The sequence below is a fragment of the Ruminococcus turbiniformis genome (assembly GCF_020687545.1).
GTDB lineage: Bacteria > Bacillota > Clostridia > Lachnospirales > Lachnospiraceae > Mediterraneibacter > Mediterraneibacter turbiniformis.
The window spans coordinates 1-56,997 of record NZ_JAJEQX010000021.1; the positions used below are offsets into that span (position 1 = coordinate 1).

58 protein-coding genes, 2 tRNA genes and 1 rRNA gene (1 of these 61 only partly in view) are annotated in these 56,997 nt (G+C 48.8%); 8 read left to right on the forward strand and 53 right to left on the reverse strand.

What is annotated here, in order from left to right:
* From LKD70_RS11540 to LKD70_RS11620, 17 genes are all read right to left on the reverse strand, one after another.
* Positions 1-409, reverse strand: a 16S ribosomal RNA gene (locus LKD70_RS11540); the annotation flags it as partial.
* A gap of 525 nt (positions 410-934) precedes the next feature.
* Positions 935-1,024: transfer RNA gene (locus tag LKD70_RS11545), tRNA-Ser, on the reverse strand.
* Positions 1,025-1,109: 85 nt separating this feature from the next.
* On the reverse strand, positions 1,110-1,535 hold the full coding sequence (locus LKD70_RS11550) for a sensor histidine kinase (RefSeq protein WP_227708186.1): 426 nt from the start codon (positions 1,533-1,535) through the stop codon (positions 1,110-1,112).
* A gap of 6 nt (positions 1,536-1,541) precedes the next feature.
* A complete protein-coding gene (locus tag LKD70_RS11555; RefSeq protein ID WP_227708187.1) occupies positions 1,542-2,132 on the reverse strand; it encodes a histidine kinase dimerization/phospho-acceptor domain-containing protein in 591 nt (196 codons plus the stop codon).
* Positions 2,122-2,805 carry a response regulator transcription factor gene (locus tag LKD70_RS11560; protein ID WP_227708188.1) on the reverse strand — a complete coding sequence of 228 codons (684 nt, stop codon included), beginning with the start codon at positions 2,803-2,805 and terminating at the stop codon, positions 2,122-2,124. Before LKD70_RS11560 ends, LKD70_RS11555 begins: the two co-directional genes overlap by 11 nt.
* 52 nt (positions 2,806-2,857) lie before the next feature.
* The gene (locus LKD70_RS11565; RefSeq protein WP_227708189.1) at positions 2,858-4,552 is read right to left on the reverse strand and encodes an ABC transporter permease; all 1,695 of its coding nucleotides are present in this window, start codon (positions 4,550-4,552) and stop codon (positions 2,858-2,860) included.
* Positions 4,553-4,620: 68 nt separating this feature from the next.
* Positions 4,621-4,706 (reverse strand) — tRNA-Ser (locus LKD70_RS11570).
* 124 nt (positions 4,707-4,830) lie between these two features.
* Positions 4,831-5,523, reverse strand: a complete 693-nt coding sequence (gene ispD, locus LKD70_RS11575; protein ID WP_227708190.1) for a 2-C-methyl-D-erythritol 4-phosphate cytidylyltransferase — start codon at positions 5,521-5,523, stop codon at positions 4,831-4,833.
* Positions 5,524-5,566: 43 nt separating this feature from the next.
* Positions 5,567-6,595, reverse strand: a complete 1,029-nt coding sequence (gene tsaD, locus LKD70_RS11580) for a tRNA (adenosine(37)-N6)-threonylcarbamoyltransferase complex transferase subunit TsaD (RefSeq protein ID WP_227708191.1) — start codon at positions 6,593-6,595, stop codon at positions 5,567-5,569.
* Entirely contained in the window at positions 6,592-7,515 is a 924-nt protein-coding gene (locus LKD70_RS11585) for a ribonuclease Z (protein ID WP_227708192.1), read from the reverse strand. Before LKD70_RS11585 ends, tsaD begins: the two co-directional genes overlap by 4 nt.
* Before the next feature lie 14 nt (positions 7,516-7,529).
* Positions 7,530-7,775, reverse strand: a complete 246-nt coding sequence (locus LKD70_RS11590) for a hypothetical protein (RefSeq protein WP_227708193.1) — start codon at positions 7,773-7,775, stop codon at positions 7,530-7,532.
* Between the two features lie 146 nt (positions 7,776-7,921).
* Positions 7,922-9,118, reverse strand: a complete 1,197-nt coding sequence (tsaB, locus tag LKD70_RS11595; protein ID WP_227708194.1) for a tRNA (adenosine(37)-N6)-threonylcarbamoyltransferase complex dimerization subunit type 1 TsaB — start codon at positions 9,116-9,118, stop codon at positions 7,922-7,924.
* A 38-nt stretch (positions 9,119-9,156) separates the two neighbouring features.
* Positions 9,157-9,585 (reverse strand): tRNA (adenosine(37)-N6)-threonylcarbamoyltransferase complex ATPase subunit type 1 TsaE, encoded by a 429-nt coding sequence (gene tsaE, locus LKD70_RS11600; RefSeq protein ID WP_227708195.1) that lies wholly within the window; start codon positions 9,583-9,585, stop codon positions 9,157-9,159.
* A gap of 23 nt (positions 9,586-9,608) precedes the next feature.
* Complete coding sequence (locus tag LKD70_RS11605; RefSeq protein WP_227708196.1) at positions 9,609-10,787, reverse strand: phosphoribosylaminoimidazolecarboxamide formyltransferase; 1,179 nt, start codon at positions 10,785-10,787, stop codon at positions 9,609-9,611.
* A gap of 25 nt (positions 10,788-10,812) precedes the next feature.
* Positions 10,813-11,529: an IMP cyclohydrolase gene (locus LKD70_RS11610; protein ID WP_227708197.1), complete on the reverse strand. Its 717-nt coding sequence runs from the start codon at positions 11,527-11,529 to the stop codon at positions 10,813-10,815.
* Between the two features lie 76 nt (positions 11,530-11,605).
* Entirely contained in the window at positions 11,606-13,000 is a 1,395-nt protein-coding gene (locus LKD70_RS11615) for a hemolysin family protein (protein WP_227708198.1), read from the reverse strand.
* 140 nt (positions 13,001-13,140) lie between these two features.
* Positions 13,141-13,635: a CarD family transcriptional regulator gene (locus LKD70_RS11620; RefSeq protein ID WP_227708199.1), complete on the reverse strand. Its 495-nt coding sequence runs from the start codon at positions 13,633-13,635 to the stop codon at positions 13,141-13,143.
* A gap of 437 nt (positions 13,636-14,072) precedes the next feature.
* Between LKD70_RS11620 and LKD70_RS11625 the strand changes: the two genes are divergently transcribed.
* From LKD70_RS11625 to LKD70_RS11635, 3 genes are read left to right on the forward strand one after another with little or no spacing between them, the layout of a single operon-like run.
* On the forward strand, positions 14,073-14,282 hold the full coding sequence (locus LKD70_RS11625) for a helix-turn-helix transcriptional regulator (protein ID WP_227708200.1): 210 nt from the start codon (positions 14,073-14,075) through the stop codon (positions 14,280-14,282).
* Positions 14,279-14,593 (forward strand): hypothetical protein, encoded by a 315-nt coding sequence (locus LKD70_RS11630; protein WP_227708201.1) that lies wholly within the window; start codon positions 14,279-14,281, stop codon positions 14,591-14,593. Before LKD70_RS11625 ends, LKD70_RS11630 begins: the two co-directional genes overlap by 4 nt.
* A 33-nt stretch (positions 14,594-14,626) precedes the next feature.
* On the forward strand, positions 14,627-14,812 hold the full coding sequence (locus LKD70_RS11635) for a hypothetical protein (protein WP_227708202.1): 186 nt from the start codon (positions 14,627-14,629) through the stop codon (positions 14,810-14,812).
* Between the two features lie 352 nt (positions 14,813-15,164).
* On the opposite strand, the gene pcp is transcribed toward LKD70_RS11635, so the two are convergent.
* The 12 genes from pcp to LKD70_RS11695 form a co-directional block, all read right to left on the reverse strand.
* On the reverse strand, positions 15,165-15,809 hold the full coding sequence (gene pcp, locus LKD70_RS11640; protein ID WP_227708203.1) for a pyroglutamyl-peptidase I: 645 nt from the start codon (positions 15,807-15,809) through the stop codon (positions 15,165-15,167).
* A gap of 48 nt (positions 15,810-15,857) precedes the next feature.
* Complete coding sequence (locus LKD70_RS11645) at positions 15,858-16,802, reverse strand: DUF979 domain-containing protein (RefSeq protein WP_227708204.1); 945 nt, start codon at positions 16,800-16,802, stop codon at positions 15,858-15,860.
* Positions 16,802-17,491, reverse strand: a complete 690-nt coding sequence (locus tag LKD70_RS11650) for a DUF969 domain-containing protein (RefSeq protein ID WP_227708205.1) — start codon at positions 17,489-17,491, stop codon at positions 16,802-16,804. The genes LKD70_RS11645 and LKD70_RS11650 overlap by 1 nt, the downstream gene beginning before the upstream one ends.
* 21 nt (positions 17,492-17,512) lie before the next feature.
* The gene (locus LKD70_RS11655) at positions 17,513-20,875 is read right to left on the reverse strand and encodes a M14 family metallopeptidase (protein ID WP_227708206.1); all 3,363 of its coding nucleotides are present in this window, start codon (positions 20,873-20,875) and stop codon (positions 17,513-17,515) included.
* Positions 20,876-21,015: 140 nt separating this feature from the next.
* Positions 21,016-24,219, reverse strand: a complete 3,204-nt coding sequence (locus LKD70_RS11660; RefSeq protein ID WP_227708207.1) for an AAA family ATPase — start codon at positions 24,217-24,219, stop codon at positions 21,016-21,018.
* Position 24,220: 1 nt separating this feature from the next.
* Complete coding sequence (locus tag LKD70_RS11665; RefSeq protein WP_227708208.1) at positions 24,221-25,369, reverse strand: exonuclease SbcCD subunit D; 1,149 nt, start codon at positions 25,367-25,369, stop codon at positions 24,221-24,223.
* A 304-nt stretch (positions 25,370-25,673) separates the two neighbouring features.
* Positions 25,674-25,850 (reverse strand): hypothetical protein, encoded by a 177-nt coding sequence (locus tag LKD70_RS11670; RefSeq protein ID WP_227708209.1) that lies wholly within the window; start codon positions 25,848-25,850, stop codon positions 25,674-25,676.
* A 22-nt stretch (positions 25,851-25,872) separates the two neighbouring features.
* Positions 25,873-26,196 (reverse strand): Sec23/Sec24 zinc finger-containing protein, encoded by a 324-nt coding sequence (locus LKD70_RS11675; protein ID WP_087252739.1) that lies wholly within the window; start codon positions 26,194-26,196, stop codon positions 25,873-25,875.
* Positions 26,197-26,254: 58 nt separating this feature from the next.
* Entirely contained in the window at positions 26,255-26,458 is a 204-nt protein-coding gene (locus LKD70_RS11680) for a hypothetical protein (RefSeq protein ID WP_087252738.1), read from the reverse strand.
* 86 nt (positions 26,459-26,544) lie between these two features.
* Positions 26,545-27,402, reverse strand: coding sequence for a hypothetical protein (locus LKD70_RS11685; RefSeq protein WP_227708210.1), 858 nt, complete (start codon positions 27,400-27,402; stop codon positions 26,545-26,547).
* A gap of 15 nt (positions 27,403-27,417) precedes the next feature.
* Positions 27,418-28,245, reverse strand: coding sequence for a hypothetical protein (locus tag LKD70_RS11690; RefSeq protein ID WP_227708211.1), 828 nt, complete (start codon positions 28,243-28,245; stop codon positions 27,418-27,420).
* Between the two features lie 91 nt (positions 28,246-28,336).
* A complete protein-coding gene (locus LKD70_RS11695) occupies positions 28,337-28,648 on the reverse strand; it encodes a hypothetical protein (RefSeq protein WP_087252735.1) in 312 nt (103 codons plus the stop codon).
* A 118-nt stretch (positions 28,649-28,766) separates the two neighbouring features.
* Here LKD70_RS11695 and LKD70_RS11700 point away from each other — a divergent pair, with 118 nt between their 5' ends.
* Positions 28,767-29,003 carry a helix-turn-helix domain-containing protein gene (locus tag LKD70_RS11700; RefSeq protein ID WP_076779142.1) on the forward strand — a complete coding sequence of 79 codons (237 nt, stop codon included), beginning with the start codon at positions 28,767-28,769 and terminating at the stop codon, positions 29,001-29,003.
* Between the two features lie 372 nt (positions 29,004-29,375).
* On the opposite strand, the gene LKD70_RS11705 is transcribed toward LKD70_RS11700, so the two are convergent.
* The 4 genes from LKD70_RS11705 to LKD70_RS11720 all read right to left on the reverse strand — a co-directional run bounded on the left by LKD70_RS11705 (position 29,376) and on the right by LKD70_RS11720 (position 33,532).
* Entirely contained in the window at positions 29,376-30,917 is a 1,542-nt protein-coding gene (locus LKD70_RS11705) for a MobA/MobL family protein (protein WP_227708212.1), read from the reverse strand.
* Positions 30,918-31,253: 336 nt separating this feature from the next.
* Positions 31,254-32,582 carry a VapE domain-containing protein gene (locus LKD70_RS11710; protein WP_407690964.1) on the reverse strand — a complete coding sequence of 443 codons (1,329 nt, stop codon included), beginning with the start codon at positions 32,580-32,582 and terminating at the stop codon, positions 31,254-31,256.
* On the reverse strand, positions 32,551-33,174 hold the full coding sequence (locus tag LKD70_RS11715; protein ID WP_227708213.1) for a CHC2 zinc finger domain-containing protein: 624 nt from the start codon (positions 33,172-33,174) through the stop codon (positions 32,551-32,553). Before LKD70_RS11715 ends, LKD70_RS11710 begins: the two co-directional genes overlap by 32 nt.
* A gap of 109 nt (positions 33,175-33,283) precedes the next feature.
* Complete coding sequence (locus LKD70_RS11720; RefSeq protein ID WP_070087366.1) at positions 33,284-33,532, reverse strand: hypothetical protein; 249 nt, start codon at positions 33,530-33,532, stop codon at positions 33,284-33,286.
* Positions 33,533-33,740: 208 nt separating this feature from the next.
* Between LKD70_RS11720 and LKD70_RS11725 the strand changes: the two genes are divergently transcribed.
* On the forward strand, positions 33,741-34,331 hold the full coding sequence (locus tag LKD70_RS11725) for a helix-turn-helix domain-containing protein (RefSeq protein WP_227708214.1): 591 nt from the start codon (positions 33,741-33,743) through the stop codon (positions 34,329-34,331).
* Positions 34,332-34,360: 29 nt separating this feature from the next.
* A complete protein-coding gene (locus LKD70_RS11730) occupies positions 34,361-35,422 on the forward strand; it encodes a tyrosine-type recombinase/integrase (protein WP_227708215.1) in 1,062 nt (353 codons plus the stop codon).
* Between the two features lie 299 nt (positions 35,423-35,721).
* Here the strand turns inward: LKD70_RS11730 and LKD70_RS11735 are convergent, their stop codons facing one another.
* The 9 genes from LKD70_RS11735 to LKD70_RS18645 form a co-directional block, all read right to left on the reverse strand.
* The gene (locus LKD70_RS11735) at positions 35,722-36,933 is read right to left on the reverse strand and encodes a tyrosine-type recombinase/integrase (RefSeq protein ID WP_002576318.1); all 1,212 of its coding nucleotides are present in this window, start codon (positions 36,931-36,933) and stop codon (positions 35,722-35,724) included.
* 145 nt (positions 36,934-37,078) lie between these two features.
* Positions 37,079-38,290: a tyrosine-type recombinase/integrase gene (locus LKD70_RS11740; protein WP_002576319.1), complete on the reverse strand. Its 1,212-nt coding sequence runs from the start codon at positions 38,288-38,290 to the stop codon at positions 37,079-37,081.
* An 84-nt stretch (positions 38,291-38,374) separates the two neighbouring features.
* Positions 38,375-38,605, reverse strand: a complete 231-nt coding sequence (locus tag LKD70_RS11745) for a hypothetical protein (protein WP_002576320.1) — start codon at positions 38,603-38,605, stop codon at positions 38,375-38,377.
* Between the two features lie 476 nt (positions 38,606-39,081).
* Positions 39,082-39,552 (reverse strand): RNA polymerase subunit sigma-73, encoded by a 471-nt coding sequence (locus tag LKD70_RS11750; RefSeq protein WP_002576321.1) that lies wholly within the window; start codon positions 39,550-39,552, stop codon positions 39,082-39,084.
* A gap of 167 nt (positions 39,553-39,719) precedes the next feature.
* Positions 39,720-40,547: a bacitracin resistance undecaprenyl-diphosphatase BcrD gene (bcrD, locus tag LKD70_RS11755; protein ID WP_002576322.1), complete on the reverse strand. Its 828-nt coding sequence runs from the start codon at positions 40,545-40,547 to the stop codon at positions 39,720-39,722.
* A complete protein-coding gene (locus LKD70_RS11760; RefSeq protein WP_002576323.1) occupies positions 40,547-41,296 on the reverse strand; it encodes an ABC transporter permease in 750 nt (249 codons plus the stop codon). Before LKD70_RS11760 ends, bcrD begins: the two co-directional genes overlap by 1 nt.
* A complete protein-coding gene (gene bcrA, locus LKD70_RS11765; protein WP_002576324.1) occupies positions 41,289-42,206 on the reverse strand; it encodes a bacitracin ABC transporter ATP-binding protein BcrA in 918 nt (305 codons plus the stop codon). Before bcrA ends, LKD70_RS11760 begins: the two co-directional genes overlap by 8 nt.
* A gap of 180 nt (positions 42,207-42,386) precedes the next feature.
* Positions 42,387-43,007, reverse strand: a complete 621-nt coding sequence (gene bcrR, locus LKD70_RS11770; protein ID WP_087166405.1) for a bacitracin resistance transcriptional activator BcrR — start codon at positions 43,005-43,007, stop codon at positions 42,387-42,389.
* Positions 42,997-43,194, reverse strand: coding sequence for a helix-turn-helix domain-containing protein (locus LKD70_RS18645; protein WP_009246557.1), 198 nt, complete (start codon positions 43,192-43,194; stop codon positions 42,997-42,999). Before LKD70_RS18645 ends, bcrR begins: the two co-directional genes overlap by 11 nt.
* Positions 43,195-43,353: 159 nt before the next feature.
* Here LKD70_RS18645 and LKD70_RS11780 point away from each other — a divergent pair, with 159 nt between their 5' ends.
* Positions 43,354-43,713, forward strand: a complete 360-nt coding sequence (locus tag LKD70_RS11780) for a helix-turn-helix domain-containing protein (protein WP_425330774.1) — start codon at positions 43,354-43,356, stop codon at positions 43,711-43,713.
* A gap of 80 nt (positions 43,714-43,793) precedes the next feature.
* Here the strand turns inward: LKD70_RS11780 and LKD70_RS11785 are convergent, their stop codons facing one another.
* The 6 genes from LKD70_RS11785 to LKD70_RS11810 form a co-directional block, all read right to left on the reverse strand.
* Positions 43,794-44,090 (reverse strand): hypothetical protein, encoded by a 297-nt coding sequence (locus tag LKD70_RS11785; RefSeq protein ID WP_002576327.1) that lies wholly within the window; start codon positions 44,088-44,090, stop codon positions 43,794-43,796.
* Positions 44,091-44,374: 284 nt separating this feature from the next.
* Positions 44,375-45,790 carry a relaxase/mobilization nuclease domain-containing protein gene (locus tag LKD70_RS11790; protein WP_002578499.1) on the reverse strand — a complete coding sequence of 472 codons (1,416 nt, stop codon included), beginning with the start codon at positions 45,788-45,790 and terminating at the stop codon, positions 44,375-44,377.
* Positions 45,791-45,845: 55 nt separating this feature from the next.
* Positions 45,846-46,178 (reverse strand): hypothetical protein, encoded by a 333-nt coding sequence (locus tag LKD70_RS11795; protein WP_002578498.1) that lies wholly within the window; start codon positions 46,176-46,178, stop codon positions 45,846-45,848.
* The gene (locus LKD70_RS11800) at positions 46,175-47,029 is read right to left on the reverse strand and encodes a nucleotidyl transferase AbiEii/AbiGii toxin family protein (RefSeq protein WP_002578497.1); all 855 of its coding nucleotides are present in this window, start codon (positions 47,027-47,029) and stop codon (positions 46,175-46,177) included. Before LKD70_RS11800 ends, LKD70_RS11795 begins: the two co-directional genes overlap by 4 nt.
* Positions 47,026-47,619 (reverse strand): type IV toxin-antitoxin system AbiEi family antitoxin domain-containing protein, encoded by a 594-nt coding sequence (locus LKD70_RS11805; RefSeq protein ID WP_002578496.1) that lies wholly within the window; start codon positions 47,617-47,619, stop codon positions 47,026-47,028. The genes LKD70_RS11800 and LKD70_RS11805 overlap by 4 nt, the downstream gene beginning before the upstream one ends.
* A 136-nt stretch (positions 47,620-47,755) precedes the next feature.
* Positions 47,756-48,193: a hypothetical protein gene (locus tag LKD70_RS11810; RefSeq protein ID WP_002578495.1), complete on the reverse strand. Its 438-nt coding sequence runs from the start codon at positions 48,191-48,193 to the stop codon at positions 47,756-47,758.
* Positions 48,194-48,313: 120 nt separating this feature from the next.
* Here LKD70_RS11810 and LKD70_RS11815 point away from each other — a divergent pair, with 120 nt between their 5' ends.
* Entirely contained in the window at positions 48,314-48,553 is a 240-nt protein-coding gene (locus tag LKD70_RS11815; protein WP_002578494.1) for a helix-turn-helix domain-containing protein, read from the forward strand.
* 33 nt (positions 48,554-48,586) lie between these two features.
* On the opposite strand, the gene LKD70_RS11820 is transcribed toward LKD70_RS11815, so the two are convergent.
* The 5 genes from LKD70_RS11820 to LKD70_RS11840 form a co-directional block, all read right to left on the reverse strand.
* Positions 48,587-48,898, reverse strand: a complete 312-nt coding sequence (locus tag LKD70_RS11820; protein ID WP_002578493.1) for a CD1845 family protein — start codon at positions 48,896-48,898, stop codon at positions 48,587-48,589.
* Entirely contained in the window at positions 48,895-49,200 is a 306-nt protein-coding gene (locus tag LKD70_RS11825) for a hypothetical protein (protein ID WP_002578492.1), read from the reverse strand. The genes LKD70_RS11820 and LKD70_RS11825 overlap by 4 nt, the downstream gene beginning before the upstream one ends.
* A gap of 152 nt (positions 49,201-49,352) precedes the next feature.
* Positions 49,353-49,697 carry a plasmid mobilization protein gene (locus LKD70_RS11830; protein WP_002578491.1) on the reverse strand — a complete coding sequence of 115 codons (345 nt, stop codon included), beginning with the start codon at positions 49,695-49,697 and terminating at the stop codon, positions 49,353-49,355.
* The gene (locus LKD70_RS11835; RefSeq protein ID WP_002578490.1) at positions 49,694-50,500 is read right to left on the reverse strand and encodes a DUF3848 domain-containing protein; all 807 of its coding nucleotides are present in this window, start codon (positions 50,498-50,500) and stop codon (positions 49,694-49,696) included. The genes LKD70_RS11830 and LKD70_RS11835 overlap by 4 nt, the downstream gene beginning before the upstream one ends.
* Position 50,501: 1 nt before the next feature.
* On the reverse strand, positions 50,502-56,997 hold the 3' portion of the coding sequence (locus tag LKD70_RS11840; protein ID WP_227708216.1) for a MutS N-terminal domain-containing protein. Its footprint extends 1,493 nt past the window's final position; 6,496 of the gene's 7,989 nt are visible here — the last part of the coding sequence; the start codon falls outside the window, past its right edge; its stop codon occupies positions 50,502-50,504.

The following is a 56,997-nucleotide window of genomic DNA, read 5'->3' on the forward strand; positions in this document are numbered from 1 at the left end:
GCTGCATCAGGGTTTCCCCCATTGTGCAATATTCCCCACTGCTGCCTCCCGTAGGAGTTTGGGCCGTGTCTCAGTCCCAATGTGGCCGGTCACCCTCTCAGGTCGGCTACTGATCGTCGCCTTGGTAAGCCGTTACCTTACCAACTAGCTAATCAGACGCGGGTCCATCTCATACCACCGGAGTTTTTACCACTGTGTCATGCGACACCGTGGTCTTATGCGGTATTAGCAGTCATTTCTAACTGTTATCCCCCTGTATGAGGCAGGTTACCCACGCGTTACTCACCCGTCCGCCGCTCAGTCACAAAACTCTTCATCCGAAGAATCAAAGTAAAGTGCTTCGCTCGACTTGCATGTGTTAGGCACGCCGCCAGCGTTCATCCTGAGCCAGGATCAAACTCTCGTTAAAAGTGTTTGTTCTGTTCAAGAATTACCTGCTGGCAATTCTATCCCTTTACTGTGTTAATGGTTTGTTAAAACCGTTCTTAGAAATTTTCTCTTCAAAGAAATTTTCAAGGGTTGTTGTCTATTGTTCAGTTATCAAGGTTCCTGTCGTTCTTTTCAAGCGACAGCTTATTTATTATACCAAAGCAGTTTTCGTTTGTCAAGAACTTTTTTTATTTTTCTTTGTTTTTCGCTGCCTCGCACGAGTCAGCTTAGATATAATACCACTTTGTGACATTATCTGTCAACTGTTTTTCAACATTTTTTGTCCATTTTTTTCCTCTTTTTGGACGGTACCATATCTGGTATTTTTTACATGATATTATCTCAATATTTACCCTTCATTTATATAGCTTAACACTGTTCTTCATATGGATGCTCTCTCTGAAAGCCATGCAATACAACACACTGCACTTTTTCATAATTTTCACAGCATAAAACATATAAAAACTACTGGCATATTCCAGTAGTTTTTTGAGAAAATATCAAACGGAGAAGGAGGGATTTGAACCCTCGCGCCGCTATTAACGACCTACTCCCTTTCCAGGGGAGCCCCTTCGGCCAGCTTGGGTACTTCTCCAAAATGTCCGTCATTTAATATACACGATATTCGAGCAGTTGTCCAGTACTTTTTTCATTTTTTTCAAAACATCTTACTGCTCGTCTTACTGCTTTCTCAGAAACACGCTGAAAGTGTTCCCGATCTTCCCCTCATTCCGGACTTTTATATAGCCGCCCTGTTCCGCCACAATCTCTCTGGCCAGATAAAGTCCCAGGCCGATTCCCTCTTTTATAAACGCTGCATTTTCCCCGCGGTAATAACGCATGAATATTTTTGGATATTCACTCTGCGGAATCACCTGGCCATAACTTGTAATGTCAATGCGTACAAACAGTTCGTATACAGTAATGCTGACCTTCACCGGCATTCCTTTTCCGCCGTATTTCACCGCATTGTCGAGAATATTGAACACGGCCTCTTCTGTCCAGCGCCTGTCATAGAACGCGCAGACTTCCTGGCTTCCGGAAAAACTCACTTCATTGCCATTTGCTTTCGCCTTGAGAGAAATCTGGTCAATCGCGCTCAGCACCGCGGCTTAACCCGGCTGTCCCGCCGGGTTAAGCCGCCTGATGTCGTCTTCAAGACGCATCGTCTTCGTAAACCCTTCCGCGAACCACCCAAGTTTCTCCACCTGTGCCTGAATCACTTCGCAGATCTGCTCCCTGTCTTTCTGCGGAAGCTCATCCTGCACAAGGAAGCCGCAGTACATCTGAATATTTGTAAGCGGTGTGTTCACCTGATGAACCAGAGCCGCGATCATGCCACTCAGTTCTCTGTGCTGCTTTTCTTCCCGCTCTCTCGCCCCATTCAGCATCTCATACAGTTTCCCATTCTGGAACTGAAACTTCCCGAGAACAGACTCTTCCTGCGGGGAAAACTCTTCTTTCGGATCACCGGCAATCATACTCTGGATGCATTCGTCTACTTTTCCCAGTACACGTGTCACATTCCGGCTTATCCGTATATACGCGCACCCGAAAACGAACAGATTCCACACACCGTACAGGACAATTGCTGTCCTGCTCTCCATATATGTACATATAATAGCAAATGCAGCCAGGGACAAAGCCCAGACTGCCAGTGCCATTTTTACTGTCCAACCCACGATTTCCCTGTTATTTTCCATTTTCATCGCTCCACTTATAACCGATTCCAAACACATTCAGTATGTGTCTGGGATTCTTCCTGTCTTCTTCAATCTTCCCCCTGAGTCTTGCAATATTTGCGCTCAGTGTATTTTTATCCACGAAATTTCCGTCGATGTCCCATATCTTTTCGAGCATCGTCTCCCATGTGAGAACCTGATTCCGGTTCTCAATCAGTATCTCCAGAATTCTGATCTCCGTCCTGCTCAGAGCGACTGGCTCCCCTGCTTTTTTCAGCGTCTTTGTATGAAAATCATAGGTCAGGTCTTCTGTCCGGTACAGGCCATCCTCTTCCCTGGCGTTCCTTCTGAGTACAGCACGCAGTCTTCTCAGGAGAAGAGGGATGGAAAACGGTTTGGTAACATAATCGTCCGCTCCCGCATCAAACCCCCGGATCTGATCCCGTTCTGCACTGCGGGCAGTCAGGAAAATAACCGGAGCCTTCACCTCCCGGCGGTGAGCCTCAAGATAGTTCCGGCTGTCTCCGTCCGCAAGAGACACATCCAGAAGAACCGCATCCACAGGCCGGGACAGTTGTTCTTTCATTTCCTTTAAACTGCCCGCCGCCACTGACTCGTAACCTTCCTTTTTCAGGGAGTATACGATGCCGTTCCTTAAAACAGCATCGTCCTCCACCACTAAAATCCGATACATTTTCCCGCCTCCATTCCGCCTGTTCTCCCGTCACTTTTCCGCACCAGCTCTTTTACTCCGCTTCTCTCAGCCTCTCTACAACTGTCTTCCTGTTCAGCGTCTCCGTCAGTATTCCGGACACCGCCGCCGCAAGCAGAACCCCCGCCACCGTCACCATGGCAATGGATACCGCATACAGCTCCGGTCTGAATCCCGTTGAAAGCGGATACTGCGAGAGCATCTGCGTCACCGGATAGCCGAGCGGAACCAGAATAACAAGGCTGATCAGAATCATCTTCATCCCCTGAACAAAAATATCCCCTGCCATCTGCCGCTTTGTCATTCCGACAGACTGAAGTGCCGCATATTCAATCTTTCTTGAAAGCACACCGGTCACAAGAGTATTGACAATATTCGCCATGCCAATCAGACCGACGATAATTCCCACAAAGATACCGATACATACCTTCTGTGTTTTCTGGGATTCTTCACTCAGCCGTGTCTCGTATTTTGAAGTCACCCGGATCTGTGTATTCAGACTTTCTTTCACCATATCTTCCAGCTCCGCCTGATATGCCGCCTCATCCTGACCGGACGTATTGATCAGAATACTGCTCACCATCTGATCCGCCTGTTCCCCGTATATCTCACGGAATGCATCGTCGGAAATCACGAGCTGAACGGTACCCGTAGCCATTTCTCCTGCATAGCAGTCCGGTTTTGTCCCGACCACCGCCATAACTGTGAACGTCTTTTCAACATAGCTGTCCGTCCCCGGTACTGCAAAGGAAAGCGTAATCTCCTCCCCGGCGTTCATCCCGCTGTATTCAAAGTCTTCTCCCGCGAAAAGTGTATTGACTGACTGATAGATCAAATAGTCACCGGAAGCAAACTTCTCCGGATCCAGTTCCCCGTCATATACGTTCAGATTTTTCGCCTCCATGGGCAGTGCAGACGCATCCATCCCGAGGATTCCCGTCTCGTAATCCGAGCCGCTCTCCAACACGCCGGAAACCTCACTGGCCCACGTCTCATTTACTCCGGTCAGCTCCATCTCTTCCTCGGCCACTTCCCGGATACGCCCCTCAAACTTCACAGCTCCGAGAGCCTCCGGATAGACTCCGTCGTCCGGCTCGGCGCCGATGTTGGAAGCGCGGTAATAAATATAACTCTCATCCGCGAAATCCACATCCGCAACTTTCTGTGCAAACTCCATATCTATCGGCTCATACGGGTCATCCATCACCTGATCCGCATGATACTGATACACTTTGTAGTCCGCTTCGTTCATGCGGTCCGCCATCCATTCCGTGTCGTATCCGACGAATGCGGTAAACAACGCACAGAACAGAATGCCGCTTAAGGCAAATGAGATCACTGCGAACACTTTCTTTTTCTTTCCCGATGCGCGGAATCTTGCCGCCTCGACTGGAGACACCTTTGCCGCGAGAGACAGCGCTTTCCGGCTGCTGATGCAGACTGTGACCGCCGCAAAAAATGCGCCCGCCGCTGCCGCATATACAAGAGATCCGCCGACTTCATAATAACGTGCAAACGAAAGCTGCGCATCGGCCAGGAGCCGGATTACAAGCACGTTCAGCCCTGTACCGGCAAGAGTTCCGGCCAGTATTCCCGCCGCTGCAAGCCGCACCACCTGCCAGTTCAGCATGGACCGCACCTGTTTTCCCGTCATTCCGATCGTCTTCATACTTCCCATAAACCGGATATCATTGACAACCGAAATATAGAAAATATTATAAATCAGCATACTTCTTACAGTCCGCTCCGGAAATAAAAAAAGCCTGCGATGTGCAGACTTTCTGAAAATATTATGAGCGGAGAGGGTGGGATTCGAACCCACGCGCCCTTTCGGACAAACGGTTTTCAAGACCGCCTCGTTATGACCACTTCGATACCTCTCCATATATTACGCCGCATGTGCCTTACTATATTTCCCCGTGCGACGTGAATTATTCTAGCACAGAGGGAAAAGGGCTGTCAATACCCTATTGGCAAAACTTTCATTTCTGTATAATCTTTCCGCTCTTACTTCAAAAACACATCCGCAATATCCAGATCTTCCGGCGTCGTAATCTTAATATTCTGATATGACCCTTCAAACAGCCGCACCGGAAGCCCCAGCATCTGCTCCACCACCATCGCGTCATCCGTCACAGAGATGTCGTCCTTTTCCATGAGCATGGAATACGCCTTTTTCACAAGCTCCGTCTCAAACACCTGAGGCGTCTGAACCTGCCACACACGTTTTCTGTCCGGCGTTTCAACTACCGTTCCCGCCTCATCGACGATCTTGACGGTATCTTTTGACGGCATCCCCGCCACACAAGCGCGGTTCTCTCTCACGCAGTCATACGCTCTCTGAATCATCTCATCCGTCACAAAGGGCCGGGCGCCGTCATGGATGAAGACATAGCCGGGCTTCGTCTCCTTAAGCCCGTTCCAGACGGAATGATAGCGCTCCGCCCCTCCGGGGATGATCTTTTTCACCTTTGTGATGCCGAATTTCTCCGTGATCTCCCGGCGGCAGAACTCCTCTTCCCCGCTCCCTGTCACAAGGATAATCTCATCGATCCGCCCGGAATCCTGAAACGTCTTCAGCGAATAATACAGTACGGGCTTTCCTTTGAGAATGAGATACTGTTTATGTACTTTTGTCCCCATCCTTCTGCCGCTGCCCGCAGCAAGAACGATGGCCGTGCAGTATTTCTTTTCCGCCATCACGCATCTTCCTCCTGATTCGCCGGATGCCACTTCTTTTTCTCTACCGCTCGCCCAGTTTCAGATTCGGCACCGCGTTTAAGTCCCATCCATGCCTTGTCCCGGCGAGGTACTCGTAAAATGCCGCAGCACCGATCATCGCCGCATTGTCAGTGCAGTAAATCGGGGACGGATGATAAAACCGGATCTCTCTTTTCGCACACGCCTCTTTCATCGCCGCGCGCAGAGCTGTATTGGACGCCACGCCCCCCGCGATTGCAAATTTATATATTCCGAAATCCGCAGCCGCTTTCATGGAATTCTCCACCAGCACCTCTACCACTGCTTTCTGGAAAGACGCAGCGATATCCGCCGGGTCAAAACTCTCGCCCTTCATTTTACATCCGTTGATATAGTTAAGCACAGCAGATTTGAGCCCGCTGAAACTGAAGTCATACTCCGCCCCGTCGATCCGCGCTTTCGGGAATTTCACCGCATCCGGATTGCCCTCTTTCGCGATCCGGTCAATCTTCGGGCCGCCCGGGTAGCCGAGCCCGATGGCGCGGGCCACCTTGTCATACGCCTCTCCCGCGGCATCGTCTCTCGTCCGTCCCAGGATCTCATATTTACCGTAATCTTCCACTTTCACGAGATGGGTGTGTCCGCCGGACGCCACAAGGCAGAGAAACGGCGGTTCCAGATCCGGGTGCTCGATATAATTGGCTGAAATATGTCCTTCGATATGATGCACGCCCACAAGAGGCAGATTCCGGGCAAACGCAATCGCCTTCGCCTCGGCCACTCCCACAAGGAGAGCGCCCACAAGCCCGGGGCCGTACGTCACAGCGACCACATCGATGTCATCGAGCGTAGTCTGCGCTTCTTTCAGCGCCTCCTCGATCACCTGGTTGATCTTCTCGATATGTTTCCGCGAGGCGATCTCCGGCACCACACCGCCGTACAGCTTGTGCAGGTCGATCTGGGAAGAAATAATATTGGAGAGCACTTCTCTCCCATTGTGGACGACCGCTGCCGCAGTCTCGTCACACGAACTCTCTATTGCCAGAATATTGATGTCTCTTATCTCTTTCATTTTGCGCCTCTCTCGTCTTCAAACTTCAGTTCCGCCGACATTCCGTCTTTTCCGGCCTTTGCCCCGGGGAATATCCGGCGCACTTCATCCATATACGGCTCCGGTCTTGTAAGAGAAGGGCTGTAATGTGTCAGCCACATCTCTCCAACATTGCCTCCGCGGGCAATCTCCGCAGCCTCGTAAAATGTCATGTGTTTATACTCTGCTGCCTTCGCCGCCTTGTCCTTCTCCCCGTACATTCCCTCACAGATGAAGAGATCGGAATCCTTCACGTTTTTGCGGATCGATTCCGTAGGACGGGTATCGGTCGCATAGGTAAGTTTGATTCCTTTTCGCGGCGGTCCGAGAACCATATCCGGCGTGAACCTTCCGTCTTCGTTTTCGATCACCTCTCCGCTCTGGAGCCTGCTCCAGTATTTCAGCGGAATATTCTGCTCCTTTGCTTTTGCGGCGTCAAACTTCCCGGCACGGTCGATCTCAAGGGTATAGCCGTAGCAGAGAACGTTATGATTGACACGAAACGCCTTTATGCGGTATCCGTTCATCTCAAATGTCTGCTCCGGCCCCTCAATCTCCTTAAACACAATCGGGAAAGGGAGCTCCGGCGCGATCACTCGCAGACAGCTCACCACCCTCTCCAGGCCTTTGGGCCCGATCAGGGTAAGCGGTTCCGTCCGGTCTGCGTTTCCCATCGTGAGAAGCAGTCCCGGAAGTCCGCTGATGTGATCACCGTGATAGTGAGTAAAGCAGATCACGTCGATCGGCTTGAAACTCCACCCTTTTTCTTTTATCGCAATCTGCGTGCCCTCCCCGCAGTCTATGAGCAGGCTGCTGCCGTTAAAACGGGTCATGAGCGCTGTCAGATAGCGGTAAGGGAGCGGCATCATGCCGCCGCACCCGAGCAAACATACATCTAACATAACATTCCTCTGTCTTATTCCTCTGCAGTCTCCGCCGGGATCTTAAAAGAGGCGAGAAGGCTGTCGTAGCACTCCTCACACAGATCAAACCTGTGTCTCTGTCCGTCTTTCTCCGAGGGGTATCCCCACTTGTAGTCCACGCTGAAAACACCTTCCGAAGGGACAGCGCCGACCGGGATCTCCTTTCCGCACCGGTTGCAGATAATTTTATTTAACTCTTTTTTCGTCTCTTTTGTCTCTCTCGATTGATACTGGCGCATACAATTCTCCTCCTGTAAATCCTCACGAGCCGGCAGATCTTTCATAAAAGACTTCTCTTCTGCCTTCTGATTCGTGAGCGCAGTCTGCAAAACTGCAGTTTCTGTTTTTGTCACGCCTACAGTATATCGGATCAGCAGCCGGATTCCTACTGGGAACTGCTGGTGTCTTCCAGACTTCTGCTCATCAGAATCGCATCCTCCTGCGGATTCTCATAAAAGTGCTGGCGCACACCGTCCTCCCTGTATCCGGCTGATTCGTACAGACCGCGGGCCGCCTCGTTTCCGCAGCGCACATCGAGGAGGATTCTCGTGATCTGCCTCTCTTTGCAGACCTCTTCCAGCGCAGCAAGGAGGGCACGTCCTACCCCCTGCCTCTGCAGCTCCTTCGGCACGGCAATCCGGGCGATCTCCGCCTCGCCGGCCGCGTCATAGGCCAGCACATACCCTGCCCTTCTTCCGGCTTTTTCCGCCATCAGGCAGAGAGCGTTCTTCTGCCCCACTGTCTCCAGAACCGATTTTTCACTCCACGCATCCGAGAAAAGCTGATGCTCCATCTCAGCCACTGCGGCCGCATCTTCCATCGTCATCGTACGAACTTCCGGAACCGCCTTCTTCTCCCGTTCCGCCCGCTCGCGCTCCGCCTGGGACACACGCAGATACTCCGGTTTATGTTCCGCCGCCGTCTCATACCTTCCGGCGCGGAAATACTCAATGCCGAGCGCCCCAACTGCCGCAGCTCTCTGACGGTTCATAAAGGAGGGTGCAAAATAATAAGGCACCTTCAGCCCCTCCGCCAGCATATCCGAATACACCGGAACACCGTCCCCCAGGAAGACGACACGCCTGCCGTAAATATTCAGCCTGCGGATCAGCTCTTCCACGGAAACTGCCATCTGTACACGGATCACTTTGAAGACCGGCCTGTCCAGGTATGCGCCGTCTTCGCTTTTTCCATGTTCAAAGGTATAAATGCCTGTATATACCTGCTTTCTTCTCGCATCCATAATCGGGCAGATAATGTCCTCACACCCGAAAAGACTGTACGCCATCGCGTCCACCGTGGGCACATGGATGAGGGGCCTGCCAAGTGCAAGCCCCAGTCCCTTCGCCGTTGCGGATCCGATGCGGAGACCGGTAAACGATCCCGGACCTCCCGACACAGCGATTGCATCCAGAGTGGAGAGATCCACCTCCACCATCTTCGTCATCTCATCGATCATCGGCAGAAGCGTCTGCGAATGTGTCTTTTTATAGTTAATTGTATATTCTGCGATCGTCGTCTCGTCCTCTACGACCGCCACTGTGGCTGTCAGCCCCGAGCTGTCTATCGCCAATACTCTCATATCTGTCTCCCGCTTCCTATCTGTTTCCTTCAAAATCTTCAGGGAATTTCCCGGATCGTAATCCTGCGGTAGTCAAACCCCTGGGACAAATCCTTTTCAATCAGGACTTCCGTGCGCTTTTCCGGCAGGATCTCCTCGATCAGATTCGCCCACTCGATCAGGGATACCCCTTCTCCCATCACATAGTCGTCAAAACCGACTTCTTCCATCTCTTCCACGTCTCCGATCCGGTAGACGTCAAAATGGTAAAACGGAAGCCTGCCCCCGTCATATTCCTGTACAATGGTAAATGTGGGGCTGTTCACCGCCTCTTCAATTCCAAGACCTTTCGCCAGTCCCTGGGTGAAAACCGTCTTTCCCACGCCCAGATCTCCTGTCAGCGTGAAAACCTGCCCCGCGTACGCCTCCTGGCCAAGTCTCATGCCTACGTGAAACGTCTCTTCCGGGCTTCTCGTCTCCAGTACCATAACCCTCTCCCTTTCCGCTGTTTCTAGTGGTGGAACAGACGGATTCCGGTAAATGCCATCACCATGCCGTACTTGTTGCATGTGTCGATCACATTGTCGTCTCTCACTGATCCGCCCGGCTGCGCGATATATTTCACGCCGCTCTTATGCGCCCGCTCAATATTGTCGCCAAACGGGAAGAACGCGTCTGATCCAAGCGCGACATCTGTCATTTTGTCGAGCCATTCTCTCTTCTCTTCCCTTGTAAATACATCCGGCTTCACTTCAAAAATGTTCTCCCATGCGCCGTCCGCGAGCACATCCATGTACTCTTCTCCGATATACAGGTCGATTGCATTGTCACGGTCTGCGCGCTTGATTCCCTCTTTGAACTGAAGGCCAAGCACCTTCGGAGACTGTCTGAGCCACCAGTTGTCCGCTTTCTGTCCTGCCAGACGCGTGCAGTGGATACGGGACTGCTGTCCTGCTCCGATTCCGATTGCCTGTCCGTCTTTTACATAACATACAGAGTTGGACTGTGTGTATTTCAGCGTAATCATGGCAATCGCCAGATCAACCTTCGCCGCCTCGGGGAGATCTTTGTTTTCCGTCACAATATCAGAGAAGAAATCTTTGTCAATATTGAGCTCATTTCTTCCCTGTTCAAAAGTGATTCCGAACACTTCCTTGTGTTCAAGCGGGTCCGGTACATAATCCGGATCGATCTGGATCACATTGTAGTTTCCCTTTTTCTTCTGTCTGAGCAGCTCCAGCGCCTCCGGTTCATACCCCGGGGCGATGACGCCGTCGGACACCTCTCTTTTGATCAGACGCGCCGTATCCACGTCGCAGATGTCAGACAGCGCGATAAAATCACCGAAGGATGACATTCTGTCCGCACCTCTCGCTCTCGCATATGCACACGCAAGCGGAGAGAGTTCTCCCAGATCATCCACCCAGTAAATCTTCGCCAGCGTCTCGGTAAGCGGAAGTCCGACCGCCGCTCCTGCCGGAGAAACGTGCTTAAACGAAGTCGCAGCCGGAAGTCCGGTCGCTTTCTTCATCTCGGACACGAGCTGCCAGCCGTTGAACGCATCCAGAAAATTAATGTATCCCGGGCGTCCGCAGAGCACCTGGATCGGAAGATCTTTTCCGTCTCTCATATAGATTTTCGACGGTTTCTGGTTCGGGTTGCATCCGTATTTCAGTTCTAATTCTTTCATGTTTTCATCCGCTCCTTCTCTGCTTTTATTTCTCGTTTTTGTTCACGATCTTTGTCTCATAGTTTCCTGTCTCGATATCAATATAGCGGACGAAAAGTGAAACTTTATTGTCCTCGTTCAGGCTGTTCCACAGAAGGTCCGTAAACGCTTCCATGTCATCCGGTATGCCGATCCGTTTCGGCTCTCCCTCAAAGCTCGGAAGCGGGTTTCCGTCGCACATATATGTGTGAATAAAATGCCCCTCTCCTGCCGCCGGATTTTCATAGGCGAATGTATACCTGCTGCATCCGTCAGGATTTCCGTCCCTGCTCTTTAAGATTGACATGGCATAGTTGTACGTTCCGTTTTCTATATGCATAATTCCGGAGATGCGCGGCGTGTAGTTCGGACCGTCCGGTTCAAACTCCCGCGTGCGAAGTGACTGTTCAAAGGTGAGCTGCTTATCCATTCCCTCATAAATTGTGTCCGTCTGATCCCCGTTGGTCACAATCGTCTTATTCCCAAGAACCCGTACCGGCGCGTAGATGATCAGACTCGGGTCTGTAAGTTTGGACGGATCGAAAGCCTGCGTCCGGATTCCTTCCCCATCCTCCACAAAAATGCGGTTTCTGCTGTTCTCACTGCGGCCCATAATAAAGTATGCCGTAACAGCTTTTTTCCCGTCCGGTGTCTTTCCGATAACAATTCCTCTTCCCGGATAAGAATTGTTTTTAAGCTCCTCTTCAATCGACAGCATCTTCATAACTCACTGCATCTCCTTTCTGTGTTTCATGCTCTCCGTTCTTCTCTTCTGACTGTGCATTTTCGTCTGCACTTCGTCATTCCGTTTCCTCTTCGTCGGACGTCCGTCTCTGCTTTTTCTTTCCTCCCTTTTCCTCCTCATCGTCTTCCGTCTCCGGAGGCGGAAGAATCCTAAGCATGACTTTCGTGATACGGTTGTCCTTTACCTCTTCCACTTTAAAGACAAGATTGTCCGTCTCGATAACATCTCTGTCATCTTTTCCCGGAATATGACCAAGCTTCTCGATCAGATATCCCGACAGGGTGTCATAGTTCTCAGTCTCCAGTTTCAGCCCGAGTTCTTCATTCAGGTCATCGATCAGAAGTCCGCCGTCCAGACGGTATTCATCCTCGCTGACCGGCTCAATCTCAGGCACAACCTCCTCATACTCTTCATTGATGTCTCCCATGATCTCCTCAACGAGATCTTCAATCGTCACAATTCCCGAAAAGCCGCCGTATTCGTCTACAAGAATCGCCATGTGATGTCTCGTTGCCTGCATCGTACGGAACAGCTCGTCCGCTTCTTTTGTCTCAGGGACAAAATACGGCTCGTGAAGCATCTCTCTGATATTCAGCTTTTCCGGACTGTTTTTCCGCAGTTCGATCATCACATCCTTGACGTGGAGAACCCCGATAATGTTGTCAATGCTTTCTTCGTAAACCGGTATCCTGTTGTGTCTCGTCTCCAGTATCTCGTCTATGATCTCCTCAAAAGGCTCTTCGATGTCAATGGTTACTACATCTCTTCTCGGAACCATGATTTCCCGGGCCGTCCTGTCGTCAAATGCAAACACCGAGTCGATCATTTCACGCTCGTCATCGTCAAACGCGCCGCTCTCATTTCCCATTTTCAGAAGAGCTTTGATCTCCTCCTCTGTAACAGCTTCTTCCTGGTCCTCCGTCTTCATATGAAGCAGTTTGAGCACCATTTTCGTCGAGACAGACAAAAGTTTGATAAACGGTGAGAGTACAATCGAAACATAGTGAATCGGCATGACAGTCAGCATACAGAATGCCTCCGCCTTCTGAAGTGCGATCCGTTTCGGCACAAGCTCTCCAAACACAAGGTTGAAGAACATCAGCAGCAGAGTCACACCGTTATGTGCAATCTGCGAACTGTATGGAACTCCCACTCCGCGCATCCACTCCGCAAGAGCCGGTGAAATGCTGGCTGCCGCAGATGCTGAGGAATAGAATCCCGCAAACGTAATCGCCACCTGAATCGTAGAGAGAAACTTTGTTGAATCCTCAAAAAGCCCCTCGATCACTTTCGCCTTTTTATTGCCCTCCTCGGCAAGGCTTCGTATCCGGTTTTTATTAACCGAGACAACAGCCATCTCCGCTCCGGCAAAAAAGGCGTTCATCAAAGTGAAGAACAACAACAGTAACAAGTCGAACAAAATAGTGTTCCCCGCAGGGTCCGCGTCCATAAAAATAACTCCTCCTAATAAAATGATTATCAGGAGAAGTATATCATGTACATGCTTTTTGCGCAAGATGCGATCCTGTCAAGCGCTTCTGTCAGGCATGTACCCATACGGCCTGTCAGGCATGAGTATGCATGATCCCGTCAGGAATGTGACTCTTCCGTATGCTCTGCGATAAATCCCGGCATCTGGCCTTCCGGCACCCCGAGTACAAAGGAGAACTCACTGTACAGTGCATGTTCAAGCAGCATCTGGTATTTCCGGTCAAGACTCGTCATACTGCCGCGCTTCTTCGTGCGGTTGTATGTTGTCTTCAGAACCCGTACCCAGTTTTCCGGGCAGTAATCTGCAATGCATGCCTTGTACTCCTGTTCCCGGAATTTCTCGTTTTTCACATGAAGCATCTCAATCTCCGGCATACGCCCGATCAACTCCATCGCCTCCTCCCGGCTTACCGGCGGGCGGATATTCGACGAATCGTCGGTCGGCACATACGCCCTGTCCTTCTCATTCTCAACAGACTGAAGAGTATAATACTGTTTCTTCCGGTCCACATAAGGGAAATTCAGCGTTCCGATTTCTTCCACCTTGTAAAGTCCCCTGCATTTGTAAACGACAGCATCTCCTCTGCTGAGCATCCTATTCCTCCTCTCCCACTGTATCTTTTATATCTAAAGTATAGCCAAAGAAAGGCCGATACAACGGTGTAACGGCCTTTTCCGGTCTTATTGTATACATTTTAACATCTTTTTCACATAGAAGTAAGAACATTTTGTGTGGGGAGAAAGAATTTTGTTATAATTTCACAAAGTACTGGAACAGATTTTTAGATAAAGTGCTGGATAAGCGTACGCGTGGAAGTGGGGGAAATCCCCCACTCCCACGCTGGGCTTTTTCCGATCGTGGGATACACGGTAAAGCAGTAGAAATAAAAAAAGAAAATGGAAGTATGCACGCCTGAAAACCGAGGCTACCCGAAAAATCAAAATTTGTGTATTTATCTATTGACAAAATGTAATCTATCCGTTACATTATATGTAACCATTTCATTACTTTTTGGAAAGGAGTCATGACTTTGATATGGAATAAGATTAAAGTACTGAGGGCCGAACGCGACTGGACACAGGCTGATCTCGCAGAAAAAGTCGGAATCTCACGCCAGGCAGTCATTTCAATTGAAAAGTACAAATACACGCCATCGCTGGAACTTGCATTTAAGATCGCAGAAGCTTTTGATGTTTCCATTGACCAGGTCTTTGAACACAGAGAGGAGGAAGGAAAATGAATGAACAGCTTATCTTACTCTTTTTTATTGCAATTGCCGGAATTGCCACTATATGGCTATATGTTTTTAAGGCCAGAAAACAGATAGAATACAAAGGAGATGAACGGTGGCAGTTGATACAATTAAAAGCAAATAATACTGCGAATCTTGCGCATTCGTTTTTGATCGTTTTAATTGTTGTTTTACCATTTTTTATAAGTATGCAGACAGCAATTACACTCCAGCGAGTTTCAATTTTTGCTTTGATCTATATCGGAGCGCGCAATCTGATCGAACTGATCGCCACCTTCTATTTCGATCAGCGTCTGTAGCTGCCAAAATCAAAAAATCAGGGAGGTTTTAACATGTCCGTACAGAGAAAAATAATTCACAATATCATCCTTGCCGTTTTGCTGATCTGTACAGCATATTTCGTGTATTCCATCGCATCAGATCCGTTGGGCCGCCATGACATCATCCCCATGCTCGCTGTCGCCGCCGGGTACATTGCACTTGCCTGGGACAAAAAGAAATACGCTGCCGCCAGGTGAAATTGAAAGCAGACGAAAAGAAGACGGAACTTTACTGACATATAACTGCAGTTGAACTGACTGCTTTTGTCAATAAAGTCCGTCTTCTTTTTTCTGTTTTCGCAATCCCCCAAAACAAACTCTCTGTTCACCGATGATTTGCCGGAAAATTACAACTTCTGCCCGGATTCAAACCAGCGTGTGGCGGATCATAGTGTTCCGCAGTAGGCCGTGAAACAACGCTGGTGCTTAGAGCGTGTCTTTTACGCTCTTACGCATCCACTGCGTTGTTTCCCGAGCGAAAGCGATGCCTGCAAGGAATATTGTGATCCGCCTCACGCGGACATCATCTGCATATTCCCGGCAGCTCACACTAATGTGTCTCCCCGGCTACCACTTCTTCTCCTGTCTCACCTTTTACCGCTGCCTCAATGGCATATTCCAGCGCTTTGGCAATCTGATCAACGGGCATGAACGGAGTTCCGTTTGGCTTATCCACCACCTGGCTGCTCTCATAGGGAACATGGATGAAACCGCCGTGCACTCCCGGAAACTTCTTATCCAGAAGATAGAGCACATGATACATCACACTGTTGCACACAAACGTGCCGGCTGTGTAGGAAATATGCGCCGGAATTCCGTGTTTTCTCATATTTGCCACCATAGCCTTTACCGGAACGGTTGCGAAATACGCCGTGTCGCCGTCTTCACGGAGAGCCTGATCAAGGGGCTGCTCGCCGTCATTATCCGGGATCCGCGCCTCTGCAAGATTGATCGCTACTTTTTCCACTGTGACGCATGACCGTCCGCCCGCCTGCCCGATGCTGAGGACGATATCCGGCTGATATTCTTCAATCGCTTTCTCAACCACTTCCGCACTGCGGGTAAACACCGTCGGAATTTCAAGTTTGATAATCTCCGCATCCGCAATCTTATCCGGAAGGAGCTTTACCGCCTCAAACGCGGGATTTACACTCTCTCCGTCAAAGGGATCGAAACCTGTCACTAATACTTTCATTGTCTTTCTCTCCTTTCACAGACTGCAAAGCCTGCAGCCTGTCAGACTTTATTTCAGCGCGATCATGTACACGATCTGCACTACGATCATAATCAGTGCCGGCAGCACCTGATTTTTGATTACGCCCATGCGGTCTTTCATGTCAAGCATGGCCACTGGAACAATATTGAAGTTCGCCGCCATCGGCGTACAGAGTGTACCGCAGTAACCGCATGTCAGCGCCACCATACCGACCACTACCGGGTCTGCACCGTATGCAAGCACAAACGGAGCTCCGATGCCGACAGTCATAACAGTAATTGCCGCGAACGCATTTCCCATAATCATCGTAAATAGCATCATGCCGATCGCAAAGACTACGATTCCTACGTTTACATTTCCCGCGGGGATTACATTTCCCACAATGCCGGCAATTACGTCGCCGACACCCGCTGCGGTAAATATGGCTCCCAGACTCGCCAGAAGCATGGGAAGCATACTTAACGGTCCCACAGAGGAGAGCAGACGCTCAGAGTCATTTAAAAATACTTTCGGCTTGTTGTCCCGGGAGTAAAAAGCCAGAATAACAGCAGACAGAATCACACCAAGTCCGCATCCTGTCAGAGCTCCGATTGACGGAATCAGCGCACAAATAATCGCACAGATACCGATCATAAGAGCAGGGATGAATATTTTCATTCCGATCTTTTTGTAATTTCCATCCACTTCTTTTTCTGTCGGAGCAGAAACCTTTCCGATTTTCACCTTCTGAAGGATCGCCGGAATAATCATAATAATAATGATAACGCCGTTGGCAGCCGCCGGAATCCAGCGTCCGAACGCGATCACAATACCGAGAGCCGACCAGAAGATACACGTACCTGCCGGAGACGGATTTTCCTTGTCGCGTAAATTTTTCACTCCTGTATAGATTGCCATGAGTCCCATAAAAATATAGATGACTTCAAGCATCTTTGTTCCTATGGTGATGGAAGGATCTGTAAAAAAAGCCATTATTTCTTTCCTCCTTCACTGCCATAGTATTTTTTTGTAAGTTTTTTGTCTTTCAGATAATAGTAAACAATTCCTACAATAAGCGCGATAATTCCGATCGGGATCTCCACGGTCGCCAGATCCAGAAGGTTTGTCTCATATCCGAGAGAGCTTAAAGTAGACTGTACAAGAAGCGCTCCTGAACCGCCCACAAACAGCACCTGCCCAAAAAACCATGTAATGTTTTCCATACCGGACGCCATTCCCTTTAACTGCTCCACGTGCTCCTCGTTCGGCTTTTTCCCGGAAGCCTCGACAGCTCCGGTCGCCATCGGCATGATAATCGGACGGACGAATCCGGCCACACCGCCGAAACTTACGTTAAACGCCGCAAAAATCATTCTCATCACACCGTACAGGCCGATTACCATACCTGCCGATGCCCCTTTCACCTTTCCGATAAGATCTGCGGCTGCCTGTTTCAGTCCGTTTCTCTCCAGCGTTCCGGTTACAAGCATTACGATAATGAAAATCGCCATACTTCTGTTGTCTACAAAGGACTGGCCAAGCGTAGTCAGAAGCCCCTCCACGCCAAGTCCTCCTACCAGCGCCGTCACAACTGCGGCACAGGCGATAATCAGGATCGAGTCTTTCTTCAGCGCAAATCCCACGATTACGATGAGAATACCGATCAATTTCAAATACTCCATTTGTTTTTCCTCCATTCCTCTTTATTTATCTATCACAACCGGACGTCTGCGGATCATTTTCAGCTCCATATTTTCTCCGTCTTCGCTGAATTTCTCGTCCACAACACAGATGCATTTTTCCGTAAGCATCCGGATTGTTGCCTCATCATGGACCACATGGGTCCCTGCGCACAGGTTCAGATATTCCCCCTGCGCGGTCTCATCCGCCACCTCGCTTGTGTAGGCCACCGTGGTGATCCACGGAAAACGGATTGACGGATACCGGTGTCCCGGATCGCTCTGAAACGGGATCCAGTAATTGATCATTTCTTTATAGTAGTCTGCCGGAAACAGCCCGGGCATCCATGCATGAGCATATGTCTCGAACTGTTCCGCCCACTCCCGGTTCCACCGCGCCATCTCGGGAACTTCGCCCACCGCATCCGCGATGATGTCCTCCATGGCTTTGTTCACCGCATAGCTGCTCCGGTATTCCGGATCAGAGACATACCAGAAATAACCGTACAAAAGCGACCGCGGCAGCCAGAACCCTTTGTATGACGGCGAAGTATACCCCGAAAACTGCTGTTCCCACTCATGGGTCGGCACTCCGTGATTGTCCACAACAATATCGGGAAGCGCTCTTTGCCACAGTCTCGTAAACCCATACGCTTCTGTGTGGATCGTGTCCTCGTGAAAGTATTCATTGTAGAACTCTTTTCCCACTGCATTGAACCTCGCCACATGAAGCTTCCAGTACGGATTCTCTTTCTGCAGCTTATAATGAAGAGCCGCGCCGTCCACATTTTCCTCCGGGATCAGAATCAGATCCAGCAGATCCGGAAGGTCTCTGTATTGATCCTCTGTCAGAATTTTCCTAAGCAGCAGGAACGCCGCATTTGTGGAGGATACTTCGTTGGCATGGTGCCGCGCGTTGATGATAAGCGACGGATGCGACGTCAGACGCTTTGTCCTCGACACATACCCTTTATCCCGCGGGAGAAGCTCGATAGCATAGATCTCTCTTCCCTCGTAGGAAACCCCGGCACGGAATACGGAGATGCCCGGCACATGCTTCAGTCTGCTGATAATTTTCAGGTAATCCCGGTAACCGATCACCTGATTTTCCATCAGATCAATCTCTGTGATGGAGAGGTTTTTCTCCGGCTCACACCACGGGACAACCGGCACCTCCACGCTGAAGTCAGATGCCGTTCTCAATCGCAGAATATCAACGCCCGAGAGCGCTGCACATGTCTCATTCATTCCCCCTCGGATAAGCTCAGCCAGTTTCTCCGCACAGTCCGGCGGGACATTTGTCCGGAGTGTCACCACGTTCTGCCCGTTTTCCACTGTGAGCGATTCCATAAAGAGCTCTGTCTCTTCCCTCCGGCGCGTCGGCTTCCAGACGCCGTCCTCCGTCTCAACACAGAATCCGTCTTTTTCCCGGTCATAGAGAACCACCCGGAACTGCGGTCTTCCCTTTTTCTTCCGGATCACCGGGAGAATCAGTCCCGGAGCATCGAGAATCTCTCCGCTCTTTCTCAGTCCGTAATTTTTAAAATAGTCCGAGCCCACAAAGTACAGATCCTCGTGAAGCGCATCCAGTGACGAGATCAGATCCTCTCTGGAATCCAGTTTCTCATCCGGCTCACTGGCTTCAACTTCCAGAACCAGACTTGAAAAAAGAGGCTGGTCCGCAGGATGGACTCCTCCCGGGTGTCTGCTTTCGATATAATTCATGCAGTCCGGAAGCACACTGCGCTGGTAGACGTCCCATATCTGTTCCAGATCCGTGCAGATCCGCTCATCCAGCACGCATTTTCCATTGATAAATGCGCGCACATAACCGGTGGACGGATGGACCTTTCCCATATCCGGAAACGCGTCCAGATACGGGCGCTCCGAGTACGCCGTCCTGTACGTCCCGCGAAAAACTTCTTTTCCCGCGGCGTCCCAGGCGGTACACAGATAAGTCGGCTCAGCCTCAGCCCCTTCGGCTCTCTGATCCGCCGCTCCGGCTTCTTCTTTTTCAAGGCGGCGGAAGAGCACATTTCCGCTGTCTGTGCCAAGACGCCTTACGATCTCATCTTTTATGGGGTAGAGTTCCTGAAGGAAACGGATCGGAAGATCATACCACGCCTCCGGATTTCCCGCTCCCACATTGTTGTAAGACGGAAGTGCCCCGTTTTCTTCGTCCCTTTCTTCCGCTCCCTCCGGAAGGAAGGGACGAAATGCCGTCTCCACCCGGACAGCCCTCTTTTCTTCCAGCACCGGAAGCACTTCTTCCCTAATCCAGGAATACCCCTGCTTGTACGCGCAGAGCACCCGGCATTTTCCGATCCGGGCACCTTTTTCCTCTGCCTGTGTGCAGACCGCCTTTTCCAGCTCCCTGCGCACATCCTCATCTTCACTCAAAGCCGCCTCGAGGATCAGTTCATCCCCCTCATGCAGCAACGGATAGAGCTTTTCATCGAGGAGTCCTTCCAGGACTTCTTTTTCCCAGGAAAGAGGATAACTCTTTTCGTAAATCTTCTTTCCCGATTTGTAATTATGAAAGCGGATTACATCTGTCAGGGAACCCTTCCATCCAGATCCGTACTCTCCGGATCCGTGCTCTTCGGATCCACACTCCCGGTCTTCTGTCTCTTCCCACTTCTGCGCAAGCCAGGGCGAGACGTAGGCATCTGCCTTTTTCTTTCCCTCTGCCGCAATGACAGCGGCGAGAAGCTCCCCGTCTTCATTCCGGGCGCAGAACGTATCCGTCAGCTCTCTGAGGACACTCTCCCACTCTCTTCCCTGAGGCTGCATGGGGAATCCTCCGCAGAGATCTGAGACAAATGTCTCAAGTTCACGTCCTCTCCCGGCGATTTTCACCCGTTTCGAGTCCCCGTCTTCCTCGTAAAAAATACCGCACTGCGGCGCATCTTCAAAATAAATTATATTTTCCGGTTCGAGGCCCTTTTTCACTTCTTCAATATAACGTACTAAAGTGCCGGAGTATGCGGTCGTCTCCATACCGAGACGAAACGCAAGATTACACGCCGCTGCAAGCGTCGGGCTGTCAGGGTTCTCCGGAATACCGATCACCGCGTCAAGCCTGTCCGCAAGGCCGTCCTGATTCTCATCCTTTAATAAGAATCCCGGAGAGAACAGTTTCTCCAGCCCCTTTTTCTTCCTCCAGTCAGACTCTGGCAGAATCCCCGGCGCGTCTGATGCAGCCCTGTACTCTTCCGGCATCTCCTCCGGGCGGGCCTTTCTGCCGCTGCCTGCTGCCTTACGCTGTCCGCTGTTCCGCTCTTCGACAGTGTCCGGCAGTGATCCGGAAACATACACCGGAAACAGAGCCACCTCCGTATAAAAACCCTCGGCGAAGGCACGGCGCACTGCTTCTTTTCCTCTCATCTTTCTTCCTTTCAGATATACAGTTGTTCACGTTTCACGCATATAATATTATGTATTGTATCATCCGACTCACTTGTTTGGCAAGAGTGTGTCAATTGATCTGTCAAGCACAATGTCAATCGATCTTCCTAAGCGCAGTGTCAGCTGATCTGCCAGCGCACATGGCTTCCTCTCTCATCTTTGCTGACAATCAGCTGATCTTCGATCTCCTGCTTCAGCTCTGTCACATGAGAGATAATTCCGATCATTCTTGATCCGCCTGCCATATTTTTGAGAATCCTGACTGCATTTCCCCTGGAGTGTTCGTCCAGCGATCCAAACCCCTCATCGATAAACATCATGTCCAGATGAACGGACGCAGCGCTCTTCTGAATCTGGTCCGCCATCCCAAGCGCAAGAGAAAGCGCCGCCATAAACGACTCTCCTCCGGACAGAGTTCGCACCTCACGCTCTTTTCCGGTCACTGTCGAATAAACCATCAGATCAAGCCCGCGGTTCTTTCCTTTTCCAGCCTGACTGATATCGCACATGCGCAGTTCAAACTGCCCTGCCGACATCTCGCTGAAACGTCGGTTCGCCGCGCGCAGAATCTGTTCCAGATAATAGCGCTGCACAAACGTCTCAATATCCATACGTGAGCCGGTTACATTTCCGGAGAGCAGACTGTAAAGGTCATCGATCCGCTTGTGCTCTGCCATAACCTTTCCCCGCTCTTCCATAACCGGCCTGAGGGCATGGTATACCGCTTCGTCCGACCGCAGATATTCTCTGATCTTCTCCTGATGCTCCTGCGCTTTCTCCATCCGTTCTTTTGCGCCGTCTCTGGCAGCGGTCAGTTCATCCGCCGACGGACGCCTGCGGCTATTTATCACTTTTTGAGCCAGTTCTATCCTGCCTGCCGCAGCCGCTTTTTTCTGGCGGTAGCTGTCGATCCGTTCCCGAAGCGCAGCGGTTTCCGCCTGCTCATATTTTCCGGTCAGCGCTTTCCATTCCTGCTCCGACAGATCTTTTTCTTCCATCTGATTTTCGTACACATACTTTCTGTCCGCACTCTCTTTCTCCTGAACAGGGATTTCTGCCCGGTAACGCTCCATCAGAGTCTCCGCGTTCTCTTTCGCTGATTTTGCCTCCTGCTCTTTTTCCTGCGCCCGGCGGTATTCTTTCTCTGCACGGGTCTTCTTCTCAAGAGCGCTCTGCCTTGCTGCCGCTGCCTGCTCTTCATCCTCATACTCCCGGGAATCCTCAAGTTCAGACAGAGACGCCCGAATCCCAGCAAGCTTCGTCATTTCCTCAACCAGGCTCTGCTCCGCCTGTTCGGACAACGTTTTCAGCTCCGCCTTTTTCCCTTCTATTCCCAGCAGGTTTTTCTGAAGTTCTTTCCGGATCTTAATCTCTTCTGCAAGTCTCCTGCCCTCCCGGTCAAGAGACTGCCGCCAGAGCAACAGCCGCTCTTCCGCTGCGGAGATTTCTCTGTCCTTCTGCATAGCAGAGATGTCACCGCTGTCCTTAAATCTCTGCCAGAGCTTCTGAACCTTTTCCTCCCTGTTTCTTTCCTTTTCCTGCAGCAGGGCCTGGGCCGACTGTGAGGCAGACGCAGCCTTCTCCTGTTCTGCTCTCAGACGGTTCACCTCTTCACCGAGTTTATCGAGGGATTCTCTCGTAATCTCCCGGTGTTCCTCATCGAGTTCGCATGGATGCGGATGTTCAAGAGAGCCGCATACCGGGCATGGCTGCCCCGGCTTCAGCTGTTCTCGGGCAATAAACCCGGCCTGTGTGTTGAGAAAGATTCTCCTCACCGATTCATACTCCGCGTGCTTCTCCTCATAAATACTGCTTGCACGGGCAAAAGCCTGTCCCGTTTTTTCTGCTGCCTCACGCTGTTCTGCCGCAGCGTTCTCTGCCTCTTTTGCCGCCGTGATATCCGCCGCAGTCTCATCCGCCTTTGCACACTTCGCCTGCCACCGTTCATAAGCAGCCTCCGTTCCGGACAGTTCTTCAGTCTTTTGCCGCCATTCCCGCTCGTTTTTCTCACACTGCTGCAGAGCTTTCCCTGCTTCGGCAGACGCCTGCTCCGCTTCTTTGCAGCGCCGGACAGAATCCGCCTCCTCGTTCCGCATTTTCTTAATTCTGCGCAGTACGCCAAGCGCGTTTTCGACCCGCTCATCAACTTTCGTGAACTGCGCCGTCTCAAGCCTGCAGATTTCATCTTTTTCCTGCGCTTCTTCTCTTCTTTCTCTGTGCTTCTCCACAAGATTGGGATATGATTTTTCCAGCTCGGAAAGCCTTTGTTTCGTCTCCTCTGCTGCGCGGACAGAATCCATATATCTGCGGTAAACAGCCTGAATCTGATATGCATCGTCAATCTGTACAGCCAGCTCCGCTGCCGCGTTCATATCCGGCTCTGCCTGAAGACATTCATCCAGTTCCCTCCGTGCCTGCTCAAGCTCCTCAAACCGGGCAATCAGCTGCATCCCCTCTGTACATTCATCCCGCTTTGCCAGGTATTGCGCGTTCGCCTTAGCATACACTTCAGATGCACTGTCATACTGCTTTTTCAGCGAATCGCAAAGTGCAGACAGTTCATCCAGAAAATGCTCCATCTCCACCACGGAGAGTCTGTCAGAACCTGTAATGCGTCTCTTAAGATCCGTAATCTCTTCCGCCCGCTCCCACGTCTCCGGCACCGCCGCATGAGACACTTCTGTCTGGCACACAGTCCGGATCTGGGCGATCTCCTGCTGTTTTTCCTTTCTCCTGCGTGCAAGTTCTTCCACGATTTTCCCGTAAATCTCCGTGTGAAACAGTTTTCGGAAGATCACTTTTTTGTCGTCTGATTTCGCCCGGAGAACTTCCATAAACTCTCCCTGCGCAATCATGGCCACCTGCCTGAACTGACTTTTCGTAAGCCCTGCTATCTCTTCAAGCTTCCGGTCTGTCTCTTTCGGCGGGTATTCCGTACCGTCCGGCAGGATCAGAGAGACACTTCCACTCTCTTCTTTCAGGCCTTTCCCCCTCTTCAGCGGCCGGAAATGTCTCGGAACGCGGCGGACCATATACACAGCTCTCTCCGCAACAGAGTCGTTTCCCTCAGAAAAGACAAGTTCCACGAACGGTTCCACCCCGGACTCCACATACTGGCTCTGGAGTTCTGTTCCGTCCTTCCTGTTCGTACCGGAACTGGCCTCGCCGTAGAGCGCAAACACAATCGCGTCAAAGATGGTTGTCTTGCCCGCACCTGTATCCCCGGTAATCAGAAACAGATTCTGATTCGTCTTCTCAAAGTTGATCTCCGTCTTCTGCCCGTAGGAGCCAAATGCCTGCATTGTCAGTCTCAGCGGTCTCATCTCACATTCCCTCCTGTACTGTATTGATCACATCGCGCAGAAGCTCCTCTTCTTCCGCATTTACATTTTTCAGGAAAGAACAGCACAGCTCGAAAGGATCCAGCTCCTCCTCCGGGACATATTCTGCGCTGTAATCCGCTGTCCTCTCTGTTTCCCTGCGAATTTCCAGAAGGAATGGAAACGCACTGCGAAGCCTGTCCTGCATGTCAAGCACATCCAGATCTACCTTGTCAGTGAGAATCACTGTCGTAAAATCGGCGCATGCCTGCTCAAGCACCTCTCCAAGGCTGCCCCTGACAACACGGATCTGACGGAGCGGCGTAAGAGGAATCACTTCTGTCCTCACATCACCTTTTTCTCCCATCTCGACGGAAATGATTCCCTTCTGCTGTCCCGCCTCGCTGACAGAGCAGGCAAGGGGAGTCCCGCAGTACCGGCACAGCTCGCCTCCCACTTTCATCGGCTTGTGGATATGGCCAAGCGCCGCATAGTCAAACGCTTTTAATATGTCTGCCGACACTTCATCGATATTTCCGACCGTGCGGATCTCCGAATCCATCCGCTCCACTTCTTCTGCATTTTTCCCTTTCGGAAGATAGAACTGATGGCTGACAATCACATTTCTCTGTGAATCATCAATCTCCTCCCGCTCGATCAGACGGCACAGTGTGTCATTGTAAGACAGGCTGTTTCCGTTATCATCCGTCCCCACAACGAGCCGGACCATAGACGGCCTGACAAAGGGGAGGAGATAAAAGTTCACGTCGCCGTACTCGTCAGACAGAACCACCCGCTCGATGTGTTCCTCCTCTGTTCTCGGAGGAAGACCGATCATGTACACATTTTGCCGCGAGAGAACACTGCGGAAACAGTTTAAGCGGGAACCGCTGTCGTGATTCCCGCTGATGAGCATGATCCGCGTCCCGGGGAGCGCGGATGTCAGCCCTTCGATAAAATGATCGAACACTTCCACCGCCTCCGCCGACGGAACCGCTTTGTCATAAATGTCTCCCGCTATGACAACCGCGTCCGGCTGCTCGCGCAGGGCAATGTCTGTAATCTGCTGTAAAATATATTCCTGATCTTCTTTGAGATCACGGTTCATAAGCTTCAGACCGATGTGAAGGTCTGAGAGATGGAAAAATTTCAATTGAGTTCCTCCCTGATTGCGCTGTTGTGTTTTTTCTTTGCAGGATTAGTATAGCATGGAAAGATACCAAAATCAAAAAGCCTCCCAGAACAAATGTCCTGAGAGGCCATGCATCGCCTTGCGGCGTTGTGAAGCGTATGCTGTTGTATTTGATTAACGTTTGGGTAACCGAAAATGGCGGAAATACGGGGATTCTACAGGGATTTGTTGCAGATGCGTTACAAACCGTCGAAGACTGAATGCGATTGAGGACACCTCTCTAATTAGTTTCTTTCAACCCGTTTCATTCTTCACAAATCCCCTGTTACCGGTTTAACACTTTAGAAATAATATCTCCAAAAAATCCTATTGATGCTTTCCTATCAGCCAATGCCTCTGCTAGAGTGTATTCTCCATAAACTCGCTCAACATCTTCTTCCTGCCACACGTCACCTATTTCTTCCATCTCTTCAATAAATTCTTCAACATCTCTTTTATCCATATATAATTATCGCTCCTATTCTTTACCAAACATTATCCTTGGTAATGTCATTAACATATCCACATTCTGTACATGTCCATTCATTATCATATGGATTAAAATTCAATTGATCGTTTAAATATGCACCGCACTCATCACAGTACCAGTCAATCTCTAATGTTTTTTCAACATTCCCATGTTTATCTAACTGCAACTGGTCGCCATGAATTTCGTATCCACACGAAGAACAAACCCAAAGCGCTTCATCTTCATCCCAGTAGGCGCATGCATTACATACCGGGCATTTAACTCCATCAGAATAATCCTTATTAGACAAAGCATCCAATAAACTTTCAAAAAAGCTCATTTTTCACCCCTACGCTTTCTCTTTTATTTTCTAAATACAACGATAATCACATAACCTATTAATCATCAAATATTTTGCAACTTGTTTTACACTGAGGATATGGACCTCCACATGCAGCACAACCTTCTGGAACATAATTTTCATCAATATCATATGCATATTCTGAATAGTCACAATCTGTACATTCATAATAGCATACACCTTCATCCCAATCTTCAGTTATAATGATATCTCCACCGCATTCTGGACACACATCTGGCATACCACTTTCCTCCTTATACTTAGAACATATCTTTCCAAAGCAACATGTAATCTTTGGATTTTATAAAAATAATATTGATTATAAAGCTAATACCCAATTTCCTTTAATGCTTTAGCAATTTGATCCTGATTAAAACCGTAATACTGCATCATCTCTGTTATTTGGCTTTCCGATTCTCCAACGCCATTCTCTTTTGCGTAAAGAATAGCCTGATAGTCCCAATCAACATCTATATGATCCACAGCAAACGTGGCATCTTCTATCGAATATCCATCAAATCCAACCAACACATCATTGATTAAAAAATCACGTCCGCAATGCCAATTTTGTATTTCTTGATACGCTTTTAGAACCGCATTTCTCTGACTGGTTGAAAGTTCTACCGTATATTCTTTCGATTCTAATTCTTTGTTGCAAACAGTACATTTTTTAATCTGCTTTCCAGGAGTTATAATTGCTTGTGCTGAAATACTATAATCTTCTTTTACTTCCCATTCTCCCGGAGTATGTTCTACTTTATCAATAGTTTCCACTATAGTCTTCTGGCATCGTGAACAAACAGCTTCTTTTTCTCCTTGTTCACTACATGTGGCTTCTTTTACTACTGTATACTCTTCTAAAACATGTCCTAAAGCTTCCCCTTGCGTTTTACCACATACGCTACATATTTTAGGCATTTCACAAGTAGCTTCTTCCCATTTGTGTCCTAAGGCTGTCCCTTTCGCCTCCCCGCAAGCACTACATATTTGCGGTTCTTCACATGTCGCTTCTGTCCATTTATGCCCTAATGGTTCGCCTTCCGTTTTGCCACATATACTACACGTTTTAGCCGTAGTACAAGTGGCGTTGTCCCATCTATGATAACACATATAAAACAGAATGCCTGAGATGCCAGCTACTATTATTACTAAAACAACAGCGATGGTTATTTTCTTTTTATTCATTTCATCTCCCAGTCCTTATTGTGCAGGAACATCAATCATATAATTTGTAAACATCAAATCATAATTATCACTATATGCATCCGGTAATATAAACTGGAAAGCAACTCCCTGTTCGATTGCCGGGAAAATGAGCGTTCCTGAAGAACTTGTTCCAGCCATAACTTCATAAGACAGCTCTGAAAGTTCAGGACTGTTATAAAGTGTCTGACTCATAGTATCCTGATCCATTTGTTTTCCATCTATAAGTAACTTGGCCGAATATGTTCCACATGAAAAATTGTAATCTGTTCCATTATTAATCGTAACATACACTCTTGTTTCATCTTCAGCATATTCCACTTTATCTACCGTTACTACTATTCCATTTTGATCTTGACTAACCGCAGGACTTATTTCCGCTATTGTAGGAACAACAATCTCCATATAAGATCCTTTTGTTACTGTTGCATCAACAATAAGCGGACACTCAACACTGCCACCAAAAGCATTTTCTCCAGAAAATGTTCCATCAATCTTACCGTCAACCCAAACATAATCCTGATTCTGAATTCCATCTGCTGCATCAGTATGAGCAATAAAATTTTGCGTATAATTTTCAACGTCATGCCATGCTTGAATTGCCGTCGTCTCACCGTCTGTTTCCGGTGCATCCAGTAATTGCCCGCTTAATTTTACATATTTGCCGACATATTCTTCTGGATTTGTAAAAAGACTATCGATTTCTGATTCCTCAAGATAAACAATTTCTTCAGGTTCTTCTTGTTTTTCTCCTCCGCCACATCCGGTCAATACACTAGCCCCCATCGCAAACAAAAGTGCCGAAACTAATAATTTCTTTTTCATATACTTACATCCTCCTTCTATATTTGCCTTTTTGCAAATTCTAATTCTTATTATTATCTTATCATATCAGATAGCCAATTTATAGTAACACTTATACTATTTTCTTTTCCGGTGTTATCTTTCTTTCTATATTCCTAACCATATCCACCATCAGCAATATTCCTGCCTGCAGTCCAATCTCCATATACACGCTGGCCGTCTCGCTGCTGAGTTCATTACACAGATCCAGCAATTCTGAAGTCGGGTTTTCATCATACTTTCCCACAGTCTTTTCAAATCTCATATAAATCTCATCCAGCCGTTCCTCATAACTCCTGTCATCTTCATCCGGTCCCAGGCCAAACAGAAGATAATCCGCAACTCCCCTGATTGTTGCTCTCTCAAATATTTTATCTACATGCATGTTCTGCCCATCCTTTCTCTATTACGAAACATTTCTCTATTACGAAACATTATAATCTCAATACTGCATACAATCAAGATATATTTCTTTATTACGAATTTTCAGGAGTTATACAGATATGCAGAAACTCAGACCGGATATGGATATCGGCCATAATATCCAACGATTAAGAAAAGCTTCAAATATGACGCAAGATCAGGTAATCGCCCGCCTTCAGCTCATGGGAATTGAAATATCCAAAAGCACCTATGCCAAAATTGAAACCAACCGAATGAATATCAAAATCAGCGAGCTTGTTGCGCTCAGCAAAATTTTTGACTCGGAAATTTCTGAATTTTTCAGCGGACTGATTTAAACGATTTGACATCCTCATCTTACTTTGCTAATATAAGTATAGAAATAGGCACTACCGATAAGCGGTTAGTCCAAAAATGAATTAGTTACAAAAAAGTAACCGCACACTTTGGCTGAGGGGCGGTTACTTTTTTGTGTGATCTATATACGCTATCAAGATCGTAACGACAATACCAAGTATCATCAAAACGATGGAGAGCATTTCGAAATCACTCATAAGTTTGCCCTCCTTTCCAAGATTTCTCTTTGCAGAGATTTCTATGTAATCAGAGGGTTCAGTCCCTCTGTCGAAGGACTAACCGCCTACCGTTCTCTGGCAGTGCCTGATTTGATTTTATCAGAACATCCGTTCTATTTCAACTGCTATTTTTCTTTACAGACAATCTCTGTCATATCCCCGTTTCTTTGTTCGCTGTCTCTTTTCCATCTCCCTTTTCTTTTTATCCAACTGCTCCAGTACACTTTGCCGCTCCGCCCTCTGTTCCGGCTTATTACTTCGGATCACCAGATACTGTTTTTCCGGAACGCTTTTCTGATTCCATTCTTTCTGCCTGTTGCGGATTTTATTCAGTTCCTTCATTGCAGCTGCATATGCTTTTTTCACTGTCAGCGCATTTTCATATCCATGCAGTCCAGGTATTCCGGCGAGTGTAGCCTTCGCTTTTTTCAGTTCCTGCTGTTTTCCGGCAATCTTCTGATCCAGTTCCCGCTTTTCTTTTCCATGAAACCATTTCCCGTCAATATCCTTCCGTTCTTTCTCCATCCGGATCAGAACTTTCTCGACAGCATAGATCCTCTGCTCTGCTTTCTTCATCTTCTGCAGAATGTTATCCAGCCTCATTACTTCTGCTTCCTGCTCTGCTGAAGATGGTCTTTTCCCTTTTGCAATCTCCGGCAGCGGCGCCGGCGTCACATCAAATTTCAGGTCACGGTGAAATATTGGCTGTCCATTCTCGTCATATTCTGCATTCCGGAGTTCTTTGATATACTGGATAAAACCCCGCAGCTTTCCAATCGCCTTTTGCAGGATCGTCCGGAAAATCTCCGGTTTCCACCCTGACCTTCGGATGGATTCTGCCGCCGGATCTGTGATCTCTTTTTTCTTTGCAAAGCGCAGTTCCTCTTCGGTCACGCCTTCCACTACCGCCCGGTCTACCATGTTGTTCCACTCCTGCCGGAGATAATTATCGATCCGTATCTCCTCTGCTTTCGGATTATTTTTCCCGATCTTTCTGGTGGGAAGATACGGACTGTTCTTATCAAACACCTTCAGTTTCTCCGCCGGATCCTGCACCAGTTCATTGATCAGATCCGTATAGAAATATTTCATATCCTCTGTAAATTTTTTTGACTTGAATTCCGGATTCTTCGGCTGGAAGAAATGCTTTTCGTAAACCTCTCCCTTTTTGATGATCCTGCAGCCGGAACGGATTTCTCCATTTTCATCCAGGATTTCTTTCTTTGTCCGGACATGTTTCCCTGTTTCATCGTAAAACATATTTCTTGAAGCGATCTTCTCCACCGGCTCATCATAAGCTTTTCTCTCTGAAAAAATAAGATGGATATGAAGATTGGTTTTCCGTTTATTGTGGTGAAGGGCGCTTGCCACAGCCACGCCGTACCGTTCCACAAATTTCGCAGTAAAATATTTCAGCAGCGTGTCATGATCATAATGGATCAGGCCAGGCGGCAGCATGATGATCAGTTCCCTGGCCTCAATACATTTTCCTTCCGTTCCGCTTCTGGCAAAATCCGCCTGATTCTCCTTTGACAGATACTGCCAGAATTTCGGATCCGCACTGGTATAGGCAGCATACAGATTTTCCTGCCGCTTTGGATCCGAGATATAACGTACCCTGCCCCGGACGTGAGGCAGTTTGACCGTCTGGATAAAACAATTCTTTCCATTTGCCATACATCTCCTTTCCGGCGGTGGTACGTCAGAAATGAACCAGTCTTTCGGTTCTGAGCCGCCCTGCGGGGCGTCCCGGCCCGACGCAGTCGCGAAATATACAGAGTGCAGATTGTCAGATCTGCGCGATGGGTGTATTTCGCTCTCAAGCGCCGAGGGCTTGGTTTCCGGCGTATCCGCCTGTTATTTTATGCCCGTATCCGGGCTGTTTCCTTTTCTCTGGTTTTTAACTTTCAAAGTTTTTTTCATCCTGTTTACAGGTTCTTGTTTACAGATTTCTCATTTTTTGTGTAAACAAACTTTTGTAAACAAGGCTCAAAACATTTTAAAAGTTATCTTTCATTCAAAGGGCAGCTCTGTATTTTCATCTATATTTATAAAGCCGTCCCCGTCTTTTTTCGGATGGATCCGTTTCCAGGAACGCTGAGTTCCAAGGCTTCCCGGGAACCGGTGTGTCCCGTGTTTTTCCCATCCGATGATCTCATTATCCATCAGGTCGCCAATCTCTTTGGACTGCCATTTCGGCACCATCCCTTCATGGTGGAACACTTCCTGATAAATGATGGTAGAACATACATAGTCTTCCTCATAACGGTCCAGGAACGCCTGGATCATGCCCGTCTGGGTATCTTCCGGCATAAACTCTTTCTGGAGTGCTTTCACATAATCTTCCATATCCGGCGAGAATGTGAGGGAAAAATCTCCGCTTCGGTATATCTCCATGGCTTCCGCCCATGCCTGCAGGATGTATTCCCTGGACTCTTTCTCATTACTGTAAATGGTCGTTTCTGCTTTTTCCGGGCATACTCTGACCGGTCCGAACCGGCGGTTTCCTGTCCTGTCAAAGGGCAGGAATGCAAGATCATTGGAAGTTCCGCAGAATACACACTGCCGGTACCGGTCTTCTGCCCGCCTCTCATAGGGGATCCGGTAGGTATCCTTCTGTCTGCTCAGGAATGATTTTGTTTCCTCAATACTCCTGGCATTGGCCACCGCATTCATTTCTGACATTTCTACAATCCAGTGTCCCTGCAGATATTCATAAACCCTCTTATCATCCAGCCGTTTCACATCATCGGTAAACCACTCATCCCGGATCGCCAGATATTTGAAAAATGTAGATTTCCCGGTTCCCTGTCCGCCCACCAGACAGAGCATGATATCATATTTCTTCCCCGGGTCATACAGACGGCTGATGGCCGCAAGCATATGCATTTTCATAATCTCACCGGAATATTCCGGATCAGACGCCCCGAAGAAATGGGTAAGCATGTTGCGGATCCTCGGCGTTCCGTCCCAGGTCAGACTTTCCAGCAGATTAATAATGGGATGGAAGCTGTTATCGTTTGCCACAATATCCACCGCCTTGGCGATCACCCTGTCACTGGTCAGTCCGTAATTCTTTTCCAGATAAAGGGACAGATTGTTCATATCCGTATCCGTCATCTGGACGCCCCGGCGTTTCCATGGAACCTTTTTCATAATGTCGATCTGGCAGGTCATTTCATTTCTGCAAATTGCTCCCTGCAGATACGGATCATGTTCCAGCGCATATTTACAGTTTTGGATGGACTGACGGATCTTTCCTTTCTCTGTCACGTCCAGGTTCTCCCGTATCTCCCCCTGGGTCAGCATTTCATCCTCTGCAATACGCTCTAATTTCCGCATGGACTCCTCGCTGATATCGTTCCACATGCTGCTCAATCTCCGCCACCTCCTTCCGTTTACAGATAAAGAATTCTGCAATTTCTTCTCCGCTTCCAGTCAGAAGAATATCCAGATAATCATTGATCTTCCTCTCGTTTTCCAACGCCTCCAGAAATTGTTCCTGCTCAAAGGCGTCCGGTTCCGATCCATAGAACCGTTTCCAAAACCGGATCCATGACAGATAATCAATCAGAATTTTTACCGCATGCCGGTGCCAGTCTGTCATCTTCTCTTTGACAGAAACCGGATTCCTGTTTCTGTATTTTTTTCGTCTTTCCCAACGTTTCTCTGCTGTCAACGGCAGCTGAAAATCCGCAATCAGTTTTCTGGCCGCTTCGTAAGGCGACAGACCGAACAGACCGGCAGTCAGCCCGATCACATCTCCTTTTGCTCCGCAGGCAAAACAATAATAATTAGTATCAATTTTCATGCTGGGATGATGATCGTCATGAAACGGACAGCATGCCATCTGGTTCCTGCCGACCCGGATCCCGTACTGCTCCGCCGCCTGCCTTGCGGTAACGTATGATTTTACTTCCTGAAATATATTCACTTATAACCTCCTCTGCTGAAATTTTTCATTGTATCTCGCAGAGGTATTTGCTATACTTGAGTTGCTAGGTCAGAGTGTAGCAATACCTCTGGAGAATTTGCCCGTGCGATTATGCATGGGCTTTTTCTTTTGTCACATCCCGGAAGTATCCGGTTTCTTCCCAGACTTTACGGTCCGGGCAGTAATAACTGAATTCGCTGGCGTCCCCCACTTTCATCGCCACACCGAACTTGACGACACCCTGCTGGATGGCAAGCCTCACATAATGAGGATCTTTTCCCATTGCCCGGGCGATCTCTTTGATCGGAACATTTCTGCCTGTAAACGGCGGCAGCTCCACATACATTTTCTTTTCCATTATCTTCACCTCCTTCCGGATTCGATATCCGTATTTTTAGTGCACTTTTCCTCTTGCTATTTCCTTTCTCTACACGTGAACCGCACTATTAGTTCGTATTTTATTATACGCATTAAAATAGCGTGCGTCAAGATGTTTTTCTAAAAATCCGCACTTGTAATTCGTATTTTAATGTGGTAAGATGAACGAAAGAGAGGTGAATTCAATCATGAAACATGATACGAAACAGATCGGACTGAGAATCCGGACTGCCCGAAAACAAAAAGGCATGAATCAGACGCAGCTGGCAGCCGCACTTGGCAAATCTCTCCGCACAATCCAGAAATACGAAAGCGGAGAGATTGAAGTGTCGCTCGCCATGATCAACGAACTTGCCGGGGTACTGGACACCACTTCTACTTATCTGACCGGCTATGACACGCAGGAGAAGCCGCTGACCAATATGGCAGACGTCATGCAGTTTCTCTTCCAGCTGGATCAGATCCGGGAGCTCGGCTTCCGGATTGATGTGAAGCGTCCGCCGGAACACGACCGCTGGGAGTGCTCCATTACCTTCAACGGCAAAGACCTGTCGTCCTCCGAAAATGCAGATATGTGTTTATTCCTGGAAGAATTCAGGGAAAACAGAGAGGAATATGCTGCATATGGCCATTCTGCCAGTTCCTATCAGGACTGGAAAGACAAGACACTGGCCTACTATGCAGCTGTCCCGTTATCCGAAAGGGAAACGGAAGAACTGACAGAGGAAGAGCGCATCAGCCGCCGGAACGCCTTTTTAAAGGAGCAGTTCAGATCATAAGTCCTTCAAAGGAAAGGAGCAATGACTGAATGAAATTACCAAACGGCTACGGAAGTGTAGTGAAATTATCCGGAAAACGGAGAAAACCATATATGGTCCGCAAGACAACGGGATACCGGATCGATCCCGTAAAAGAAAAGAAGATTGCAGAATATATTATCATCGGCTATGCCCGGACAAAATCCGAAGGGCTGGAGATGCTGGCTGATTATAATCATAATCCTTATGATACGAAAGCCGCAAAAATGACTTTTTCCGAGGTGTACGAAGAATGGTCAAAGAAGAAATATCCGACCGTATCTGAAAGCAATGTAAAAGGATACACAGCCTCCTACAAGGCCTGTACCCTCCTTTACCACCGGGTTTTCAAAGACCTGAAACTGGCGGATCTTCAGCAGGTGATCGATACCTGCGGCAAAAATTATCCGACACTGAAGAAAGTAAAGATCCTGTTTAACCAGCTGTACGGATTTGCCCTGAAGAATGATATCTGCAACAAAGATTATTCCACCTACGTGGATATCGCGCAGTACAAAGACCGGAACCCGAACAAACACAGCAGGAACAAATTTCCCAGGGAAGAGATCGACAGAATCTGGACCATGCAGGATGATAAGTATTACCAGATTGTCCTCATGCTGCTCTATAACGGCACCCGGATTTCCGAATTCCTGTCCCTGAAAAAAGTAAATGTACACCTGGATGAGCAGTATTTTGATGTGATCGACAGCAAAACAGAAAACGGTATCCGGAAAGTGCCCATTGCCGACAAGCTGCTCCCGTTCTACCGGAACTGGTACAACTCCTGCCCGGAATGTGAATATCTTCTCCATACAGAAGACGGAAAACCGTTCAAGTATCGCAACTACTTTGACAGTTACTGGACACCCCTGATGGAGCAGATCGGTATCCAGCGGACACCGCACTGCACCCGCCACACCTGTATCTCCATGCTGTCCGAAGCCAGTGTGCAGGAAACGGTCATCAAGAAAATTGTGGGGCATTCCGGAGCCATGACACTGACCGAAAAGGTCTACACCCATCTGGATGTACGGATCCTGATTGACGCCATAAACAGGACTCTTGAGTAAAGATATTTTTGTTGCAAACGTGTTACAAACGCGCTGCTAATCCGGTGATTTTCACCCGGTTTCCCCCCGTTTCACCGCGTTTCCAGGGTAAAAAGAAAAACCCCGGAAACGTGATGTTTCCAGGGTTTGCCTGCAATTTCAATAACTGTTCGGTTATCTCTTGGAGAACTGAGGCGCGCGACGGGCAGCCTTGAGGCCGTATTTCAATCGTCTGAGCGATGATTTTCCTTGATATTCCGGGCTTTTTTGAGCCTCGGCCCCTCGGTTGTCCTATTCCTTAACCAAAAAACAGGCCACTTTTACGAGGGGACAGCTTGATGAAATGCAGAATTTACTACATCGAATAGCTGTTCTGGTTTATTATACTTTACTCTTGCATAGATGTCCATAGTTGTCTTGCTGTTCTCATGTCCGGCAAGGTACTGGACCGTCTTGGGGTCAACACCTGCATACAGAAGATTGGTGATGTAGGTATGCCGCAGCAGGTGCGGTGTCACATCGAAGTCCAGGCTATACACAATGTTGGGATTGTTTTTCTGATGTCCTCCCAGACTCGGCTGAACAGTGTACTTGATGCTCTGTCCGTTCACATACTTATAATAGGTACGCTCCTTGGTAGACCGAACAACGATGTACTGCCAGACACGTTTGAACTGCGAATATGACAAGGGCTGTCCCTCACTATCGGCAATCACATATTCCGATTTGGAGGCAGCCTTGGCTTCCCGCAGACAATTCACAAGGCATTTGGGAATGGGAATATCCCTTCTTGCTGCTTTCGTCTTAAGCGTTGTAGAGATAACCGGTCTGTTATGCTCTGATCGCCATGCGCGCCGCACAGAGATATATGGAGTGGGTGCATCGAGGAACACACAATCCCATTGCAAGGCGAGAGCTTCTTCTCGGCGCAGACCGGCATATAAGCCGATCATGGTAAACAGATACGGCGGAAGTCCTTTGACGGTTTCCAGCAGCACTTCCACCTGCTGGTCTGTCAGCGAATCTTTCTTTTGGGTCGGTTTCCCTCCTTTTGCCGAAATCCCCTCACACGGATTGTATTCCAGCAACTGGCTCCGCTCTGCCGAGTAAAAAATGCACTTGAGGAGCATATTCACCGTATTGTGCAGGCTCTCGGACTTATTGGACAATGGGATCAGCGCCAGACGAATATCATCCGCTGTTACTTCCTCCATATACATATCTCCCAAAGGCTTGATAATGTAGTTCTTCATATTGGAGGCGTAGCCCTTCAGTGTAGCCGGCGACACTTTTGCGGATTGCATCAACAGCCACTTCTCACAATACTCGGCCACAGTAGGATGCTCCCGGTGGAAGATGATCTCCGCTACCTGGCGTCTCGCCTCCTGCTCTTTATCGTACAGTTCCTCGCAGGTAGTCCCATACAAGCTCACCTGCTTGCCGTCTGCGTCCAGAATCCGGGTTCTGTAATACAGGACACCCTTTCGTGTGACGGTTCCATATTGAGGTATGTTTTTTTTCTTCTTTGCCATAATTAATTTCCTTTCTCGCGTGGTGATGTATCTACACCTCCTTTTTATCAGAGATTTCAAATTGAATCAAAGATACGGCCAAGGAAAAACTAAGAGCGAGACATCCTTGTCTCGCTCTTACTTCATTTTCTGAATTGTTCGGAACTTACACAGCGTCCCATAAGTCAAAGGCACAGCCCATTGCTTTGACAAGATCATCCGGCCTGTTGTATTTGACCTTTGCGTAAATGTCCATCGTGATTTTGCTGCTTTCATGGCCCGCCAAATATTGTACCGTTTTGGGGTCCACCGAAGAATGAATCAGATTGGTGATGTAGGTGTGCCGCAGCTGATGCGGTGTCACTTCAAAATCCAGGCTATATACCACATGGCCGTTATTCCTGGCTTTTTCTCCAAGTTTCGGGTAAAGCATATATTTTACATACTTTCCGTCCACAAGTTTTCTGGCCATTCTCGGCTTTGCAGTCCGCGTCACAATATACTGCCACAGCCGCTTAAACTGTGTATAGGATAGCGGATCACCGTCCCGATTGGCAATCACATAATCCGAAGTGGATTTTTTCTTTGCATCTTTCAGACATTCAACCAGACAGACCGGGAGAGGAATGTTTCTTTGTGCCGCTTTGGTCTTTAGCTCGGTAAGAATGACCGGCCTGTTATGTTCTGTGTGCCATGCCCGCCGTACCGTTAAGTACGGAGCCTCTGCATCCAGATACACAGAATCCCATTGCAGCGCCAGGATTTCTTCCCGGCGCAGACCGGCATATAAACCGATCATCACAAATACATAGGGCGGCAAATCCCGGATCGTGTCCAAAAGCCGCTCAACCTGTTCATCCGTCAATGCCTGTCTTTCTTCCTGGGGAACTCCTCCCTTTGCATCCAGGTATATGGTCGGGTCCTCGTCAATCACATGGCTCTCCTTGGCCGCCCGGAAAATGGACTTGCAGAGAATCACCACAGACTTATAAACCGAAGCCGACTTCTTGGAAACAGGTACGAGGGCAAGTTGGATGTCATCCAGGGATACATCAGCCATTCTCTTGTCTCCCAGCCCTCCAATAATGTGCCGCCGCACCTTAGAGGTATAATCTGTCAAGGTGGTGGCCCGAACATGGACGGACTGCATCAGCAGCCACTTCTCACAGTACTCAGCAACCGTAGGCGATCTTCGACGAAACGTAGTACTGTCAATCTGCTCTAACGCCTCCAGTTCCTTGTCATAAAGCTTTTCGGGCGTCTTTGCATAAAGCGCCACTCTGTTTCCATCCGAATCTTCGACTCTGGTTCTATAATATTCAATGCCGTTAAGCACGACCGTACCATATTGAGGAATTGCCCTTTTTCTTTTTGCCAATTCCGTCACCTCCTAAGAATAATGTCCAGCGCTGTACCTTTGTTTTATCAGACATATTAGGTTCCAGCAAGGATACGGAACAGCTCAAGCTCGGACACTTCGCAGCTTGCGGTATGTAGCGCTTTTTTCCACTGGCTTTGCACGATGGGTGCATTTTGCGATATACTCCTGAAGGCCAGCATCTGTAAAGTACACGCAACCATTTTGCACATACTGAACATAGGAAATTAGCCCACTGTTTCGAGCTGCATCCAAAGTGGCAATGCTAATCCCCAGTAATTTGGCAGCCTCTTTCCGCGAAATCAATTTTTCCATAGGTGGTCCCCCTTTCTGTCAAAGATGTGGTTGTTGCTTTCAAAATCACATGAATGCGCTGGCAACCGAAGCTGCCAGCGCATGGTATCTGACTTTGAAAAATTTACTCGCCACATTTGCCACGCACCCCTGGCGATGGGGACATTCCGGTCTCCGCTGGCGCGGCTGTCATAACTCCACAGCGTCGTTTTACTCGTGCGCCGCAGAGTTCCCCCCAAGTCTTTAGGAGGCCGTGAGGAAGTATCTTTAACCCCTATGCAGTCATCGCGCCCTGAAATGCCACTTTCGGGTATCAGGCTGACGTGGATCGCTCGGAACAGTCCTATTCATCACCTCCTGGGGCTGTCCATCTTCGCGGCGTGCCTGATTCGCTCGTACATAGGTTATGTACCGGAAATGCCGTCTATGAAATTGTCAAGCTCCACATTGGGAGAATGTTCTTCCCTCAATGGGTAGGCACTGATACGCTTCATTTGTTAAGTGTTATTCAAAAATTTTTTTATTTTTTTAAATCTTTGTGCAACAGCACTTCTGGAACAATGCCAAAGACGTGCTACATCAATTTGACGATAACCATCCACAAAAAGTAATGTCAATAGCTCCAAATCTTTCTTCGACAGCTTCTTCAATCTCAACAGTAGTTGTTCGTTTTCCACCGAAGCCAACCATCCATATCGCGTTTGATCAATCTTATCAACATCCCATTGATAAGATAACGATGCAAACTTTCGGAACAGCTGTGATTGACCACATACTTCATCATATTGTTCACAAGGTATTGGTTGCGTATGGTTTTGAAAAACCCTTTGACTGCAAAACCATGCCCAGTCATATTCTTTCATGGCAGCAATCTGTTCTTCGCTCATCCCTGCATCACAATACTCAACTTCTAAACGCTTCCATCTACTATCAAACTTCTTTTTCTCATATCCATAATTAAATCCCATTATTAACCTCCTGTAGATTCAATTTGCAAAATTCACCATGCAAACTAAAATCAGGAGGAGATCGACAACGAGAATCTCTGGGTTGTTTTCCATCCCCAGAAACAAAAATGCCAGCTGATCTTAAGGACCAACTGGCATTTTTATTCGCGCACAAAGAAAACGCATTATTAAGATTTTATAAGTACAACAAGTATACCAAGCACAATTCGATACCAACCAAACACCTTAAAATCATGTTTTTTGATAAAGTTCATTAGGAATTTAATTACTAAGACAGATACCGCAAATGCCACAGCCATACCGAGAACAAGAGCGAGCAGTTCTGCACTTGTAAATTCAAACCCGAATTTTAACAGCTTAAAAGCACTTGCTCCAAGCATAGTAGGTACTGCGAGGAAAAAAGTAAACTCTGCTGCTGCCACTCGTGAAACTCCTATGAGTAAAGCACCTATAATCGTTGCTCCCGACCGTGATGTGCCGGGTATAAGTGATAACACTTGAAATGCCCCTATCAAGATTGCTGTTTTATAGCTGATGTCAGAAAGTGCCATAGTAGTAGGAGTACGCTTTTTATTCCAATTTTCTATGAGAATGAATAACAAACCATAAAAGATTAACATGATTGAAATCACAATGGGGGTTTGGAGGTAAGCATCCAAATAATCATCAAATAGAATCCCCATAATAGCTGACGGTACACAAGCTACCGCAACCTTGAACCACAACGAGAAAGTATCCTTTTTAACAATTGACTGTGCTTTGTTCTTAAATTGAAAGGGAAACATCTTGTTCCAAAACATTACAACCACTGCGAGTATAGCTCCAAGTTGAATAACAACAAAAAACATTTCTTTAAATGCTTCGCTCATATTAAGTGTGATAAATTCGTCCACAAGAATCATATGTCCTGTGCTGCTGATAGGTAGCCACTCAGTAATACCCTCAACAATTCCAAGAAAAATAACTTTTAAAATTTCTATAAAATCAAGTACCATTATTTCAAATCCTCCTTTTTAAAATGATGAAAGGTCATAAGAAAACCAACTGCTGATACAAGAATAATAATAGATACAGACAGCAGTGTAGGATAGCCGGTACTCTGAAGTTTACCCTGCACCAAGAAATAGGTGGCTGTCCACGGATACAACGCTCCCCATTCTTGATTTGAAAGTGCGGCACTTCCCATGACAATCACGGCAGAGCCAATCATCGGGGCGACAAATCCTTTTGTTTTCATAGCAACAAACACAAAAGGAGAAACTGTTAAAAACATCAGGATACTGCCAAACAAAAACTTGGGGAGCCATACTATTGCCACTAGTAAGCTATATCCCTCCAATGTAAAGACAGCGTCATATAGCCCACAAACGATAAATATACCTGCCCATGTTACAAGGGTTAGCATAACAATCCAAAGAAGCAGGGTGCAAAATTTTCCAATTAATAGTTTTGTCCTTGAAATGGGTATGGGCAATATGGTTTTGAGGGTGCTTTCTGTGTACTCTCTGCTAAACAAGTAAGCTGCAATTGCCACATATATCATAATGTTTACCAGCAGCATGATATACAGTACACTGTCGCTGTATATGTCAGACAAGGTAAAGATAATCTCCGGCTTATCAAAATGTGTTTGCAAGGCTTCTATTAACATCAAAAGTGGGGTAGATAATACCCCTGCCACACTAATTAGCACCATTTTTGAACGCTTTAGTTTTAATAATTCACAAGAAATAAGATTAAGCAATACCGCCACCTCCAATCAGTTTAGAAAAGTAGTCCTCTAAGTTTTCCTCACTATCATTTATCCTTGTCACGAGCAGTCCATTTCGTGCAAATTCTCGATTGATTTCTCCAACACTTTGGCTAAAGTCATAAATTCTCACCGTACCGTCCTGCACTGTAAAATCCGTCATGTGGTAGTGGTTTTCTAAAATCTTTCCGGCTATCTCACTGTCAGATAAATCAAATTGAATGTATTTTCGATTCCTTTTGTGAAGCTCGGATATATTCACTTCCTCTACTAAATGCCCCTCGTGCATAACGCCGATAATATCTGCTATCTGTTCAATCTCGCTTAAAACATGGCTTGAGATAAAAATGGTAATGCCATGATTGTGACTAAGTTCAGATAAAAATGAGCGTATTTCAACTATTCCAATGGGGTCAAGTCCGTTAATCGGTTCGTCAAGTATTAAAAGCTCCGGCTCGTGCATAATGGCGGCGGCAATACCAAGCCGTTGCTTCATTCCGAGGGAATAATCGGAAAAGACTTTTCTTTTCTCCTTATGCAGCCCCACAACTTCAAGAGCTTTTTCTACTCCACTTTTAGATACTCCCCCTCGCAGTTTAGCGAGAATTTGCAAATTCTCATACCCTGTTAAATTACTGTAAAATCCCGGTGTTTCGATAATAGAGCCTACTTTGCTATAAAGGGTATGGATATTTTCCTTATAGTTTGTGCCAAACAAGCGTACCGTTCCCTCCGTTGGGAAAGCAAGCTGCAACATCATTTTCATTGCTGTGGTTTTGCCTGCTCCGTTTCTGCCGAGCAAGCCATAAATTTTGCCCTTTGGCACATGAAGATTTACCTTATCGACAACGGTGGCTGTTCCGTATCGCTTCGTAAGATTTTCTGTTTCAATGATATAATCCATATTTGATTCTCCTTTCCGTGGGTTGCTGTTCTTGTTTTCGCTGACCACAATCTTATTATCCACGAGTATTGCATAGAAGCCAAGAAATCTACCGTCACAATGCCGACACAATAGATGTCAGCACGAAAAAAGCTCCGACACTTATCGTGTCAGAGCCTATTTTAAAGGGTTTATGGCATTTTACTTTGTTTGGGTTTGCTTTATCCAGACAAATATTTTAGCAACAAATAGCAGAAACATAAGGGCGGTTACATAGGGTTGTCTTGCCGCAGCGAAGAAGCAGATAAAAAGCGTACTCAGCACGAGAGAGCATTTTGTGATTATGTTGCTCCATGATTCCTTTTCAAAACAAACACACATCAGTTTCGCTATCCCAAGTGCAATCAAAACAATAAAAACAATCCAATAGATTGCAAGATATATTGGGGTAGTGTCTGTAAATGAAAGTAGATTGACAGAATAAATATATCCGTCAACAAGGTTACCGTTACCATACAACGGCAAAAGTATAAAAGTAACCGCCATCATATCTAATATTCCATAAATGAAACTGTAAATTTTTTTCAAGTTGGAACGATTTTCAGTTTCGGCAAGTGTAATCAGTTCTTCGCCCGATAGCAGTTCATCTATGGTCACAGAAAAGAATTTAGAAATACACTTGAGCGACTCAATGTTAGGGTAACCCTTGCCGCTTTCCCATTTTGAAATGGCTGTTCTTGATACATATAATTGCTCCGCAAGTTGTTCCTGCGTTAAGTTCTTTCCAGTCCTAAGCTGTTGTAGCTTTTCATTAAATTCCATGATTCTCCTCCTGTTTGTTCCTTGTTTTCATACGTCCATCAACGGGTTTTTCTGCATCTTTTGGTATCATCCATGCACGACCAAATTTTTCAGTTCCGTCAATGCGATTTTCCTCACATAATTTTTGTATCCGTCTTTCCGATATGCCCCATTTTTCAGAAGCGGCTTTCACAGAAATGTAATTCATAATATCAACTTCCTTTCGCAAAGAGTATATAATTATTATATACGGAATGACGAATAATAGCAAGTTTCTCTCCACTAATACGAAATTATACACTACTAAACATAAAATCATACTTCGTTCAAATATCATCACCCGAAATGTACAATGATATAGGATGATATTAAAATGTACCAAGATGAAAGAAAACTTGATTTTAAGCCGTTAGGTATAGCGATAAAAAAAGCTCGGGAAGCAAAAGGGTGGACACAGGAATATCTTGCCCAACTGGTAGACCTTACGCCACGCTCTATTATGTATATAGAGAACAGGGGGCAGCACCCAAGGCTTAACAAATTTTATCTCATTACTACCTTGCTTGACATCTCTGTAGACCAGTTCTTTTTTCCATGCAATGAAGATGGCGACAACAATCGCCGCAAACAAGTTGATGTACTGTTGAATGATATGGAAGAAAAGGAGCTTATCGTGATGGAAGCTACGGCTCAAGGCTTGAAAAAGGCAAGAGAAACTGCGGAATAATTAACGCTGTTTTCGTAAGCCAAGCCAACTGAAAAAAGTGCGACACCTACACAGGCTATCGCACTTTTTAGGTTATTTTTTTATTCTCCACACAAATCATAAAGCTGTTCACATCGGTTTTGAATATCTAAGATTTCTGTTTCGGTTAAACTCCTGCGGTTATGAGTAAGTTGTTGCTCTAAAAAATCACGATAGCCATCAAGTAAGGCATCCCGTAAAAGCTCGGGGGCTTTGCAATGTTCCACACCAAACCATTGCTCATCTTTTTCATCCCAAATCATAACGGTGTATCCTCGCTTAGTGTTCACCACCTCCAAAACACTATCTTTATTTAGGTAATCGTTGAATACTTCTAAAACCTTTTCAAAGGTCATCATTTTATCAGCCCTTTCATATTTTAGGTGCTTATATGTAAGTAGTTTATATACTTATTACGACTATGATAATAAAAGTAAATCATCGTGTAAAGGATACGGATATTGTTTGCGAACAAAAGTGGCAAGCAATGCCGGTGTTAATACACTCGGCCCACAGAGGGAAAAATCCTGACGTGATTTCCCCCTCTGCTTTGCTTGTTGAGGGCAGCGCCCCCAAGCCCCTTTGAACGCAGAATTTCATTCTGCGGCTACGCGTCCGATGGACGCTTATGACCATGACCGGCTTACCGCTGGCCGTGGTCTTTTTCTTGTTCTTTTTTCTGTTCCTCATCCATTTTCAGCAGCCGATCCACATTGGCCTTTGCCGTCAAAAGTTCCCGCATTTCCTCACGGGAACGCCGGTACTCGGCGTAGGTTTTCTTCTTTTCCTCCAGCAGTTTGGCATACTCAGATTGCAGGTCTTTGACCTTGGGCAGCTTCTTCACTCCCATCTCATCAAAGGCATTTTTTGCCGCCTGATGGAGCAGAATTTCTTGCTCATGTTCCTCCCGAAATTTTCGGGAATAACCGGCCTTGCGATAGGCAACATAGGTCTCGCGGGTCTTGGCATAATTAACGATATGGGTACGCAGGACGGCGATCTCTGCCATGCGTTTCTCCGTCGCCTTAATCTGCGCTGACAGCTCATTGTGATGGGCGGTAGCCGCCACCGCTTTTTCTTCCAGCTCTGTATAGTCCAGTAGGTGATGTTCGGTAAGAAAATTCACGGTCTGCGCCATCTGTTTTAAGTTAAAAACCTTGGCCCAGCGTGCATATCCAGCACCTTTCCCGGCCTGCAATTTTGCCTGAATATCCACCAGCAAATTGACCTTGGGTGGCTCCGGCTGCACGGTGGATTTCTTGCGGGGCGTGTGCTGCTTTTCTCCAGCCAGCACCGCACGGATTTCTGTTTCGCTGTACCCGGCTCCCAGCTTGTCATCCATACGGGCTACATTCTTCCAGCCGGGAGCTTTAAGGCGGATTGCTTTCCCGCGCCGAGATACCTCGCAGCCCATCTCGGAAAGCAGTTGCAGAAGTGTGTCAAAGTCTGCTGGCTTTTGCTCCAGCGCCCGGTCAATCATCACCCGTAGCTGTTCCCGATGGGAGGGCTTGGCTTGTTCGCCCAGCCACTTGTTGTAGCTTTTTCCGTGGGGCTTGGGGTTCTCCACAATGGATAGTCCGTTCTCGATACAAATGGTGTCACTTAAACGTCGAACAGCTCTGGTGCTTCCCCAAAAGTTACGGAACTTCCGGTCACAATCCATATTGACCGCCGACCAGATGATGTGATTATGAATATGCGATTTGTCGATGTGGGTGCAGACCACAAAGGAATGATTGCCTTTGGTGAACCGCCTGGCAAATTCTATGCCCAGCCGGTTGGCTTCCTCCGGTGTGATCTCTCCGGGCCTGAACGACTGGCGCACATGGTAGGCGATCACATCATCTGTACCGCGCACTCGTCCGGTGGCGGCAATATACTGCCGCTTTGCCAACAGAAACTCTGCATCAGCAGTGCGGCTGTCACATCCATAGCTGGTAATCAATTTTCCGTTGTCGGTCTTTTGGGGATTTGCCACATAGTCAATAATATCGCTGATGGCACGGCTCTCAGTCCGACCCTTGCCGATATGCAGCGGCATGATGCGTGTGGTTGCCATAAGGGAGACCTCCTTTCCAAAAAAGAAACGGCCTGCATGGTGCAGACCGCTTTTGTTATTCTATTAAATCGTCCTCATCGAGAAAATCAAAATTGTCCTCGATGTCCTCTAACCGCTTCGGAGGAAACCTCATCTCGTATTGTTCTTTTGCCAGCGCACGAACTTCCCGGCGCTTATCTTTCATTCGGTTCTTCAGCCAGGAAATCTGCTCCTTTGATAATCTCCATGGGAGATTCAGCAAGCGGTTTATTGTCATTTGCTCCGCTTGCTTCTCCGGCGGCAAAGAAGCACAGGATTTACAGACGTGCGCCGCATGACCTTTGCCGGAAAATTTTTCATTAGCCTTATATTCTCCGCAGACTTTACAATAATGGCCGTGCTTCTTCATAGGCTCGATTCCTTTTCACTGAGAGCGTATAAACTGCGCACCGCCCCCATGATGATGTTCCACTCCAGATCTGCCGCATAGGAAAATTTTTTGCGGTACGATTCCCAAAGTTTCTGCATAACCGAGCTGTTCTCCACTTCCTCAAAAACTTCGGCAGCTTCTGCAAGATGTCGTTCTGTCCCGCGTTTGTGAGCAGTGGCCCGCAGCGCATCATGGAGAATCTGAGGGTCCAATGTATTCCCATGCAGCTGTTCCAGAATATAAATGTCATAGAAATCTCTCATGCGGGTGTTGGTGGTAGTTCTGGTAATGATCGTTTCCAGCTTTTCGGCCAGAACCGTTTCCAGATTGTACGCCCAAATATCAATGGAGCGATCTTCCAGCATCAGCTTGAAAGAGTAGCGGATCTCCCTGGGGGTAATGGCATCCCCTGTGGAAATGTCAATCTTCAAAGGCGTCACCACACCGTCAAAGGTTGTAGTCATATTTACGCGAATCCCCGGATATTCCGCCTCATCCATAATCTCCGAAATACTTTTCAGCTGGAATTTGACGCCATCATCAAGCGGGACACTCACAATAGCGGAAATCAAATTCTCTATGTCCTCCACATTGACATTGGCTCCTTTTACAGTAGCGTCCAAATCCATCGTGGAACGGGCATCCAGACCAACCATAGCCGCTACCAGCATACCGCCTTTCAGAATAAATTTGTCACGATATTCAGAAAGGGAGATACGCTCCAGAAAACGCTCCATCATGTAGTTCCGCATCAAGAGCTGGGCGTCCGCAGATTTTTTTCTGGAAAGATTGCGGATCAGATCCTTCAACTGCCTTGCTGTTTTTATCATAAAAGCACCTCCAAATACTGCCGCAGAATTTTTTCTACCCGGAACATACCGGCATACCGCATCAATGTCCGCAGGTCTTTGTCTTTTCTTCTGGCATACATCTTTAATGCCCCTTGAAAAGTCTGCATCTCCATGTTGTTCCTGCTGCGGAGCAGGTCGCAGATGGTGCGCTCCAGGTCATAGACAGGAACTGTATGCCCAAATGGTGTCTGAGCCGTTGTCAGGCCCACCCCATGCAGTTCCGCCTTAATGGTGAATACCTGTACGCCCTCTGCTTTCAGCTTGGAGGGATTATATCCGGTCTTGACTGTGACCGTATATTCCAGCGGCTCGCGGTCTGTCAGATCGTGAAAAAATAAAGCTGTCTCATGGGAAAACACTGCCTGTTCGACCCGCAGATGAAGTAAGTACATGGCATCGACCCAGGCATCCTTGGAAAGATAAATTCCATGCGCGACCCGCTCCAATTCCCGTGAGTGCACATAATCATAAAAAACAGGCTTAGAAATACCAGCAGATACTACTTGAGCTGTTCGCAGCATCCCATCCTGTGTTTCCAGCAGCTGATCCAGCTGTTCAAATTGTCCCACCGTACCACTTCCTTTCACACTAATATTATAAGCAATATTAGTTCAAAAGTAAAGTGATGAAAATTCGGCATAATTTTACCGACAGCTTAACGTTCAACAGTTTTGGAAATATGAAGTGGCAGCAAAATAGACAACCTCAGCTGCCCATTTCATCACGATATGAAATAATCTGCTTCTTTTTCTGTTTGGCACACCGTAACGTTGTGGCTGCTCCGCCCCAATCATGGAGAACATAGGCCACCACTACATCGGCGGACTCTACCATCCAGCGATTTCTATGAGAAATCGAAAAACGGCGCGGTACGTTTTCCAGCGGTGGATACACGGTACTGTCATAGCCAGAAACATCCCGGCCAGTGTTCAAATATGCCAATACAAGAACCAGCTCGATTTGCGGATACTTTTTCTTTTGTTCCCGTAAAATAGACGCTGCTAAACTGTCGAACTCTCCATATCCTCCAAGATAAAAAGTTGTTGCTCCTTGCTCAATTAGGTCTTGTGTTACATTGCGAAGCCAATTCGCAATATTGTCTGCCTTTGTGATTTGCGAATGGCCACAAAAAGTTACGTTCATACGATGGCACCCCTATTACCATCATACTGCAAATAGCTCTATTAGTACAGGTACAGGGACCAATTTTAGCAAAACTGCCCATATACTAAATATAGTACAGTCACAGGGGCGGTGTATAGAATGAAGCTAAACGAGGCGGTAAGCAAACGTCTGTTAGAATTACTAGATGAAAGAAAAATGACACAATATCAACTGTATATGAAAAGCGGTGTTCCCAAGTCTACGATTGGAAATGTCATCAACTGCTCGTATGATTCGGTTAAGCTACGGATCATTCATGAGATGTGCCAAGGAATGGGGATTGGGATAGATACCTTTTTTGCATCGCCGCTTTTTCAAGAAGATAACCTAGAACCATAAAACCTCCGACGAAATTCGTCGGAGGTTTTCATATTATCCATAAACCAAATCTTGAATGATAAACTTCAAGTCCTGTACCTTGCCCAGTAGCCAGATTGCAGCCATTGGCAAACCATAGGGACTAATGAGAAATGCTATCACCAGCAGGATAATGCCGTTTTGCAAGGAGTAAGTAATCAGAACTGCCACACCCAGCAGGGCAACCACCATGCTGATAAGCCCCAGCACCAAACCGGAGACATAGACAATCCCCACACAAATCCAGACGAACAGGGTCAGCGACAGAATCACCGGAGCCATTAAAATCTTCAACGGCAGTTTCAGAATGAACCAGATCGCCCTCATTTTTCTTCCTCCTTCCATCGTTCCCGAAAGCTCTGACAGAGAATTTCTGCCTGTCTTTCATCTTCTTCCGTCACTTCTCGGCATCCTTTGGTTAGCCGCAGTTCCTCATAGCTGCGATAATCAGATAACAGCACCTCGAATAGTTCGTCCGGTGTCCGGCTGAGAAGTCCATCCACACAGTAGCGGGAATCTCCATTCCATGTGACGCGGAGATAACCTTCTCGACAAGGGAGGACTTCTTCCTCTAGATCACAGTCCAAATACTCACGAAAAATCTCCAACACCTTCTCAAAGGTTTTCATCTATTCTCAACTCCTTTGCGGCAATCTGTTTTCTACCCATATTATCCTTCCAACATTTCAAAAAGACAAGGATATGGGCAAAAGAAAAAACGGAGGAAGGCGCGGCGAAAAGAACGCCGTTCCTCCCTCCGCAGTTGGGGCATATATCCCTGTTACGAAAGCCTGGAAAGCTGGGTTAGGATTTCTTTCACGCCCTCCCATAACTGCTCCTGCCGTTGGGCTATATCCTCCAGGTCAGCATCATAAATCCGCCCCGTTTCATGTACCCGTCGGGTGAGCTGGTTCAGGTTATTGCTGCTTCGGCGCAACAGGGATACCAGTTCCTTCAGCTCCGGCAAGTCCAGCTGTACCACATAGCCGTCCACAGCCATCTTCCGCAGATAGGCGCTCAGGTTTTTTGTTCCGAACTGTGCCATTTTCTGCTGGATCGCTTCCATCTCCGCATCGGAAACCCAAAACAGGACCGGCACATCCCGTTTACGCTTTTTGGCGCTCATCGTTCCGGCTCCTGTTTCTTCGATAAAGCAGGCTTGTGGGTGGTAGGCTCCTGTTTGAGCTTTTGCAAGACAGAGCCTTTCTCCGGTTCCTGAAGCGTTTTTCGTGCCTGCCGTGTAAACAGATCGGTCAGACCAAGATTGACCTCATCCACAACCAGATAAGCACAGTGGCGCGAAGTGCCGCTGTCCTCCGGCATGGGAATGGTCTTTGCCCAGGCTTTGTTGTCACGGGAAACGCGACCGTCGCTGTCCTTATGCTGGATGGTGTTGGCAAGGATGAACTGTACTCGTTCCGACCCGAACTTTTCCAGCACCGCCTTAACCGCAGACTCCGTATCCAGTCGGTTATCCGCATAGTGGGCGCTGATGGCGTGTTCAATGGCCTCTTTACAGTCAAAGTTTGCCTGATAAGAGCGGTTATATTGTGCCATCTCCCCATGCTGGGACGCATAGGCGGCAGAATGGAGATAGAGAGGGATGGACCGCTGTTCTTCCAAAACCTTACACACATCATCCGCTCGGTTTTCAATGCTGTCCCGGATCACATCCATGTAGCCGGTCTCCAGCTTCTCAAAGTGACGGTACACATCGGCCAGCGGTGTAGGCGAATCCAAAAGCGCCTGGGCCTGGGCATCGGTCAGCTCCAAGTCCTCCATCGCCATCACAATGTCCTCCCGGACGGTGTACTCATAGGTATGGTGCAGGATTTCCTCCGGGGGCTGGCTTTTCAGCCAGTCCCGGTATTTGTCCTGTTCAGCGGCCATCTTCTCATAAAGGGCCGTATTCAGATCGTTGGTATTCATGTTATCGCACCTCCTCATGTTGTTTCGGTTTCTTTTCAGGGCTACGGGGTGGCACCGGGCGCTTCAAGCTGTCCAGCACCGAAGGCCGTGCGCTCTTGGCAACCACAGTTTCCGGCTGGGCATGGCCCTTGCCGTCAATGTTCAGCAGCGTGTCCAGTTCCACCAGACGGGCGGACTTGACTCGCAGATCATCCTCAAAGGGAAACGGCTTTCCGATTTCCTCTTTGGCTGCGGCCTGCTGTTGGTAAAGGTTGTCCAGCTGGTTTTTCACGGCTTCCAAACGCTGAGGCATTTGAGCCAGTGCATTGTCGATACGGGTGAGGTTTCCGCGCGGGTCTGTGCCGAGGCTTGCCCGGTGGGTCATCTGGCCTTTCAACAGGAGCGTATATTCCTGTTTCCAAGCGGAAAACTCCACGGACATAGTAAAGCCCCGATAGCTGCCGATCTGCACCGGTTCGGAGCCTTTGACCTCCTTACAGGCGTCTAGCAAGGCTGCACCGGCGTTTTCTTTGTCAGTCAGCACATCGCCCCGGATCTCCATTCCAGCAAAGCCATCCTCCGGGTGAGGATGGGCGGCCAGGGTCTCCAGATCCGCTTCAAAGCCTTTAATAAACCCCTTGTTAGTTTCGATTTCCTGGGGGAAGTATTTGAGCAACTGATCCTCCAGGCGGTACTGCTTGCTCTGATGGTCAGCTTTCATCAGCTTCAGACGCGCAACCTCCACATCCAAATCCATGCGCTCCTTGATACGGGGGTCTCCGGCGCACAGGGCCTTGATCTCGGCAAAGGACAGCGCCGTTTCGTCCACATCATCGCAGGAGCGGACCGGGCTTTTGCTGGTCATGATTTGCGAAATGAATTTCTGTTTGTTCTCCACCGTCTGCCACAGGTAGGCATCGAAAGTTCCCTCGGTAACATAGCGGTACACATGGACCAGCGGATTCTGGTTGTCCTGGCGCTCGATACGGCCCTTGCGCTGGGCAAGGTCTCCCGGACGCCACGGACAATCCAGGTCATGGAGCGCCACAAGCCGGTCCTGCACATTGGTGCCAGCGCCCATTTTGGAGGTGCTGCCCAGCAGGACGCGCACCTGCCCAGTGCGAACCTTGGAAAACAGTTCTTTCTTCTGCACCTCGGTCTTGGCTTCGTGGATAAAAGCAATCTGCTCGGCGGGCATTCCCTGGGCGATGAGCTTCTGGCGGATGTCCTCATAGATGGTAAAGGCAGGCTCAGGCTCATCCAACGGCACAGCCTGTTCCAGCGCATGAAGTGTGGGATTATCCAGCTGTTTGGCTGCCTTTTTGGAGGGGGCTGCCTGGGGCGTGGAAATGTCGCAGAATACCAGCTGGGTCAGCTTGTCAGCCTCGCCGTCCCGCCAGATCTGCATGATATTACCCACACACTGATTGACCTTGGTGCCGGGTTCATCCGGCAGCAGCTGGTTGATGATACGCTGGTCCAGACCCAGCTTGCGGCCATCGCCGGTAATCTTGAGCATATTGTCCTCTGAGGGGTCAACGCTGCCGCTGTGTACCCTGGAGGCGCGCTCGGAGAGAACCTGCACCATCTCTTTTTGGTGTTCAGTAGGCTGGGCCACGATGTTGTGGTATTCCACCTCCGGGGTGGGCAAGTTCAGCTGATCGGCGGTTTTGATGTCGGCAACTTCACGGAACAAGTTCATCAGCTCCGGGAGGTTGAAAAACTTGCTGAATCTCGTTCTTGCCCGGTAGCCGGTGCCTTCCGGTGCCAGCTCCAGCGCCGTGACGGTTTCTCCGAAGCGGCTGGCCCAGCAGTCGAAGTGGGTCATGTTCAGCTCTTGCAGGCGGTCATACTGGAGATACCGCTGCATGGTGTAAAGTTCGGTCATGCTGTTCGATACGGGGGTGCCAGTGGCGAAAATCACACCACGGTTTCCGGTCAGTTCATCCATATAGCGACACTTTGCAAACATATCGCTGGACTTTTGGGCATCGCTTGTGGAGAGACCTGCCACATTCCGCATCTTGGTGTATAAAAACAGGTTTTTATAGTTATGCGCCTCATCGACGAACAGGCGGTCCACACCCAACTGCTCGAATGTTACCACATCGTCCTTGCGGCTCTCGGCCTGCAATTTCTCCAGCCGGGCTTCCAGGGACTTCTTGGTGCGTTCCAACTGCTTGACCGTGAAACGCTCACCGCCGCTGTACTTCACCTCGGCAATGCCCTCGGTGATCTCGTCGATCTGCTCCTGAAGGAGCCGTTCCTGACGCTCTCGGCTGATGGGGATTTTCTCAAACTGGCTGTGTCCCATGATGATGGCGTCATAATCGCCGGTGGCAATGCGGGCGCAGAACTTCTTGCGGTTGTGGGTCTCAAAGTCCTTTTTGGTGGTGACAAGAATGTTGGCGGAAGGATAGAGCCGCAGAAACTCCGACGCCCATTGTTCGGTCAGATGGTTCGGCACCACAAAGAGGGATTTCTGACACAAGCCCAGGCGCTTACTCTCCATGGCGGCAGCCACCATTTCAAAGGTTTTGCCAGCGCCTACCTCGTGTGCCAGCAGCGTATTGCCGCCGTACAGCACATGAGCGATAGCGTTTTTCTGGTGTTCCCGCAAGGTGATGGCCGGGTTCATACCACCGAAAGTAATGTGTCCGCCGTCGTATTCACGGGGACGGGTGGAGTTCATTTCCTCATTGTACTGGCGGACCAGAGCTTGGCGGCGGTCCGGGTCTTTCCAAATCCAGTCTTTGAAAGCGTCCCGGATCGCTTGCTGCTTTTGGGCGGCCAGGGTGGTCTCTTTGGCATTCAACACCCGGCGCTCTTTGCCGTCTGCATCCTCTATGGTGTCGTAGATACGGACATCCCGCAGGTTCAGGCTGTCCTCCAGAATCTTGTAGGCATTGGCACGGCTGGTTCCGTAGGTGGTATAGGCTGCCACATTGTTCTGGCTTACAGAGCTTTTGCCGGTGATCTGCCACTCAGCGGTGAAAGAAGAATAGTTGACCTCGATATTGCGCTGGAGATAAAACGGCGTGTCGAAGGTCTCATACATAAACTGCTGGATGTACTCTTTGTCGATCCAGGTAGCGCCCAGGCGCACCTCAATCTCCGACGCATCCAGGTCTTTGGGCTGGGCAGCGGTAAGGGCCTCCACATTGACTGCAAAGGAAGGGTCCTGCTGTGCGGCCCGCTGTGCCTGACGCAGCTTGCGCCGCACATTGCCGGACAGGTATTCGTCGGCTGTTACATAATGGGGAGTGCCGTCTTTCTCCAACTGCCCAGGTACACGGAAGATCACGCCTTTTAGCTCGGCGGCCAGTTCGTCGCCGGTCTTGCCGGTCAACTCCGCCATATACGCCATATCGACAAAGGCTTTTTCGGAAATTGATACGGCCAGAGCTTCACTTGCGGTATCCACAGTGTCCACCGCCTTGTGGGGCTTGATGGTGCGCTTGGTGAACATATCCGCCTTGCGCTCCAGCTTGCCGTCCTCGTCAATGACTTCCAGCGCGCAGAGCAGATAGTAGCTGGAATCATCAGCAAAGGCCAGCCGGTTCGCCCGGTCATTGATAAGACCATATTTTGCAGAGAAGCTGTCATAGAGCCGGTTCAGTTCGGCCTGTTTGTCCTGGATGGCGCTGTCCGGTGTGGCGGCGTCCATTTGCAGATCAATGAGCTGCTGGACACATTCTCGCAGACCCACCAGTCCTTTCACACGGGCTTCGGCGGTGGCATTCAGGTCAGGCCGTACCATACAGCTGTTTTCACGGTAATACACATCGCCGTCCACAACGGTGTAGGAGTAATTTTTCACATTGGGGTCAGCAGGGATAGAAGTGTCGATGGCTTCGCCCTCGCCCAGCTCCGGCAGCTCGGCCTCCTGGTAGGTGCCGCGAATGTACTTCACGGCATCATGCAGCTGATCGGCAAGCTCCAGCCCCTCGATGGGGTTCACGGTGTAGTCCATGCCGTGGGCGGTGCTTTCCGGTTCCTGTCGGCCCAGCACCATTTCCGGGTGGTCCAGGAAATAGCGGTTGATGGCAAAGCCGTCCTCGGTCTGCCCGGTCTGCGTCCACTCCGGCACGATGTCCAACGGACGGTCACGCTTTTGCAGGAAGATGATGTCCGAAACGACCTCGGCACCTGCGTTCTTTTTGAAAGCGTCATTGGGCAGACGGATGGCCCCCAGCAGTTCGGCGCGCTGAGCAAGATACCGGCGCACGGTGGAATCCTTGGCGTCCATCGTGTAGCGGCTGGTGACAAAGGCCACCACGCCACCGGGACGAACCTGATCCAGAGCCTTGGCGAAAAAGTAGTTGTGAATGCTGAAATTCAGCTTGTCATAGGCTTTATCCCGAACCTGATACTGGCCAAACGGTACATTACCCACCGCCAGATCGTAGAAATCCCGCCTGTCGGTGGTCTCAAACCCTGCCACGGTGATGTCGGCCTTGGGGTAGAGCTGCTGGGCAATACGCCCGCTGATGGAATCCAGCTCCACGCCGTAAAGACGGCTGTTTCGCATTTCCTCCGGCAGCATACCGAAGAAATTGCCTACACCACAGGACGGCTCCAGGATGTTGCCGGTCTCAAATCCCATGCGGCCCACAGCCTCGTAAATCGCTTTGATGACCGTAGGGCTGGTGTAGTGCGCGTTGAGGGTGGAACCTCTGGCAGCAGCGTATTCCTCCGGGGTCAGCAGTTCCTTCAGCTGGGCATATTCCTTGCTCCAGCTTTCCTTGTCGGGGTCAAAGGCATCGGCAAGGCCGCCCCAGCCCACATACCGAGAAAGGATTTTCTGCTGTTCCGGCGTTGCCTGCTCGGTGGTTTCCTCCAGGTATTTCAGCAGCTTGATTGCCTCGACATTGGCCTGGAACTTAGCCTTGGGGCCGCCTTCGCCCAGGTGATCGTCAGTGATACGGAAATTCTCGGCGGTGCGACGCAGATTGGCCTTGTATTCCTCATAAGAGGCTTCCTCGGCAGCTTTGACATTGGGGAAGGTCTGCCACTCGCCGTTTACCTGAATGGAAACGGGGTGTTCGTCCAGTACCTCATCCAGAGTCTTTTCCGGCTCGACAGCAGGCGTGGGCGGCTCCGGCTCATTGGTTCGCAGGGTCTGAACAACCACATCATAGGGCAGATTGTTCTTATCGCCCGGATAGACAGCCACAGTCTCGGCTTGGAAGGCCGGGGTTTCGGCAGCCGGTTCGGGGCGTTCCTGCTCAAAACCGTCCAACTGACGGGCATACATCCCGCGCAGCAAAGGCGCAACCTCGCTCCACTGGAAGAACAGCATGGCCAGACGCTTTTCATCTGCATCCAGCACTTCCAGCTCGATACCTTCCGGCATCGTGCGGTAATCGGCGGTCTCGCCGGTCTCCAGCTCCATCGTTTCCACGATGTTGGGATAGGCCCGGCTCAGCCACAAGGCTACCTCCTGGTTACTCTTGCCGTTGCGAAGAAGCTCGGAAAGCTCCGCCTTGTCCGCCTCACCAATCAGGCCATGGGCCAGCACATCCCGAAGGTCCTGGTCCACCGTATCCAGATTTGCAGGCAGGAATTCGGTATAGAAGTCGTTGCGGTTATCCTCCCGCAAAAGCTGCTCAAACCGTTCCCGGCTCTCAGCCCGGTAGATGGGATAGCTCATGCCGGTGGGCAGCAGCTGCACCGTGTCATCCCGCAGCTCTGTGATCTGATGGGGCCGGTCATCCAGATAGACAATATCACCCACATTGTAAGGAGGAACCGCTGGATCGTAGGAGGTTCGCTCCCGGAGTGTGCCACGAGCCGCAGCGTATTCCTCATCTGAAACCAGAACACGCAAATTATGGGGAGAAGGCTGTTCCGGCTCATCTGCCGGGACGCTCTCTCTGGATATGGCCTCCACATCCGCCATAACACGCTGGATGAATGGGTCATTATCCAGTTTTTCCTCATCCACCAGTTCACCATTCACAATGCCGCGCTCGGCCAAAGCCTCCCGAATGGCGATGGGGTCGATGTTGTCGAACCGGTCCTGTTCCGCTTCGGTGTAGAACCGGTCCTCCTTGATAAGCTGAGCGATCCGGCGCTGTACCTTGGGCCAGGGCAGCACCGTTCCTTCGGGGCTTTCCGGGCGAACCGAAAACGGGGTTTTGCCATCGCCGCCGTCAAACTCATGGGCCAGCCATGCAGCGGTATCTTTTTCCCGCCCATGTTTCTCCATGTAACGGACAACGGCGTGTTTACTTTCGATTTTGCCGTTCCAGTCCTGGATAGCCTTGTCGATGTCATTGTCCGTGAGAGGGTGCAGCAGCTCATGGAGCTTGGGATAGGTCTCGTCGATGATTTCTCGATGAAGGCGCTGGCGGAACTCCGGTGTGTCGGAATAGAGGCGGAGCAGCTCCATGTTGCCAGATCCCAGGACAGCACGGCGAATAGCGGCATTGCCCTCGATCACGGCGTTCTCATGGTCACTGTGACCGCAGGCATTGCGATATGGCACATCTTCCATAACAGCGGCAAGTACAATG

Bases quoted from the DNA above. Each gene is read 5' to 3' on its own strand.
- LKD70_RS11555 (WP_227708187.1), bottom strand. From the start codon at position 2,132: ATGGAAAATAACAGGGAAATCGTGGGTTGGACAGTAAAAATGGCACTG.
- LKD70_RS11560 (WP_227708188.1), bottom strand. From the start codon at position 2,805: ATGTATCGGATTTTAGTGGTGGAGGACGATGCTGTTTTAAGGAACGGC.
- LKD70_RS11565 (WP_227708189.1), bottom strand. From the start codon at position 4,552: ATGCTGATTTATAATATTTTCTATATTTCGGTTGTCAATGATATCCGG.
- ispD (WP_227708190.1), bottom strand. From the start codon at position 5,523: ATGGCGGAAAAGAAATACTGCACGGCCATCGTTCTTGCTGCGGGCAGC.
- tsaD (WP_227708191.1), bottom strand. From the start codon at position 6,595: ATGAAAGAGATAAGAGACATCAATATTCTGGCAATAGAGAGTTCGTGT.
- LKD70_RS11585 (WP_227708192.1), bottom strand. From the start codon at position 7,515: ATGTTAGATGTATGTTTGCTCGGGTGCGGCGGCATGATGCCGCTCCCT.
- LKD70_RS11590 (WP_227708193.1), bottom strand. From the start codon at position 7,775: ATGCGCCAGTATCAATCGAGAGAGACAAAAGAGACGAAAAAAGAGTTA.
- tsaB (WP_227708194.1), bottom strand. From the start codon at position 9,118: ATGAGAGTATTGGCGATAGACAGCTCGGGGCTGACAGCCACAGTGGCG.
- tsaE (WP_227708195.1), bottom strand. From the start codon at position 9,585: ATGGTACTGGAGACGAGAAGCCCGGAAGAGACGTTTCACGTAGGCATG.
- LKD70_RS11605 (WP_227708196.1), bottom strand. From the start codon at position 10,787: ATGAAAGAATTAGAACTGAAATACGGATGCAACCCGAACCAGAAACCG.
- LKD70_RS11610 (WP_227708197.1), bottom strand. From the start codon at position 11,529: ATGAAGATGCTGTCGATTGAAGAGGAGCTTAAAAACAATTCTTATCCG.
- LKD70_RS11615 (WP_227708198.1), bottom strand. From the start codon at position 13,000: ATGGACGCGGACCCTGCGGGGAACACTATTTTGTTCGACTTGTTACTG.
- LKD70_RS11620 (WP_227708199.1), bottom strand. From the start codon at position 13,635: ATGCTCAGCAGAGGAGATGCTGTCGTTTACAAATGCAGGGGACTTTAC.
- LKD70_RS11630 (WP_227708201.1), top strand. From the start codon at position 14,279: ATGAATGAACAGCTTATCTTACTCTTTTTTATTGCAATTGCCGGAATT.
- LKD70_RS11635 (WP_227708202.1), top strand. From the start codon at position 14,627: ATGTCCGTACAGAGAAAAATAATTCACAATATCATCCTTGCCGTTTTG.
- pcp (WP_227708203.1), bottom strand. From the start codon at position 15,809: ATGAAAGTATTAGTGACAGGTTTCGATCCCTTTGACGGAGAGAGTGTA.
- LKD70_RS11645 (WP_227708204.1), bottom strand. From the start codon at position 16,802: ATGGCTTTTTTTACAGATCCTTCCATCACCATAGGAACAAAGATGCTT.
- LKD70_RS11650 (WP_227708205.1), bottom strand. From the start codon at position 17,491: ATGGAGTATTTGAAATTGATCGGTATTCTCATCGTAATCGTGGGATTT.
- LKD70_RS11655 (WP_227708206.1), bottom strand. From the start codon at position 20,875: ATGAGAGGAAAAGAAGCAGTGCGCCGTGCCTTCGCCGAGGGTTTTTAT.
- LKD70_RS11660 (WP_227708207.1), bottom strand. From the start codon at position 24,219: ATGAGACCGCTGAGACTGACAATGCAGGCATTTGGCTCCTACGGGCAG.
- LKD70_RS11670 (WP_227708209.1), bottom strand. From the start codon at position 25,850: ATGGATAAAAGAGATGTTGAAGAATTTATTGAAGAGATGGAAGAAATA.
- LKD70_RS11675 (WP_087252739.1), bottom strand. From the start codon at position 26,196: ATGAGCTTTTTTGAAAGTTTATTGGATGCTTTGTCTAATAAGGATTAT.
- LKD70_RS11680 (WP_087252738.1), bottom strand. From the start codon at position 26,458: ATGCCAGATGTGTGTCCAGAATGCGGTGGAGATATCATTATAACTGAA.
- LKD70_RS11685 (WP_227708210.1), bottom strand. From the start codon at position 27,402: ATGAATAAAAAGAAAATAACCATCGCTGTTGTTTTAGTAATAATAGTA.
- LKD70_RS11690 (WP_227708211.1), bottom strand. From the start codon at position 28,245: ATGAAAAAGAAATTATTAGTTTCGGCACTTTTGTTTGCGATGGGGGCT.
- LKD70_RS11695 (WP_087252735.1), bottom strand. From the start codon at position 28,648: ATGCATGTAGATAAAATATTTGAGAGAGCAACAATCAGGGGAGTTGCG.
- LKD70_RS11700 (WP_076779142.1), top strand. From the start codon at position 28,767: ATGCAGAAACTCAGACCGGATATGGATATCGGCCATAATATCCAACGA.
- LKD70_RS11705 (WP_227708212.1), bottom strand. From the start codon at position 30,917: ATGGCAAATGGAAAGAATTGTTTTATCCAGACGGTCAAACTGCCTCAC.
- LKD70_RS11710 (WP_407690964.1), bottom strand. From the start codon at position 32,582: ATGCGGAAATTAGAGCGTATTGCAGAGGATGAAATGCTGACCCAGGGG.
- LKD70_RS11720 (WP_070087366.1), bottom strand. From the start codon at position 33,532: ATGGAAAAGAAAATGTATGTGGAGCTGCCGCCGTTTACAGGCAGAAAT.
- LKD70_RS11725 (WP_227708214.1), top strand. From the start codon at position 33,741: ATGAAACATGATACGAAACAGATCGGACTGAGAATCCGGACTGCCCGA.
- LKD70_RS11730 (WP_227708215.1), top strand. From the start codon at position 34,361: ATGAAATTACCAAACGGCTACGGAAGTGTAGTGAAATTATCCGGAAAA.
- LKD70_RS11735 (WP_002576318.1), bottom strand. From the start codon at position 36,933: ATGGCAAAGAAGAAAAAAAACATACCTCAATATGGAACCGTCACACGA.
- LKD70_RS11745 (WP_002576320.1), bottom strand. From the start codon at position 38,605: ATGGAAAAATTGATTTCGCGGAAAGAGGCTGCCAAATTACTGGGGATT.
- LKD70_RS11750 (WP_002576321.1), bottom strand. From the start codon at position 39,552: ATGGGATTTAATTATGGATATGAGAAAAAGAAGTTTGATAGTAGATGG.
- bcrD (WP_002576322.1), bottom strand. From the start codon at position 40,547: ATGGTACTTGATTTTATAGAAATTTTAAAAGTTATTTTTCTTGGAATT.
- bcrA (WP_002576324.1), bottom strand. From the start codon at position 42,206: ATGGATTATATCATTGAAACAGAAAATCTTACGAAGCGATACGGAACA.
- bcrR (WP_087166405.1), bottom strand. From the start codon at position 43,007: ATGGAATTTAATGAAAAGCTACAACAGCTTAGGACTGGAAAGAACTTA.
- LKD70_RS18645 (WP_009246557.1), bottom strand. From the start codon at position 43,194: ATGAATTACATTTCTGTGAAAGCCGCTTCTGAAAAATGGGGCATATCG.
- LKD70_RS11785 (WP_002576327.1), bottom strand. From the start codon at position 44,090: ATGATGACCTTTGAAAAGGTTTTAGAAGTATTCAACGATTACCTAAAT.
- LKD70_RS11790 (WP_002578499.1), bottom strand. From the start codon at position 45,790: ATGGCAACCACACGCATCATGCCGCTGCATATCGGCAAGGGTCGGACT.
- LKD70_RS11795 (WP_002578498.1), bottom strand. From the start codon at position 46,178: ATGAAGAAGCACGGCCATTATTGTAAAGTCTGCGGAGAATATAAGGCT.
- LKD70_RS11800 (WP_002578497.1), bottom strand. From the start codon at position 47,029: ATGATAAAAACAGCAAGGCAGTTGAAGGATCTGATCCGCAATCTTTCC.
- LKD70_RS11810 (WP_002578495.1), bottom strand. From the start codon at position 48,193: ATGAACGTAACTTTTTGTGGCCATTCGCAAATCACAAAGGCAGACAAT.
- LKD70_RS11815 (WP_002578494.1), top strand. From the start codon at position 48,314: ATGAAGCTAAACGAGGCGGTAAGCAAACGTCTGTTAGAATTACTAGAT.
- LKD70_RS11820 (WP_002578493.1), bottom strand. From the start codon at position 48,898: ATGAGGGCGATCTGGTTCATTCTGAAACTGCCGTTGAAGATTTTAATG.
- LKD70_RS11825 (WP_002578492.1), bottom strand. From the start codon at position 49,200: ATGAAAACCTTTGAGAAGGTGTTGGAGATTTTTCGTGAGTATTTGGAC.
- LKD70_RS11830 (WP_002578491.1), bottom strand. From the start codon at position 49,697: ATGAGCGCCAAAAAGCGTAAACGGGATGTGCCGGTCCTGTTTTGGGTT.
- LKD70_RS11835 (WP_002578490.1), bottom strand. From the start codon at position 50,500: ATGAATACCAACGATCTGAATACGGCCCTTTATGAGAAGATGGCCGCT.